At 45.8% G+C, this 53976-nt stretch carries 47 protein-coding genes, 1 pseudogene and 1 riboswitch; of the genes and pseudogenes, 36 read left to right on the top strand and 12 right to left on the bottom strand.

Annotated elements, in window-relative coordinates; genetic code table 11:
* The 5 genes and pseudogenes from HMPREF1521_RS04830 to dapF all read right to left on the bottom strand — a co-directional run.
* Nucleotides 1-1203: pseudogene (locus HMPREF1521_RS04830) on the bottom strand (ATPase); the annotation flags it as partial.
* A 356-nt stretch (nucleotides 1204-1559) separates the two neighbouring features.
* The gene (locus HMPREF1521_RS04825; protein ID WP_038116524.1) at nucleotides 1560-3521 is read right to left on the bottom strand and encodes a fructose-specific PTS transporter subunit EIIC; all 1962 of its coding nucleotides are present in this window, start codon (nucleotides 3519-3521) and stop codon (nucleotides 1560-1562) included.
* 48 nt (nucleotides 3522-3569) lie between these two features.
* Nucleotides 3570-4481: a 1-phosphofructokinase gene (gene pfkB, locus HMPREF1521_RS04820; protein WP_038116520.1), complete on the bottom strand. Its 912-nt coding sequence runs from the start codon at nucleotides 4479-4481 to the stop codon at nucleotides 3570-3572.
* Between the two features lie 162 nt (nucleotides 4482-4643).
* Nucleotides 4644-6041: a Na+/H+ antiporter NhaC family protein gene (locus HMPREF1521_RS04815; RefSeq protein WP_051435751.1), complete on the bottom strand. Its 1398-nt coding sequence runs from the start codon at nucleotides 6039-6041 to the stop codon at nucleotides 4644-4646.
* A gap of 1 nt (nucleotide 6042) precedes the next feature.
* A complete protein-coding gene (gene dapF, locus HMPREF1521_RS04810) occupies nucleotides 6043-6876 on the bottom strand; it encodes a diaminopimelate epimerase (protein ID WP_038116517.1) in 834 nt (277 codons plus the stop codon).
* Between the two features lie 165 nt (nucleotides 6877-7041).
* On the opposite strand from dapF, the gene ptsP reads away from it, so the two are divergent.
* Entirely contained in the window at nucleotides 7042-8769 is a 1728-nt protein-coding gene (ptsP, locus tag HMPREF1521_RS04805; protein ID WP_038116514.1) for a phosphoenolpyruvate--protein phosphotransferase, read from the top strand.
* 100 nt (nucleotides 8770-8869) lie between these two features.
* Nucleotides 8870-9130 (top strand): HPr family phosphocarrier protein, encoded by a 261-nt coding sequence (locus HMPREF1521_RS04800; RefSeq protein WP_038116511.1) that lies wholly within the window; start codon nucleotides 8870-8872, stop codon nucleotides 9128-9130.
* Nucleotides 9131-9437: 307 nt separating this feature from the next.
* Here HMPREF1521_RS04800 and HMPREF1521_RS04795 read toward each other — a convergent pair whose 3' ends face one another.
* Complete coding sequence (locus HMPREF1521_RS04795) at nucleotides 9438-9716, bottom strand: metal-sensing transcriptional repressor (RefSeq protein WP_038116508.1); 279 nt, start codon at nucleotides 9714-9716, stop codon at nucleotides 9438-9440.
* A 151-nt stretch (nucleotides 9717-9867) separates the two neighbouring features.
* Between HMPREF1521_RS04795 and HMPREF1521_RS04790 the strand changes: the two genes are divergently transcribed.
* From HMPREF1521_RS04790 to HMPREF1521_RS04730, 13 genes are all read left to right on the top strand, one after another.
* Nucleotides 9868-10677 (top strand): transglycosylase domain-containing protein, encoded by an 810-nt coding sequence (locus HMPREF1521_RS04790; RefSeq protein ID WP_038116505.1) that lies wholly within the window; start codon nucleotides 9868-9870, stop codon nucleotides 10675-10677.
* Between the two features lie 7 nt (nucleotides 10678-10684).
* Nucleotides 10685-16288 carry a hemagglutinin repeat-containing protein gene (locus HMPREF1521_RS04785; protein ID WP_232203188.1) on the top strand — a complete coding sequence of 1868 codons (5604 nt, stop codon included), beginning with the start codon at nucleotides 10685-10687 and terminating at the stop codon, nucleotides 16286-16288.
* A complete protein-coding gene (locus HMPREF1521_RS04780; RefSeq protein ID WP_038116503.1) occupies nucleotides 16275-16667 on the top strand; it encodes a hypothetical protein in 393 nt (130 codons plus the stop codon). Before HMPREF1521_RS04785 ends, HMPREF1521_RS04780 begins: the two co-directional genes overlap by 14 nt.
* Nucleotides 16668-16810: 143 nt before the next feature.
* The gene (locus HMPREF1521_RS04775) at nucleotides 16811-17146 is read left to right on the top strand and encodes a hypothetical protein (protein ID WP_156924912.1); all 336 of its coding nucleotides are present in this window, start codon (nucleotides 16811-16813) and stop codon (nucleotides 17144-17146) included.
* A gap of 267 nt (nucleotides 17147-17413) precedes the next feature.
* Nucleotides 17414-18625 carry an argininosuccinate synthase gene (locus HMPREF1521_RS04770; RefSeq protein ID WP_038116497.1) on the top strand — a complete coding sequence of 404 codons (1212 nt, stop codon included), beginning with the start codon at nucleotides 17414-17416 and terminating at the stop codon, nucleotides 18623-18625.
* On the top strand, nucleotides 18625-20052 hold the full coding sequence (gene argH / locus HMPREF1521_RS04765; RefSeq protein WP_038116494.1) for an argininosuccinate lyase: 1428 nt from the start codon (nucleotides 18625-18627) through the stop codon (nucleotides 20050-20052). The genes HMPREF1521_RS04770 and argH overlap by 1 nt, the downstream gene beginning before the upstream one ends.
* A gap of 540 nt (nucleotides 20053-20592) precedes the next feature.
* Entirely contained in the window at nucleotides 20593-21924 is a 1332-nt protein-coding gene (gene potE / locus HMPREF1521_RS04760; protein ID WP_038116491.1) for a putrescine-ornithine antiporter, read from the top strand.
* A 127-nt stretch (nucleotides 21925-22051) separates the two neighbouring features.
* A riboswitch (cobalamin riboswitch) is annotated at nucleotides 22052-22240 on the top strand.
* Between the two features lie 213 nt (nucleotides 22241-22453).
* Nucleotides 22454-23392: a nickel ABC transporter permease gene (gene nikB, locus HMPREF1521_RS04755; protein ID WP_038116489.1), complete on the top strand. Its 939-nt coding sequence runs from the start codon at nucleotides 22454-22456 to the stop codon at nucleotides 23390-23392.
* The gene (gene nikC / locus HMPREF1521_RS04750; RefSeq protein ID WP_038116534.1) at nucleotides 23392-24213 is read left to right on the top strand and encodes a nickel transporter permease; all 822 of its coding nucleotides are present in this window, start codon (nucleotides 23392-23394) and stop codon (nucleotides 24211-24213) included. Before nikB ends, nikC begins: the two co-directional genes overlap by 1 nt.
* A 156-nt stretch (nucleotides 24214-24369) precedes the next feature.
* Complete coding sequence (locus HMPREF1521_RS04745) at nucleotides 24370-25938, top strand: ABC transporter substrate-binding protein (protein WP_038116487.1); 1569 nt, start codon at nucleotides 24370-24372, stop codon at nucleotides 25936-25938.
* A 12-nt stretch (nucleotides 25939-25950) separates the two neighbouring features.
* Complete coding sequence (locus HMPREF1521_RS04740) at nucleotides 25951-26748, top strand: ABC transporter ATP-binding protein (RefSeq protein ID WP_038116486.1); 798 nt, start codon at nucleotides 25951-25953, stop codon at nucleotides 26746-26748.
* Complete coding sequence (locus HMPREF1521_RS04735; RefSeq protein WP_038116485.1) at nucleotides 26741-27550, top strand: ABC transporter ATP-binding protein; 810 nt, start codon at nucleotides 26741-26743, stop codon at nucleotides 27548-27550. Before HMPREF1521_RS04740 ends, HMPREF1521_RS04735 begins: the two co-directional genes overlap by 8 nt.
* 177 nt (nucleotides 27551-27727) lie before the next feature.
* The gene (locus HMPREF1521_RS04730) at nucleotides 27728-29281 is read left to right on the top strand and encodes an ABC transporter substrate-binding protein (RefSeq protein ID WP_038116482.1); all 1554 of its coding nucleotides are present in this window, start codon (nucleotides 27728-27730) and stop codon (nucleotides 29279-29281) included.
* Nucleotides 29282-29429: 148 nt separating this feature from the next.
* Here HMPREF1521_RS04730 and HMPREF1521_RS04725 read toward each other — a convergent pair whose 3' ends face one another.
* A complete protein-coding gene (locus HMPREF1521_RS04725; RefSeq protein ID WP_038116480.1) occupies nucleotides 29430-30365 on the bottom strand; it encodes a DUF3829 domain-containing protein in 936 nt (311 codons plus the stop codon).
* Between the two features lie 257 nt (nucleotides 30366-30622).
* Here HMPREF1521_RS04725 and HMPREF1521_RS04720 point away from each other — a divergent pair, with 257 nt between their 5' ends.
* The 5 genes from HMPREF1521_RS04720 (at nucleotide 30623) to HMPREF1521_RS04700 (ending at nucleotide 33870) form a co-directional block, all read left to right on the top strand.
* Nucleotides 30623-31447 carry a sulfurtransferase gene (locus HMPREF1521_RS04720; RefSeq protein WP_038116477.1) on the top strand — a complete coding sequence of 275 codons (825 nt, stop codon included), beginning with the start codon at nucleotides 30623-30625 and terminating at the stop codon, nucleotides 31445-31447.
* Nucleotides 31448-31455: 8 nt separating this feature from the next.
* Nucleotides 31456-31689, top strand: coding sequence for a hypothetical protein (locus HMPREF1521_RS04715; RefSeq protein WP_038116475.1), 234 nt, complete (start codon nucleotides 31456-31458; stop codon nucleotides 31687-31689).
* A complete protein-coding gene (locus tag HMPREF1521_RS04710; RefSeq protein WP_038116473.1) occupies nucleotides 31690-32445 on the top strand; it encodes an exodeoxyribonuclease III in 756 nt (251 codons plus the stop codon). It begins immediately after the preceding gene.
* A gap of 22 nt (nucleotides 32446-32467) precedes the next feature.
* Nucleotides 32468-33169 carry a 7-cyano-7-deazaguanine synthase QueC gene (queC, locus tag HMPREF1521_RS04705; RefSeq protein ID WP_038116470.1) on the top strand — a complete coding sequence of 234 codons (702 nt, stop codon included), beginning with the start codon at nucleotides 32468-32470 and terminating at the stop codon, nucleotides 33167-33169.
* Nucleotides 33170-33378: 209 nt separating this feature from the next.
* Nucleotides 33379-33870, top strand: coding sequence for a QueT transporter family protein (locus HMPREF1521_RS04700; protein WP_038116467.1), 492 nt, complete (start codon nucleotides 33379-33381; stop codon nucleotides 33868-33870).
* Between the two features lie 191 nt (nucleotides 33871-34061).
* On the opposite strand, the gene HMPREF1521_RS04695 is transcribed toward HMPREF1521_RS04700, so the two are convergent.
* From HMPREF1521_RS04695 to ispE, 4 genes are all read right to left on the bottom strand, one after another.
* Nucleotides 34062-35318 (bottom strand): Glu/Leu/Phe/Val dehydrogenase, encoded by a 1257-nt coding sequence (locus HMPREF1521_RS04695; RefSeq protein ID WP_038116464.1) that lies wholly within the window; start codon nucleotides 35316-35318, stop codon nucleotides 34062-34064.
* A gap of 289 nt (nucleotides 35319-35607) precedes the next feature.
* Nucleotides 35608-37071 (bottom strand): sodium:alanine symporter family protein, encoded by a 1464-nt coding sequence (locus tag HMPREF1521_RS04690; protein ID WP_038116459.1) that lies wholly within the window; start codon nucleotides 37069-37071, stop codon nucleotides 35608-35610.
* A 24-nt stretch (nucleotides 37072-37095) separates the two neighbouring features.
* Nucleotides 37096-37791: a GntR family transcriptional regulator gene (locus tag HMPREF1521_RS04685; protein WP_038116455.1), complete on the bottom strand. Its 696-nt coding sequence runs from the start codon at nucleotides 37789-37791 to the stop codon at nucleotides 37096-37098.
* A gap of 2 nt (nucleotides 37792-37793) precedes the next feature.
* Entirely contained in the window at nucleotides 37794-38684 is an 891-nt protein-coding gene (ispE, locus tag HMPREF1521_RS04680) for a 4-(cytidine 5'-diphospho)-2-C-methyl-D-erythritol kinase (RefSeq protein WP_038116453.1), read from the bottom strand.
* A gap of 286 nt (nucleotides 38685-38970) precedes the next feature.
* On the opposite strand from ispE, the gene HMPREF1521_RS04675 reads away from it, so the two are divergent.
* From HMPREF1521_RS04675 to atpC, 16 genes are all read left to right on the top strand, one after another.
* The gene (locus tag HMPREF1521_RS04675; RefSeq protein ID WP_038116449.1) at nucleotides 38971-39888 is read left to right on the top strand and encodes a YitT family protein; all 918 of its coding nucleotides are present in this window, start codon (nucleotides 38971-38973) and stop codon (nucleotides 39886-39888) included.
* Nucleotides 39889-40062: 174 nt separating this feature from the next.
* Nucleotides 40063-41700 carry a phosphoglucomutase gene (locus HMPREF1521_RS04670; protein WP_038116446.1) on the top strand — a complete coding sequence of 546 codons (1638 nt, stop codon included), beginning with the start codon at nucleotides 40063-40065 and terminating at the stop codon, nucleotides 41698-41700.
* Nucleotides 41701-41835: 135 nt separating this feature from the next.
* Nucleotides 41836-42111, top strand: coding sequence for an ACT domain-containing protein (locus HMPREF1521_RS04665; protein WP_038116444.1), 276 nt, complete (start codon nucleotides 41836-41838; stop codon nucleotides 42109-42111).
* 8 nt (nucleotides 42112-42119) lie between these two features.
* Nucleotides 42120-43478: a PFL family protein gene (locus HMPREF1521_RS04660; protein ID WP_038116443.1), complete on the top strand. Its 1359-nt coding sequence runs from the start codon at nucleotides 42120-42122 to the stop codon at nucleotides 43476-43478.
* 35 nt (nucleotides 43479-43513) lie between these two features.
* Nucleotides 43514-44665: a glycosyltransferase family 4 protein gene (locus HMPREF1521_RS04655; RefSeq protein WP_038116442.1), complete on the top strand. Its 1152-nt coding sequence runs from the start codon at nucleotides 43514-43516 to the stop codon at nucleotides 44663-44665.
* Nucleotides 44666-44721: 56 nt separating this feature from the next.
* Nucleotides 44722-45864, top strand: a complete 1143-nt coding sequence (gene wecB / locus HMPREF1521_RS04650; RefSeq protein WP_038116441.1) for a non-hydrolyzing UDP-N-acetylglucosamine 2-epimerase — start codon at nucleotides 44722-44724, stop codon at nucleotides 45862-45864.
* 1 nt (nucleotide 45865) lies between these two features.
* Entirely contained in the window at nucleotides 45866-46060 is a 195-nt protein-coding gene (locus tag HMPREF1521_RS04645; protein ID WP_038116438.1) for an AtpZ/AtpI family protein, read from the top strand.
* A 10-nt stretch (nucleotides 46061-46070) separates the two neighbouring features.
* On the top strand, nucleotides 46071-46439 hold the full coding sequence (locus HMPREF1521_RS04640; protein ID WP_038116435.1) for a hypothetical protein: 369 nt from the start codon (nucleotides 46071-46073) through the stop codon (nucleotides 46437-46439).
* Between the two features lie 173 nt (nucleotides 46440-46612).
* On the top strand, nucleotides 46613-47311 hold the full coding sequence (gene atpB, locus HMPREF1521_RS04635) for a F0F1 ATP synthase subunit A (RefSeq protein ID WP_038116531.1): 699 nt from the start codon (nucleotides 46613-46615) through the stop codon (nucleotides 47309-47311).
* Between the two features lie 23 nt (nucleotides 47312-47334).
* On the top strand, nucleotides 47335-47562 hold the full coding sequence (gene atpE / locus HMPREF1521_RS04630; RefSeq protein WP_004695064.1) for a F0F1 ATP synthase subunit C: 228 nt from the start codon (nucleotides 47335-47337) through the stop codon (nucleotides 47560-47562).
* An 18-nt stretch (nucleotides 47563-47580) separates the two neighbouring features.
* Entirely contained in the window at nucleotides 47581-48078 is a 498-nt protein-coding gene (gene atpF, locus HMPREF1521_RS04625; protein ID WP_038116433.1) for a F0F1 ATP synthase subunit B, read from the top strand.
* A gap of 4 nt (nucleotides 48079-48082) precedes the next feature.
* Nucleotides 48083-48634, top strand: coding sequence for an ATP synthase F1 subunit delta (gene atpH, locus HMPREF1521_RS04620; RefSeq protein ID WP_038116431.1), 552 nt, complete (start codon nucleotides 48083-48085; stop codon nucleotides 48632-48634).
* Nucleotides 48635-48650: 16 nt separating this feature from the next.
* The gene (gene atpA, locus HMPREF1521_RS04615; RefSeq protein ID WP_038116428.1) at nucleotides 48651-50189 is read left to right on the top strand and encodes a F0F1 ATP synthase subunit alpha; all 1539 of its coding nucleotides are present in this window, start codon (nucleotides 48651-48653) and stop codon (nucleotides 50187-50189) included.
* 3 nt (nucleotides 50190-50192) lie between these two features.
* Nucleotides 50193-51047, top strand: coding sequence for an ATP synthase F1 subunit gamma (gene atpG, locus HMPREF1521_RS04610; protein WP_038116426.1), 855 nt, complete (start codon nucleotides 50193-50195; stop codon nucleotides 51045-51047).
* 18 nt (nucleotides 51048-51065) lie between these two features.
* Nucleotides 51066-52490 (top strand): F0F1 ATP synthase subunit beta, encoded by a 1425-nt coding sequence (atpD, locus tag HMPREF1521_RS04605; protein WP_038116423.1) that lies wholly within the window; start codon nucleotides 51066-51068, stop codon nucleotides 52488-52490.
* A 3-nt stretch (nucleotides 52491-52493) separates the two neighbouring features.
* Nucleotides 52494-52901, top strand: a complete 408-nt coding sequence (atpC, locus tag HMPREF1521_RS04600) for an ATP synthase F1 subunit epsilon (RefSeq protein WP_038116421.1) — start codon at nucleotides 52494-52496, stop codon at nucleotides 52899-52901.
* Nucleotides 52902-52996: 95 nt separating this feature from the next.
* On the opposite strand, the gene HMPREF1521_RS04595 is transcribed toward atpC, so the two are convergent.
* Nucleotides 52997-53872, bottom strand: a complete 876-nt coding sequence (locus HMPREF1521_RS04595) for a hypothetical protein (protein ID WP_038116419.1) — start codon at nucleotides 53870-53872, stop codon at nucleotides 52997-52999.
* Nucleotides 53873-53976: the final 104 nt, after the last annotated feature.

Below are 53976 nucleotides of genomic sequence, written 5' to 3'. Positions count from 1 at the left end.
AGCGGCTTCGCGTTCAGCTTTAGCTTTTTCAGCTGCCGCTGCGCGTTGTTGAGCGGCTAAACGTTCTTGTTCAGCCTGTTGAGCCGCCAGCTGTTCCTGCTGAGCTTTGAGAGCGGCCTGTCGTTGAGCCTCAGCCTGTTGGGCTGCCAACTGTTCCTGTTGAGCTTTGAGAGCGGCCTGGCGTTGGGCTTCGGCTTGTTGAGCAGATATGTATTTTTGTTCCGCCATACGGCGTTGTTCTTCTTGAATACGTAGCCGTTCCTGTTCGGCGGCTATTCGTTGCTCTTCCGCAATGCGGGAGTGTTCAGCCTGTTGAGCGGCGATACGTTCCTGTTCAGCTTTAAGGGCCGCTTGTCGTTGCGCCTCGGCTTGTTGAGTCGCCAGCTGTTCCTGTTGAACTTTGAGAGCGGCCTGTCGTTGGGCTTCCGCCTGTTGGGCGGCTAACTGTTCCTGCTGAGCCTTAAGAACCTGAGCCTTAAGAGCGGCTTGTCGTTGTGCCTCAGCTACTTTTGCTGTGCGGTTTTGCTCCTCTACTTGTTGTTGCTGAGCTTCCAGCGCCGCTTGTTCCAGTGCTTCTTTTTCTAAACGCTCACGCTCTGCGCGTTGGATGTCGCGTATAGTCAGCTTTTGTTTCGCTACGACGGATTTTGTCGTTGTTGTCCTTGCAATTGGCAGAGGGGCCGTAGAGGGTTCCTGTTGAACCACAGGGGCACGTTGAATTTGAGTTTTTTGTAATTCCGGTTTTCCATCAACTTGTTTTTCCACCACCGACTGCTCCGTTTGACGTTGTACATTCATTAAGCTATGCATCGCCAATGTCGGTTCTATTACGGTGTGCGTGTTTTTGTCTACCGTATATTGCGGCTTTTGTACTGTCGCAACAGGTTGTGCTATTGCCGTAACATCAATGGTATTACGAGACGCATTTGCTTGTGATGCGGTAGGTGTGGACGATTGTCCTTGTTGCATTTCCGATTGTGCCGATGTAGCCATCGGTTGTGTGGCGGATGGCGCGGTAGTTTGTTGTGCAGCCGCAGCAGTAGAGGTAGTCGCCGCGGCAGGGGGTGTAGTCTTAGATTCAGCGGTGGACTTAGTGCCGACTAAATCGCTCATATTGAGGGACGGTGCCGCATGTGCTACACCACCTAAGGCCGTTGCCGCTAAAAGGGCGGCAGTGACCTTCTGATTCTTGGTTGACTTCATGAATTAATGCTCTCCTACTAGATATGAATTGATAGTTAAAAATTTTAAAGTTAATTTATAGTTTAGCATAAATCCGTGTAATTGTACACTTTATATACATGCGGACCGTGAATTTATCTGATTTTATGGACATGATAAATTTTAAATTAAGATTAATCAATTGAGATGTGAGGAAATGAATGTCGGATATTGGTTCTACGTATTACGTATGATGATTAGTTCCATGTATTATGATTAGCTCTACATATTATATTTAGTCATATATTATGATCTATTATGCTCGATGATTCGATATGTTTATGATGAAAGTAAAAGCCCTGTACCGCTGCGGTATAGGGCTTTCACTAAAGGATATATTATTTTTTCAAGCTCGGTTTTACCAGGCCTAAGATGATACATGCAATAACGGAGCCGATGGCGATGGACGCGAGATAAAGTAGCGGATTGCCGATGGTCGGCACCACGAAAATTCCGCCGTGAGGAGCGCGTAGGGTGCATTCAAACAACATAGATAATGCGCCTGCTGTACCGGCACCGATGATGCAGGCCGGCAACACGCGAATTGGATCGGCTGCTGCAAACGGGATGGCACCTTCGGTGATGAAGGAGAGGCCCATGATGTAGTTGGTCAAACCGGACTTGCGTTCCGCTTCGGTGAAACGGCTAGGAAAGAAGGTCGTGCAAAGGGCAATCGCCAATGGAGGCACCATGCCGCCTGCCATAACCGCCGCCATGATACCGTATTCACCGGTTGCTAAAGCGCCGGTACCGATAACGTAAGCGGCTTTGTTTACAGGGCCGCCCATATCAACAGACATCATAGCGCCGAAGATAAGACCCAACAATACACGGCTTGTGGTGCCCATGGACTGCAAGGAGTCCATCAACCAGTGGTTGAGTGCGGATACCGGTGGATTGATGATAAAGGTAATAGCAAGGCCTATGAATAATACGCCTAGTACTGGATAGAAGAGAACGGGTTTCGTGCCTTCCAATGCTTCCGGCAGGCCGGATACGAGTTTTTTAACCAACAATACTAAATAACCCGCTGCAAAGCCTGCGATTAAGGCGCCGAGGAATCCGGAGCCGCCCTGGTTTGCTAATAAACCGCCCACAAAGCCCGCTACGAGACCGGGACGGTCTGCGATACTCATGGCGATATAGCCGGCGAGAACCGGCAACATAAATCCGAAGGAGGCACCGCCGATTTGCATCAGAAATGCTGCAAGAGGCGTACCGGAACCGAAGTTTTTAGGGCTCGCGGGATCGAATGTATCAAAGAGGAATGCCAATGCGATTAAGATACCGCCTCCGATAACGAATGGCAACATATGGGATACGCCGTTCATCAGATGCTTGTAAATTTGACGACCGATGCTGTCAGAAGCATCTCCGGTCGTTTCCGAGTCCTGTTGCTCCGCTTTGGAGGCGTGGTATACAGGTGCCGTACCGGACATGGCTTCCGTTAATAATTCCTCGGCCTTGTTGATGCCGTTGGCAACCTTTGTCTGAATCATCGGCTTACCGTTGAAACGAGCCATTTCGACTTGGCGGTCCGATGCGACGATGATGCATTTTGCGTGTGCGATTTCCTCCGCTGTGAGCGGATCTTTTACGCCGGATGCACCGTTTTTTTCAACCTTTAAGGAGATGCCCATTTCCTTGGCCTTGCGGTCTAATGATTCCGCCGCCATGTAGGTGTGGGCGATGCCCGTAGGGCACCCCGTTACAGCTAATACGTCATAATACGGATTAGATTCAGAAACTGTTTCTGTTGCAGAGTTATCGGATTGTGCAGCACTTATCGTGCTTTCGGCGGTCGTAGCGGATTTGATACATCCCGCTACGGACGGATCAAACTTTCCTTGCTCCTTAGCCGTGATGAGTTCCAGGAACCGCTTTACCGTAGGGGCGGCGATGAGGGCTTCCTTGAAGTCCGGGTCGATAACCATCGTCGCGAGTTGACTCAAAACCTCTACATGCGTATCTGCAGCGCCTTCCGGAGCGGCAATCATGAAAAATAATCGGGATGGTTGACCGTCTAAGGACTCGAAATCGACGCCGTTCGGTACGACCATAGCCGCAAGGCCTGCTTCGCGAACGCCTGCGGATTTTGCGTGCGGTGTGGCGATACCGTCGCCGAGACCGGTGGAACCGGATTCTTCACGGGCGAAAACGGCCGCCAGATATTCGGCTTTGTCGATGAGATGTCCGCCTTTATCCATCAATTCCCCTAACATGTAAATGGCATCTGCCTTTGTTACCGGTTCCGCGTTTAAGAGGACGGATTCCGGTTTTAATAAATCGGTGATTTGCATATATGTACTCCTTGATGCAAATAAAATAGAAAATTATTGAAATGTGATTTAGGATCGTACCTGTGAAAGTAGTGCCTCCACCTCGTTCAATGTGGCGAGGTTTTCCGAATAGGCCGAAGCGGATCCGCTGGCGATGCCCCAGTAGAGGGCTTCTTGAAGGCTACCTGTTTTTTCGTAGCCCGTAATAAATCCGGCCACCATGGAGTCGCCGGCTCCTACGGAATTGACAAGGGTTCCCTGAGGGGCTTTGCTCGTGTAGACCGTGCCGTCTGCAGCTACTAAGATAGCGCCGTCGCCGGCCATGGAGATCAGGACGTGTTGAGCTCCTTTTGCCTGTAATTCCTTTGCGGCCGATACCAGGTCATCCTTTGAGGATAGGGTACGACCGAAGATTTCGCTCAGTTCGTGATTATTGGGCTTGATTAAGAACGGTTTATACGGTAATACACGTGTCAGAAGATCCTTTGTGGCATCGACGATGATGCGGATGTGTTTGTGCTGTAAACGCTCCATAATGCGTTCATACATATCGCTCGGCAGGCTTGAAGGAATGCTGCCCGCAAGGATCAGAATATCCTCGTCCGATAAGGCATCCAACTGTGTGTACAGTGCCTGTAATTCATCGTTGGCGATAGTCGGACCGCGACCGTTGATTTCCGTTTCCTCATCGGATGCTTTTACTTTCACATTGATGCGTGTTAAACCTTCGCGCAGACGGATGAAGTTTTCCGTTACGCCGAATTGATTCAGCTGGGTTACGATTTCCTGACCGGTGAAGCCCGCGATGAAGCCGAGAGCCGTTGTATCCATGCCGAGATTGTTGAGCACGATGGAAACATTGATACCTTTACCGCCACCGAGGATGTATTCCTGAGTAGTGCGATTGATTGTGCCCGTTTCGAGATGGTCCAGGCGTACGATATAATCGAGGGCCGGATTAAAGGTGATAGTGTAGATCATATATATTCCTCTTTGATACTACGCAAATTTTGATACTACATAAATAATTATTATATCGAACTATAATTATATTGAACGACTGTTATGCTTTATGCTGAATTATATTTTATACGGAATCCTGCCGAATTGAACAGATATTTTCGTGTCAGAACAATATTTGTATTAGAGTGATTTCGCCTCATCATGTCGGCGCAGGCGCAACCAGTAGATGAGAGGCGCCAGGTATAAAAAGAAGGCGAATGGTATATATCCGGTTGGACCGGTATTCAACATGATAACAGGTACGAGGGCGGCGATATTCCACGGCTGTAAGGCGGCGATGAGGATGCCGCTGTTTTCAAAGTCCAGCATTACGTCGTCCGCCTGGATGCTTTGTTTCGCATAGGTGGTACGCATAATGGAATGTGTCATGATGACCGCGATGGCCTGACTGCAGCCGATAGCACCCGTTAAAAAGGCGAGTCCCGCATTGGCTGCAAATAAGCTGCTGCGCGATTTAGCATGGTCTAAGAGCTGTCTCATATCATTCCAGAAACCGACGCCCTCCAGCATACCGGAAATGGCGCAGGCCATAAATATTGATAGAGACGGAATGAACATGGTTTTGAGGCCGCCGCCGTGAATGACATCTGCCAGCGGATTATAACCGGGAAGCTCGAAGCCTGCCAGGCTGAACCAGGCCAGGTCAGACAGACTTTGGCCCTGATTGGTATACGCAATAATCGCGGCTGCCAATGCGCTGAGGCCGATGGGCCACCTGATGGATACTTTCAGAGGCAATACTGCTACGACGATAATGACGGGAATCCATAACGTCCAATTGATATTAAAGATGAAAGGAATCGTATCCGACAGATAATTGTTTGTAGTATCCAACGGAAACCATTGGGATAGCAAAATGTAGAGAAGCGTTGAAATGACGAGTGCCGGTATGCTGTCCGCAAACATTTTTCGGATATTCGTCCGTACCTCGGTGTGCGTTAAGGCAGCCACGAGAGATGCACTGGATGAGAGGGGACTGTTGCGGTCGCCCACATACGCGCCGGCAATGATAGCCCCGGCTACGATGTTTTCCGGTACATTTCCGGCCCGTGCGACGGTGATGAGCACGATGCCTATGGTGCCTACCGTGCCGAGCGAGGTGCCGAGTAGCATGCTCACGACGACAGTCATGAGAAAGGCACAGGTGATAAAGATATATGGGTTAATCCAGTCGATACAGGTGGCGATGATCATCGGTATAGTTCCCGATGCCTGCCACATGGCGATGAGCCATCCGATGAGAAGAAAAATCTGTATTACGCCAATCGATGACTTCGCACCTGTCCAGGATAACTTGAGCAGTTCTTTCGGCTCATAACCTTTACGGTAGAATACGTACGCCATGATACACCATACCGCGAGCAAGGCGTAGCCGATAGCGATACCGTTAGCTACGGCGGTGATAATGACGATGATGGACAGCAATAAGCCGATGAGAGGTTCTATGTTTTGAGGCATTAATGACCGACCTTGGCGATAGTTCAGAAATGCGTTCAGTATCAGTTGTAACCATTTCATCTTATTCTATGGGAAGTTCGGTTTCGAACACTTCCTCGGCAGGCCCTGTCATGAGCACCGTGCCGTCCTCCAAGTATGAAATATGTAATATACCCAGGTATAATTCCACGTCCACTTCACGACCGGTCAGGCCCTTTTCGCAGGCCATGACGGCGGAGGCACAGGAACCGGTACCGCATGCGAGCGTAGCGCCGGCCCCGCGTTCCCAGGTGCGAACCTTGATGTGGTGGTCATTTACGACCTCCACGTAGTTTACATTTGTATTCGCCGGAAAGGCGTCATGCTTTTCAAGGATAGGGCCTTGCGTTTTAACAGGCGCCTTCGTGATGTCGTCAATGAATACCTCCGTGTGAGGCACGCCGAGCAATACGGAGCTGACCGTTACGGTTTCGCCGTTTACGTCAAGGTCGACGTCGATAACCTTGTCCATATCTACATTCATCGGAATCTCCCGGGCTTTAAAAAACGGTTTGCCCATATCGACGGTGACTTGTGTTACCACGCCGTTTTCAATCGTCAGAGATGGTTTCATTACACCCGCTAATGTTTCGATGGTGAAAGTATCCTTTGTGATTTCTTCATGCTCATAGGCGTATTTAGCGAAGCAACGGATCGCATTGCCGCACATTTCCGCTTCGCTGCCGTCCGAGTTGATGATGCGCATACGTATATCGCATGTGTCGGATGGCACGAGGATGGCAAGACCGTCAGCGCCGATGCCGGTGCGGCGATCGCAGAGGCGAATGGCTAGGTCCGTATAATCTTTTGAGGCCCCTTTTTGATCGGCAAATAGAATGAAATCGTTGCCGAGGCCGTGCATTTTCGTTAATCTCATAAGCGCTCCTATCAATAGATAAGACTTTCACCATGAAGCCCGTGAAAGTCTCTGATTTACATTATATTATTATATCACATATAAGGGGGCCGTACTTTATTGTTTACTATAGAAATGTTACAATAATATGTAATGTAGTTTATCAGTATAGAAAGAGGAATACACATGCGAATTCAAGGGATTTCTGGATCTCGTGGCGTTGCAGTAGGCAATGTATATAGATATATGCAGGAGGAAATCGTCATTCCCGATTACACCGTAGCGGACGACAAGGTGGATGAGGAAATCGGTAAATTTGCCACCGCTATGGCGGCTACCTTGAAACAACTGGATACGATTCGTCAAAAAGCGTTGGAGCACATGGGTCCCGACGAGGCGGCCATCTTTGAGGCGCATATGCAAATCGCTCAGGATCCGTCATTGTCCGACGGCATCAAGTCCCTCGTTGAATCCGGTCATGTGAATGTGGTGGCGGCTACGTCGCAGACTATCGAAACCTTTGCGAATATCTTTCTCGGTATGGATGATCCGTACATGCGCGAGCGCGGCGCCGATATCAAGGATATCGGAGACCGTTTGATGCGCAATATCTTAGGCATGAATCCGCGCGGCTTGTCCCATATTTCCGGCGAAGTCATTTTGGTGGCTCACGATTTGGCGCCATCCGATACGGCATCTCTTGATAAAAATGTGGTAAAGGGTATCGTGACGGCCGCAGGCGGACCTACATCTCATGCGGCCATCATGGCCCGCACTCTTGAAATTCCCGCTGTTATGGGGGTCGGTGATATTGACAGCTTCACTGACGGAGATAAGGCTGTCGTGCTCGGTACGGACGGCATAGTGGAAATCAATCCTTCCGATGCGGACTGGAACGAATACACAAACCAAGCCGAGGCGTTTCAGGAGGAACTCAAACGATTGCGCGAGTCCGCCAATCTTGAAGCGATGACCACAGACGGTCATCATGTGGAACTGTTCGGCAATATCGGTAAGGCGAAGGATGCAAAGCATGCCCTTACTATGGGCGCTCAGGGTATCGGCCTGTATAGAACGGAATTCCTGTACATGGAAAACGATGAATTGCCGACAGAAGACGCGCAATTTGAAGAATATAAAAAAGTAGCTCAGGATATGAAGGGGCAGCCTGTCATTATTCGCACCATGGATATTGGCGGCGACAAGGAATTGAAATGTCTGGATTTGCCGAGTGAAATGAATCCGTTCCTCGGATATCGGGCGATTCGTATCTCCTTAAACCGTCCGGATATTTTTAAAGTGCAGTTGCGGGCGTTGTTGCGTGCCAGTGCTTTCGGAGATATTCATATCATGTATCCTATGATCGCTTCCGTGGAAGAGGTTAAACAGGCGAATGCGATGCTTGCCGAATGCAAGACCGAGCTTACCGCCGAGGGTATCGATTTTAATGATGCTATCAAGGTGGGCATTATGATAGAAGTGCCGGCAGCGGCCGTTATTTCTCCGATTTTGGCAAAATACGTAGACTTCTTCAGCATCGGCACGAACGATCTTTGCCAATATACATTGGCGGTAGACCGGATGAACGAAGCCATCGGCGGTTTATATCAACCGTTGCATCCGGGCGTGTTGCGGCTCATCAAACACGTCATCGATGCAAGCCATGAACAGGGAAAATTCACGGGTATGTGCGGCGAACTTGCAGGCGATCCTGTGGCGACGATGATTCTGTTAGGCCTTGGCCTCGACGAATTCTCGATGACCGCATCCTCCATTCCGCTCATCAAAAAAATCCTGCGCTCCGTATCGAAAGAGGATTGTAAAGCTGTGGCTGACAAGGCCCTCACTATGGATACGGCGGAAGAGATTACAAACTACGCTAAAGCCGTTCTTGAAGAAAAAAGCTTGTTGTAGATAGTGCGGGTACTTGAATTCGAAATATCGAATTGATACAATAAATCTATTACAAGACGTATGAGATGGGTCAGACCTATCGAGATAGAAAGAGGTTATCATGAAAGAATTAACAGTAGAAATCACAAACGAATCCGGTTTACATGCGCGTCCTGCGACGGCTTTCACACAATTGGCGGCAAAATTCGCATCTAAAGTCACTATTGCGGCAAACGGCAAAACAGCGGATGCCAAATCTATTTTGACCGTGTTGACATTGGGCGCTACAAAGGGCACGTCCGTTACATTGACGGCTGACGGCGCCGATGAAGACGACGCACTCGCTGCATTGAGCGAATTCTTAACTACAAATCACGACTAATCTTAAAATTGGAAAAGTCCTCCGACTATGAACTGCATTCCGAAATTTGGATATAATTTCAGAAACCGCGGTTCACTACAGTCAGAGGACTTTTTTGTTGCCCGAAATTCGGCACGTAAAAGGAGATTGATTAACAGGTTGGTAATGGCCCGGTTAGAGGTATGAAAAATCGGCATTAAAAACAACACGTTCCGTTCCATAAGTTAGATTAACAGATATACAACAGATCGGTTGACGGACATGCAAAAGACCGACTATATGAAATAGCCGGTCTCTATTGTTCGTTTTTCATAGACGCCTCGTAGGATTATTTTCCCATATTCGCAAAGCGTTCTACAGCTTTTGTGAAGTCGTTGATTGTTTTCTCTACGTCCCCGTGTTCGATGCCATCACGCACGCAATGGTTGATATGGCCCTCAAGCACGACCTGACCTACCTTGTGCAGTGCGGATTTAGCTGCATTAATCTGACTCAGTACATCCTCGCAGGGAATGTCTTCTTCTATCATACGGTCGATAGCCTGTACTTGACCTAAAATTTTTCGTAATCGACGATGTAGATTATCTGAATCCATACACTGTTTCATAATACTCCTCCAATGGGCATGTTTTATCATCCTATTAATTATACTCTAAATAAACGCGTAAATACAACACAATCACATAGATGTGATACAATACAATCAATATAACTTATTTTTGTATATTTGTACATCGATATATTTGCATGAGGTTACAATGACACTATTTCGCTTTATTCGCCGTGCGCTGACGGTCGTCGTGGTCATACTATTGGCCATGTATATCTATGATGCATATCATAGCTTTCAGGGGACTAATCGTGAAAGCAAGGCACAGACCACCGTTGAGCAACGGATAGAACAAAATGAAGATACACTGAGTAGGATGGATCGCATTGTGCGGCTGTTTACGTTTAAGGATAAGGTGGAAATGGCCCTTACGCAGCGCGTGCCGCGGGAACACTGGGTGAAAGCGGATATCATTCCGGAAAATGCGAAAAATGCGCTCATCGCCATTGAGGACAAGCGCTATTATAATCACGGCGCTATCGATATCTTCGGTATCATTCGCGCGTTTTATACCAATACGGTGTCCGGTGAAACCGTCGAAGGTGGCAGCACCATTACGCAACAATTGGTAAAAAATCTGTTCCTGTCGTCAAAACGTATCGTGACGCGCAAGGTGGAGGAGGCCATCCTTGCCGGAGAAATGGAACATTATTATACAAAGGAAGAAATCCTTACCATGTATCTGAATACCGTATACTACGGGCATAATTATTATGGCATTTACGAAGCATCGCACGGCTATTTCGGAGTCAGCCCGAGTCGACTTACACTGGGACAGTGCGCCCTGCTGGCGGCGTTGCCGAATGCGCCGAACTATCTAGATCCGTACGAGAACTATGAAGGCGCTAAGGCCCGACAGAAACTCGTGCTGGAACAGATGGTCGACCAGGGCATGATTACACGTGCCGAAGCGGACTATGCCTATGAACAGGACTTGGAACTTGTTGAGGAGGAATAGTTATTTTATGAATATCTCTTGGTTAATTGCTAAATTGACTGAGAGATATTTTTTTACGAAAAGTAAAACTTTCATGAAGTTTACGGATATTTTGGCGGAAGCGGTACAGCTCAACGGCAAGGTATGGGCGAATGAAAGCCATGTGGTAACCGGTAACAATACAGTATCTGTCGATGGTAGCGGTAAGGTAACTAATGTTACTAAGACGGATCACTCAGAGAAGGTAGGTCTTGATGTATCTCGCATTGGCGGTATGTATGCGAACAGCATGTATTTAGTGGGAACCAATGATGGTTTCGGCGTGAATAATAAAGGGATTCTTTCCGCACAGAATCATATTTCTGTAGACAGTACCGGCAAGGTGCAAAATAGTGGTACTGTGGTGGCGCCGGATATGAGTATTAGCGCAAAAGGCTTTACGCAAGTCGGTCAAGCTAAATTGTATGCTGATTCGGCACGCATTTCGGCGGAGGCTTTCACACAAACCGGTAATGCTGTTACAAAAGAGGCACCGGTACTCATTGCGCGTAAGAAGTTAGCGGTGGCGACAAAGGCCATACAGAATACGAATGGTAGTGTGCTGAAGTCTGAAGGCGTGTTACAACTTGGAAAGACGATGGATTATAACGGCGCTGTAGCCGGCAAGATGGATACGCTGACTAATGTGGCGGCCACTATCGAGGCCGGTCAGCAAGGAGTGATTCTCGCCAAATCCATTGCTAATACAAATGGTGGCGTTACGTTGAAACGGGCTACCACGGGAACTACGGAGCACGTTAAAAATGAAGTGGCCCCGGAAGGCAGTATCAAACGATATCAGTTATCTGAGGAACGCATTTATGGTCATGATGATCCGATTCCGAAAGATAAGGTCGTAGTTCACTCTTCTGAAAATTTACAACTGTCTATTAATGGACAGCATCATGATCGCTGGACGAAATATGAATATGACCGTACGCGGGTAAAAGACGTGGTGGATAGCTCCAAACCGGGGCGCATCCTCTCCGGCGGTAACTTACAGATTGAAGCGGATGTTGTGCATAATGATGCCAGCCAAATCAGTGCAGCGGGCACTCTGGTCGGTAATATCGGTCACTATGAAGCCCGCAATCCGAAGGGGCATGAATATATTAGTGAAAATGGTACGGCTACAGGGTATAGTCGCCATAAACATACCGGATGGGATTCTACAAATGTTCGTGAGGCGGAGTATCATAATGATGTGGTGCAGCCGATAGATATACCGTTAACTGTCTATGGCAGTCATGTAGCTGATAGTACAACCGGGGCTACGGTGGATACGTCGGTATTGGCGATGATGAGTCAGTTATCTACCAATCCGAATACAACGTATGCGATGGAAACGGATCCGAATTTTACCAATCGAAGAACCTTCTTATCCTCTGATTATGTCATCAATCGGTTACAACTTAACCCTATGCGTACACAAAAACGATTAGGGGATGGTTACTATGAACAGCAATTGGTGATGCAGGCTATTTTACGTCAAACAGGTAAAAGTAGACTGCAGGCAGGGCTTACAGAAGAAGAGCAGTACCGTAAATTAATGGATGCAGGCCTTACCGTGATGAAGTCTAAATCGATGATGCTCGGACAAGGATTAACTGAGGCGGAGCAACAGCAATTGACGGAAGATGTGGTAATGCTTGTCAGTCAACCGGTAGTATTGCCGAACGGTAAGACGGAAACTTTACTCGTACCGACGTTATATTTGGCGCCGACCACACAACGTGTCGAGGGGGCCGCGAATATGCAGGCTCAATCAATTAATTTGCAAGTGGGCACGATGCATAACGGCGGCAGTATAGTGGCGGATGATGCGATAACTGTACATGGTAATACGATTCATAATGATAATGGACTGATTAAAGGTCGTACAACGACAGTGGTGGCGGATACCGATGTTCGTAATACACAAGGCACGATAGAAGGCCGTGACCGTACAACTGTGTATGCTAAGCATGATGTGATAAATGAGGGCGGTACGATTAAGCAAACCGATGAAACAGGAAAACTTGTCGTAGCAGCAGATCGTGATGTTATCAATAACGGCGTTAAGTACGAAGCCGGCAATAGTAAAGTTGTATGGAACAGTGCCAATAGCCGCCGTGAAACGGTAACCGCTGTAGATCAAGGTCAAATTGCGGCGAAAGGCGATGCTGTGGTAACGGTCGGTCGTGATGTCGCTATGCAGGCCGGTACGGTGACGTCGGGTAAGGATGCTACTGTGGCAGCGGGACGCCAGGTCACGATGAAAGCTATGACAGAGAATCATGAATTAGAGGAACATCGCTATGACAAAGGTAAATCCGGTGGCGGTCATTCTCAGACTACAGAAACACATGATGTAGTGACTGAAGCAACCTCTGTAGGCAGTAGTGTGGAAGGTAACAATGTGACTGTGGCCGCTAAAGCTGATGTAGCACTTAGTGGTAGTGAAATTTTGGCCGCTGATAAGGCACAGGTGGAAGGTCAGAATGTAAAACTGGATACCGCATCGGCCACAAGCACTGCCAATCATGTGTATAAGGACAAGAAGAAAAGTCTAGTTAAACGGGAACGTACGGATGCAACCGGGGTGACGCAAGTGACTGCCGTAACGGGGGCTGTTGTGAGCGGTAAAGATGTTGATATAAAAGCTAATAAAGCATTGACAGGTAAATCAGTTACTGTTATCGGCAAGAACAGCGTATCATTACAGGCTAATGATAGCGTAGCATTAGGAGTAGATAAGCATGTTATAGAGTCTACCAGCAGCTACCATCATAAGAAATCAGGTTTATTAGGAGGGGCTGGTATCGGGTTCTCTATCGGTACAGAAAAATTAAATACAGATGATTCAAACCGTGAGGAAGTGACGGCTTATAATACTATTGCTAGCCCTGAAGGAACAGTTGATGTACAGTCAAACCGTCAATTACATATTACGAGTGGTAATATACTTAGCAAAGATGGTACACAATTGACCGGTGATGAAGTTATTCTTGATGGGAATCATGATGCGAGTCATATGAGTCATAATGAAAGTTATAAAAAGTCCGGTCTCACCGTATCTCTCGGCGGTGCCGCTATTGATGCAGTAACAACTGCGACTCGAACGATTAAACGAGCGGGTTCTCGTGATGATAAACGATTGGCTGCATTAGAATTAAATGAGGCTCGTAAGCAGTTACAAGATGGTTATTATGCCGTTGATGAGGCTGTTAAAGGAGCTAAATTGCGAAATGATGAAGGGGCGGTATTAAAGGATACTAAAGGCCATTCTTTACGAGATCAAAAGAATATTGATAATGCGGTGAATTTATCTGTATCACTTGGTAGTACTTCACGTCATCAAAATCAGTCTGTTGATACATCTGAATATAAAGGTGGCACAATTATCAGTAATTCTGATGTGAAAGTTAGGGCTACTGATGCATCCAAATCAGGGGTAAACTTAACTGGACAAGATGTACTAGCCAAGAAGATTGTAATTGATTCTGCGAGCGATGTAAATTTGACTGCCGGACAAGATGCATTACATGCTCATGATGACTATAAACAAAGCGGCTGGAGTGTAGGTGCTAATTTCAGTTTAACTTCCGGCAGTTTGCTTGGATTTGAAGCAAGTGGTAATTTAGCGAAACAAAATGGTGTAACAGAACAGATTTCGTATAAACCGACATCAATTCGTGCTACTGAGTTAGCTCAATTAAAGGCAAAACGAGATACAAATATTATCGGTTCTACAGTAAGTGGTAAAGGTGTTACTGTAGACACGGGGAATAATCTTCAAATTGAAAGTTTGCAAGCTGTTGATAACTTTAAGGAACATAGTAAATCCGGCGGATTCTCGGTATCCAGTTCGCCTAAGTTTAAAGATACATCAGGTAGTATTGGTGCCAGTGTAGGTCGAATGGACAGTAAATGGCGTAGTGTAACAGAACAAGCAGGTATATATGCCGGTGCGGATGGTTATACTGTTAAGGACGGAAATGAGACAAAACTTAAAGGTGCGGTTGTTTCTAGTAAAGCACCGAAAAATCAGAATACTTTAGCTACCAGACGTCTTACCATGGAAGACCTTCAAAATGAGGCTGAATATACTGTTCGAGAAAATGGTGTACAATATAACAATTTTGGAAATATTAAATCCAAAAGTAAAAAAGAGTTAGATAAAATCTATAAACATCTTGGTACAACACCAACTGGTGGTATTGGTGCACATGATAAGGCTACATCTACTACCAAAAGTGCTATCAGTGAAGGTATAATTAAAGAGAACGGACGTATTATCGATGTAAAAACAGTAAATACGGATATTGAACATTCACTTAATACATTAGAAGCAATTTTTGATCGTAAATCTATTGAAGAAAAACAAGAATTGGCGAATTTATTTAGTATAAATGCTAATGAAGCTATTCATCAAATTGCAAAACATGAGGGGTGGAAAGAGGGGGACCCTCGTAAGGTAGCATTACATGCATTTTTTGCCGGTACAGCTGCTAAATTAGGCGGAAATAAATTTTCTGATGGAGCTTATGCAGGCGGTTTAACAGAAGCTATGATGCCTCAATTTGAAAAATGGGCGGGCACAATAACTGGACCTGACGGTAAGAAGTATGTAAATTCGGAGCGTTTACAACAAATAGCAGGTGTATTTGGTTATGTTGTTAATAAGAGTTTTGGAAAAAACGGGCAGTCGGGTGCTTATGTGGCTCGAATGGGGGCAAAATATAATGAAGGCTTTGAACTTCCTGAGTCAATAGATAATACATTGCAGGTATTTAAGCGTAGATTATTTGAACCTAAAGGAGATGGGCCAAGTTATCAGTTCCCTGATAAACCGGATGAAGAGCCATTGACACTCCAAGATCGCGCCAATATCCTAGGTGGTATTGGTGGATATAGTCAAGAGCAAGTTGATGAGGCATATGCTCAACAAGAGGCATATTCTAATGAAATTGCTGAAACTGTGCAGACCGCTATGGCAAATTCTGAACCTGGAAATGAGGAAAATTATGCTACCCCTTATACTCCGTCTGTTGCAGAACAAGTTCCTGGAGGAGAAACTGAAGCGACACAAGTGTATAATGTTGCTATGAATGAAATTAATAATCCTACGGATGTTTCAACTGAGTCTATTAACAGAGGTATTGCTGTAGGTGGAGGGGTGGCAAGCAGTCTTTTTATTGGCAGGGTCTTGCATCATGAAGGAATGGAGATGGTTGATAAAGTTGTTTCAAAAGAACGGGTCAAAAGCTTAGTAAAACCGCTGGCGAAAAGTGCGACTAAAGCTGTAGCTATGGAGGTTGGAGGGCTTGCTGGTGATGCTGCATTTACAGGTATTAATATGAATCAAAATAGAATCGATTTTGAAGGTCGACCTGATCTTATTGAAGAAGCAGATAGTTTAGATGAGAGCGGACTGGCTTTATCAGCAGCTGGAACAGGGGCTACTATTGGCGGTTCTGCTGTTGGAGGGGTTCCAGGGGTTGTTATAGGGGCAATTTCATTATTTGCCAATGTAGGTTATTCTTTTTATGTAGAAAATGAAAAGGTTAAAATGAAAGAAGAATATAAACGGTGGAAGAATGTACAAGATTGATATTTTAAGAATAATTTTCCTGATTACTATTGCATGGGCAGGGAGTATTATTTATAGAATTGAGATAGCCCAAACTTTAACAGATGAAAAATGGGAAACGATTAAGAAGTTTAGACGGTTTCCAAAGTTAGTTAAAGTTTTAAATCAGCTAGCATTACTTGCTTTATTACCGATAGTAGCTTCTTATGTAATATTTAATAATGATGTTCAGTTTATTCGTACTACTATATTATGGGGCGGAGTATATACACTGATTTTAGTAATAGGTTTATATCAAGAAAAATCGAGTCCTAAATATAAGTTGATGAATATGCTGATTATTATGCTTTTAATATATCTAATACTCATGGGATATATTTTAAAAATAATGTTTAAGTAAATTTGATATTAAATTTGCAGGACGATTTCTTGACTATGATGGTAGTCACTTTACAGTGATTCTGATGTATATACTATTAGCGAGATGAGTAGGAATGAAGTAGACGTTGATTTTAGTGAATCAGAAGGATTAACGTATTGTGTGTGTTATATAAAGTTGATAACCAGCTGAAAACTCAATACTCTGCTTCGCAAGAAATATTTTGGGCTGAATTAAGAACTCTTACGAATGAAGTTGATCTTAAAGTTGATTCAATTACACCTTTTATTTTTGATATAAGTACGCTTTCTCCACATTTTGTAGTTAAGTTTATGGATGTAGACGATTCTAATGATATTAAAAAATTTATATCTAAGAATGGATGGGAGTTGTCGGGGAATTATTATCAAAAGGAGATTGATGGACAGTTATATTATTTATCTATTAAAGAAGATACTCCTGATGAAGTAGTATTAGAGTTTTCTGACAAGGGCTTTTGAAATAAATTTACGATTAGTCGCTAATCTATAGGTATGTGATAAGTATTCATATTCTTGAAGCTTGATTTGGGAAATGCATACAAACCGAATTATATTACATAATTGCATAAAAATAATACTTGCATTTATAAATATACGAGTGTATACTATGTTTTGTCAGATTGGTGAAATGCTTTCAACGGCTGTAAAGCCACGGGGCTTTCACAGTTGTCTGATAGTGTATCACGTATATTATAGAAATATATAATGGGTTTATGAGGTGTTATCATGGGCAAAGCAAACAAAGTAGTACTCGCGTATTCTGGTGGGTTGGACACATCTGTTATCATTCCTTGGCTCAAGGAAAATTACGGTTGCGAGGTCATCGCCGTGTGCGTTGATTTGGGGCAGCCTGAGGATTTCGATGCTGTTGAGAAAAAGGCTATCGCGTCCGGCGCGTCCAAGGCGTATATCGTCGATGCGAAGGAGGAATTCGTTAAAGAATATGTATGGCCTACTGTGAAAGCCGGTGCCGTGTACGAAGGTAAATATTTGCTCGGAACATCCTTTGCGAGACCTTTGATCGGTAAAATTCTGGTTAATATCGCCACTAAAGAAGGTGCCGATGCGGTTGCTCACGGTGCGACCGGTAAAGGTAACGATCAGGTGCGGTTTGAATTGGCTATCAAAGCCCTTGCACCGAACTTAAAAATTATCGCGCCATGGCGGGAATGGGATTTGAAATCCCGTACGGACTGCATGGAATATGCGGCGAAGCATAACATTCCTGTAGTGGCCACTAAAACGCATCCGTATTCGATGGACCAAAACGTATGGCATTTATCTCATGAAGGCGGCGATCTTGAAAATCCCGCAAATGCTCCTAAAGATGATGTGTATTTGGTGACACATACTCCGGAACAGGCCCCTGATGAAGCCGATTTTGTGACGGTTACTTTCAAAGAAGGCGTACCGGTAGCCGTAGACGGTGAAAAAGGCACCCCGTTGCAATTGTTGGAAAAACTCAATGAAATCGGCGCTCATTATGGCGTCGGCGTCGTAGATATCGTGGAAAACCGATTGGTAGGCATGAAATCCCGTGGCGTTTATGAAAATCCGGGCGGATCTATCATCATGTATGCGCACAGAGAATTGGAATACCTTTGCCTCGACAGAGCGACGTATCACTATAAAGAACTCATTGCGAACAAGTATGCGGAACTCGTGTACGACGGCATGTGGTTTGCGCCGTTGATGAACGCGTTGCAGGCATTTGTGGACGAAACGCAGAAGACGGTAACGGGCGATGTGAAACTCAAATTGTACAAAGGCAATATCATTTCTGCAGGCAGCACCTCTCCATATTCCTTGTACAGCGAAGATTTCGTAACATTCGAAGAGGATGATGTATACGATCAGGCTGATGCGGCCGGATTCATCAACTTGTTCGGTTTACCTCTTAAAATTAATGCGTTGATGAAAGAAAAGGCAGGTTTATAATGGCTAAATTGTGGGGCGGGCGTTTCACAAAGGGCACGGATAAAGCGGTAGAGGATTTTACATCCTCTATCGCTTTTGACGCTCGAATGTACGCCGAAGATATTGCCGGCAGTAAGGCACATGCGAAAATGCTGGCTAAACAACATATTATCTCCGACGCGGATCGGGATGCAATTGTGGCGGGCTTAACGAAGATAAAGGGGCAAATCGACACGGGTGAGTTTCCGTTTTCCGTCGCCCTTGAAGATATTCATATGAATATTGAAAAGCGCCTCACCGACGATATCGGTGAAGCGGGCGGTCGTTTGCATACGGGGCGTAGTCGTAATGATCAATGTGCGGTGGATTTGCATATGTACGTGCGCAAGGCCGTTGTGGAAATGGGCGAACTCATCGTGGATATGCAAAAGGCGCTCATCGAAACGGCGGAGAAATACAGAGACGTAATCATGCCGGGGTATACTCATTTGCAACGGGCGCAACCGGTGTTGTTCGGACATCACATGATGGCGTATTTTTCCATGTTGGAACGCGATTTTGACCGTTTGCTGACGGTCTTTAAGCATGCCGACATCATGCCTCTCGGGGCGGGTGCATTAGCGGGCAGCACATACGGCATTGATCAGACGTATACACAGGAGCTGTTAGGATTCTCTCGTATTTATGAGAACAGTATGGATGCCGTATCCGACCGTGATTACGTAGTCGAATTCCTTGCCTTTGCGTCTCTTGTGATGATGCACTTGAGCCGTCTCAGCGAGGAACTGATTTTGTGGTCCACCAATGAGTTTAATTTTATTGAACTGGACGATGCGCACTGCACGGGCTCCAGTATCATGCCGCAAAAGAAAAATCCCGACGTATGTGAACTGGTGCGCGGCAAAACAGGTCGTACCTATGGACATCTGTTGGGGCTGCTAACGACACTCAAAGGTTTGCCCTTGACGTATAACAAGGATATGCAGGAGGATAAAGAGGGGATTTTTGATGCCATTGATACGGTTCACTTTGCATTATCCATCAATGCGGCTATGATTCGGGGTATGAAGGTAAACGGTGCTCATATGAAAGCCGTCCTGGATGACGATTTTTCGAATGCGACGGATATGGCGGATTATCTTGCGAAAAAAGGGGTTCCGTTCCGTGAAGCTCACGAAATCGTGGGCAATGCCGTACATCATTGCATCGAAAAAGGCTGTGTACTCCTCGATTTATCCGTAGAGGATTTCAAAGCCATCTCTCATCACTTTGATGCGGATATTCTTGATGCCATCTCCATTGAAGCCTGTGTAGAGGGACGTAACAACTACTCCGGAACCGCACCGGAATGCGTGGAACGACAACGGAATAACGGTAAAGCCGTTATCGCGGCAGAAGAAAAACAAATAGCCGACTGGAAGGCCATTGTTGAATCCGTACAGGAATAAAATAATTCATCAGTATAGCTGAAAAATTTATAAAGCCGATATATACATAACCGTTGATTTGCCGTTAAGGGAATCGATATAGACTTATGTTTATATCGGCTTTTTGTTTGCTGAAACTGTTATGTATTGTAAGTGAGAATGTACTATAAAAATGGTGTGATTTTGTGTTCGCATACAGTGGACGGTAGAAAATAATAGTCTTGTACCACGATACTATAACCGTCATAGATAGGAAAAATCACATATAGACACAGGATAAAATAGGGTAAAAATATATATTGTCATCGTTAAAATAAATTCAGTTCGTTTTATATGTTAAATTATATATGATTTATTCAATTCGTGTAATATGACATGTCCGTCAATAAAGTACTTTCATTTTGAACTCATAGGTGATATTATTGGAGTCGTATTAAGAATAAAAACGGTAAATCCACATTCAAGCCCATCACAGCACGAACTGGATTTACTTAGCGGTATATATAGTACAAGTGAATTATGGACGAGAAAAAATTCACCTTAATGAAAGGGGATTGATACATGAAAACCACCGCTAAAAAAATGTCTGTATTCCAGCTAACCACAATGGTAGCAGCCAATATGCTAGGAGCTGGGATCATTATGTTACCGACTAATTTGGCTCAAGTTGGTACTATTTCAGTTTTATCTTGGCTCGTGACAGCTGTGGGTGCGCTGGTACTGGCGTATATTTTTGCTCAAGCGGGTATGTTCTCCACAAAACGTGGCGGCGTGGGCGGTTATGCAGAATACCGCTTCGGTAAAACTGGACATTTTATGGCGAATTATGCTTACAGCATATCGCTTATCATTGCTAATATAGCCATTGCAGTATCTGCAGTCGGTTATGGCGCAGTTTTCTTTGGGGTTGATCTTAATGCCATTCAGATGAGTGAGGCGGCAATCGTATTGCTCTGGTTCGCGGCGATTTTGAATTTCCGCGGCAATCGCTTCACAGGTCAATTAAGCAACCTTACTATTTGGGGCGCTATCGTCCCGGTCCTTGTAATCGGAACCCTCGGTTGGTTCTGGTTCAACCCTGACACGTACATGGCGGCATGGAATCCAAACGACTTGCCGTTCTTTGATGCAATCAAACAATCCATTGCATTAACATTGTGGGGCTTCCTAGGATTTGAATCTGCTGCAGCGAATGCTGATGCTGTAGAGAATCCAAAGAAAAACGTGCCTATTGCGACTGTAGCGGGCACATTAGCAGTGGCGGTGATTTACATCTTGTCCACTAACGTGATGGCCGGTATCGTGCCTAACGTTGATCTCTTAAATTCGAATGCACCATTCGGGTTGACCTTCGTATACATGTTCAATGATACGGTGGCTGACATCGTAATGGCGGCTATGGTGATTTCCTGCTTCGGTGCATTATTGTGCTGGCAGTTCACCTTGTCTCGTGTTTTTAAAAGCTGCGCAGAGCACGGCTATTTCCCTAAGGTGTTCGCTCGCGTGAACAGCAAGGATGCTCCTGTGCGTGGCGTCTTTATCTTGTTGGCTATTGAAACGGCGATTACATTATTTACGGCAGATGACTCTCTTCGTCAGCAATTTGAAAATCTTGTAAACTTGGCCGTTGTAACTAATGTGTTCCCTTATGTATTGTGTATCTTAGCCGTAACGACTATGATGCGACAGGAGGGTGCTGCAGAGGTGAAAGTTAAAAGATTCGCACCGGTTGCGATGTTTGGCGTAGCATACTGCTTGTATGCGATCTACGCATGTGGCGTGGATGCGATGATGGGCAGCGCTATTGCTATCGGCATCGGCTTTGTAACGTATATGGTTCGTAAAGCATGGCTACATCGCCGCCAGGTCGGTTTACAACAAAGTATCGATTAAACTCTCGTCTTTTAGCGGCTGTTACTACTGTAACGGCCTCTTTTTTGTGTCTTGATGTGTGCTTTGTACCCATAGGGGGTATGTGTATTGTAAACTAAGTATAAATATAGTATATTTATAATCGATAAAAATGAATAAACTAATGAGTGTCGGTGTATACCGAGCGTAAAAGAGGAAAATGGGTGTGAATCCCATACTATGCAAATAGCTGTAATGAGGAGCAAGGTTTCATTATAGGGTCACTGGGGAACTGGGAAGGCCGAGATGTTGCGATGAATCATAAGTCAGAAAGCCTGCTCTAAAGGAACGGTATATTGTATATGGTATTTCCTGTTTAGGTTAGTCAGGCTGGCTAGCCTTTTTTTGTGCATATTTCCGGGTATAGCTCAACTGTGTAGAGGCCTCCATATTGCAAAGCAATAAAATTATGGAGATAGGAGATATTGGAATGCAGCAGCTTGGAGTGTCACTTATAGGGTTATTCATGTATCTCTGGTATTTAGGGTTTTAGAGAGTTTAGGAGGTGCCTATGGGCAAACGCATTGCCAAGCAGATCGGTCAGTTTATTGTGACCCTGTTTGGCATTACATTTTTGACATTTTGTCTAACCTATTTAGCCCCCGGTGATCCGGTAACGATGTTATTGGAAACGGCGGATACGATTGTATCTCAGGAAACGATTGATGAAACGCGAGCACAGTTGGGGCTCGATAAGCCGTTTCTGGTGCAGTATGCGAACTGGGTTGTCAATGCGGCGCACGGCGATTTGGGGATGAGTTATTCCTCGAAAAAACCGGTGGTGGACCGTATGCTTGAGGCTTTGCCGGGAACGGTAGCCCTCGCGGGAACAGCCTTAGTATTTACATTGCTGTATGCATTGCCGGCAGGAATTGTGAGCGCTCTTAATCGGAATAAATGGATAGACTATCTGCTCAGATTTGCTTCCTTTGTAGGTATCTCTATGCCGACATTCTGGTTGGGATTAGTGTTAATCTACATTTTCGGTCTTAAGTTAGGTCTGGTTCCGATCGCATCATCCCGTGTAACGGCAACGGGGGTCATTCTCCCGGCGATTACATTGGCCGTGGTGGTAGGTTCCAAGTACATGAGGCAAGTACGTCTTGTCATCCTGGAGGAAATGCAGAAGGATTACGTCATCGGTGCTCGCGCTCGTGGTGTCAGCGAAGTGAAAATCTTATTCGGCCATATTTTGCCGAATGCATTACTTCCATTGATTACTATCTTGGGCGTACTTATCGGATGGCTTTTAGGCGGTGTAGCCGTAGTGGAAATGGTATTCTCCTGGCCTGGCCTCGGGAATATGGCGATTTATGCCATCACCATGCGTGATTATCCGCTGATTGAAGGCTTTGTGTTGTGGGTTGCATTAGCGTATATGTGCATTAACGCTTTAGTAGATGCATCGTATATCCTGTTGGACCCTAGATTAAAACGGGAGAGAACATGATGGCAGAATTTATTCAAAAACATAAATTGTTCTCTTTCTACAGTATGTTGATGCTCATCGTCGTGTTCATCGCTATCTTTGCACCATGGCTTGCACCGGGCGATGCTTTCACATCGAATATGAGTCAGGCTCTGCAGGCGCCGAGCGCACAGCACTGGTTCGGCACGGATAAGCTGGGCCGCGACGTATTATCCCGTATCATTTACGGTACGCAGTTGTCCCTCTTCATGGGCGTGTCTATCGTCGTTATCATGGTGACAATCGGTACCGTTATCGGTGCGGTGGCAGGTTATTTCGGCGGGAAAATTGAAATCGTCCTCATGCGTATGGCGGATATTATGTTATCCTTCCCGGGCGTTGTATTGGCGATTGCTATCGCCGGTATTTTGGGCGGTAGTATTGTAAACACCATTCTCGCTTTGTCTGTCGTAGGCTGGGCGAAATATGCGCGTATCGTGCGTTCCCTTACGCTGAAAGTACGCGGCGAGGAATATGTAACGGCGGCGGTTATGATGGGGGCTTCTACGGGAACCATTCTCAGACGTCATATTATTCCGAACATTTTACCTCTCGTCGTAACGACCGGTGCTCTCGACATCGGGGCTATCATGATTGAGGTTGCGGGCTTATCTTTCCTCGGTTTCGGTGCGCAGCCGCCGACTCCGGAATGGGGCCTTATGCTCAATGAAGGGCGTCAATATTTACAGACGAGCCCATGGCTTATGGCATTTCCGGGGATGTCCATTTTGCTCGTCGTAGCTATTTTCAATCTCTGGTCCGACTCGCTGCGTGATGTAGTGGATCCTAAGAATCAGGGATAAAATTTAGCTCAAGGTATATTCAGGAAAAAATTCGAAATATATTCTGTGAAAGAACCGTCCTGTGGCGGACGGACTGTAATGTGGTTTTACCATTAATGCCACCCATAGCGTGGCATGGTGATATTATATATGTTGTAATTGTACAAGGAGATTTACATGAAAAAATCTTGGAAAAAGGCCCTCATAGCAGGTCTTAGCATTGTGATGATGGGTTCCTTCATTGCCGGTTGCGGTGCTGATAACAAAGGTGCCGAGAATAAGGATACGTTGAAAGTAGCCGTAACAAATTTTGCATCTACATTGGAACCGACTGAAAACTTCTTCGCATGGGTTGTTATGCGTTACGGTGTGGGCGAAACGTTGACGAAATTTGACGAACAAATGAAGCCGCAGCCATGGATCGCCTCTAAATGGGAAGTATCTGATGATAAGAAAACCTGGACTTTCACAATCAATGACAAGGTAAAATTCTCTAACGGCAAAAAGGTTGATGCGGCCGCTGTAAAAGCATCCATTGAACGCGCTTTTGAAAAATCCAATCGCGCCAAAACGTTCTTCAAATATGATTCCATCGAAGCGAACGGTCAACAATTGATCATCAAGACGGATAAGGAATACCCTAACATGCCTGGTCTTTTAGCGGATCCGTTGTTCCTAATCGTCGATGTGCAGTCTGAAAAAGACGGCCGTAACTTTGCTAAAGAAGGACCGATCGGTACAGGTCCATACGTAGTGAAATCTTTCACGAAGGAACGCGCTGAAATGGTGGCAAACGAAAATTACTGGGATGGTGAAGTACCGTTCAAGACTGTAGAAATCCCTTCCATCGATGATCCGAATACGCGCGCTATGAGTTTGCAGTCCGGTGATGTGGACATGGCTGTTAACATCGGACCTGGCGAAATCGGTTTGTTCCAAGGCAACGACAAGTTTAAGGTGGATGAAATCGCATCTCTTCGCGTAGTATTGGCGCGTATCAATCAACGTGGCATCCTTGGCGATGACAAGGTTCGTGCTGCGGTTATTTCCGCAACGGACCGCAAAAACTATGCGGATGTATTGTTAAAAGGTACATTCATTCCCGGTTCCGCTCCAATTCCACCATCCATGGATTATGGCTTCAATGACTTGAAAGACCCTAATGCGTATAATGTGGAACGGGCAAAACAATTATTATCGGAAGACGGCTGGAAAGATACTGACGGTGACGGTGTTCTTGACAAAGACGGTAAACCGTTGACATTCAACTTCGTTGTATATAACTCTCGTGCTGAGTTGCCACTTTATGCGGAAGCTGTACAAGCGGACCTCAAAAAAGTGGGTATCGATATGAAAATCAAGACTGTTGACTATAACTTGATCGATAAAATGGGTCAGGATGGCGACTATGATATGCTTATTTCCAATATCGTAACGGCGAATACGGGCGACCCGATCTGGTTCTTGGCGAATTACTGGCACTCCAATATCAATGGTTCCAACCCTCAAAATGGGTCCGGTTATTCCAATCCAGAGGTTGACCAATTGTTAGATGCGGCAGAAACCGAATTTGATCCTGCTAAACGTCGTGATTATGCTATTAAAATCCAACAATTGTTGATGAATGACGGCGCAGCATTGTTCTTGGGTTATCCTAAAACTAATATCGTAACCGGTTCTTACTTGAAAGGTGCTGTTATGTACCCAAGTGATTACTACTGGATTACAAATAAAATTACGAAATAATGAGGAGCTGTAATGGCGGAAAACGTACTTACTGTAAAAAACCTTAGCATCGCGTATCAAGGTGTGCCTGCTGTTATGGATGTAAACTTTACCTTGGAACGCGGCAAGGTATTAACCATCGTAGGGGAATCCGGATCCGGTAAGACTACCGTAATCCGGGCCCTAATGGGATTGTTGCCGGTAGGCGGAGAAGTGACGGACGGAACCATGGTGTTTAACGGTCATGATCTTCGCACACTATCCAAATCAGAATGGCGGTCTATACGCGGTAAAGATATGGCCATGATATTTCAGGACAGCGGTAGTGCATTGGACCCTATCGTGCGTATTGGAAAGCAGTTTTGTGAACTGTTTAAAGCGCATATAGACATTACTGATGATGAATGCGACCGACGTGCTATTGAGTTGTTAGCGTCCGTATCCCTGCCTGACGGGGCGGATATGTTGAAACGATACCCTCATGAATTATCCGGCGGTCAACGTCAACGCGTGGGAATCGCTATGGCGCTTGCGTTAGACCCGGCACTTCTCATCGGCGATGAACCTACATCGGCGCTTGATGTGACAACGCAATCTCAGGTGGTAATGCAAATGCTCGAGCTTTCAAAGGAACATAATTCGGCAATCGTCATGGTAACGCATAACCTCGGTGTGGCCGCGTATATGTCTGATTATATCCTCGTTATGAAAAAAGGCCGTGTCGTCGATGCGGGAACGCCACAGGATATCTTGGAAAACCCATCCAATGCATACACGAAACAGTTGAAGGATGCGGTACCGACATTGGGAGGAGGCCGTTACATTGACTGATTACGCAATAGAACTAAAACATGTATGCAAGCGCTTCCCTTTGCCGACCGGCGGTGAACTCGAGGCGTGTAAAGATATCAATATCACGCTTGAGAAAGGCCGGTCCCTGGGCATTGTAGGGGAATCCGGTTCCGGTAAAACTACGCTGGTGCGCATGATTATGAAGATGCTTCCTATTACGGAAGGCGAAATTTATGTGGACGGTGTTGAAATCCAGCATATGAATCGGGAACAGACGAAACAATATCGTCAAAAGATTCAAATGGTGTTTCAGGATCCGTCAGCAGCGTTTAATCCGCGCATGAAAGTAAAGGACATCATACTGGAGCCTCTATATAATTTCGGCTTGCTCGAAAAGGGTCAAGAGGAACGAATTGCCGGTGATTACCTGGAAATGGTAGATTTACCGCGTGAGTTTATGCATCGCTATCCTCATGAAATGTCCGGCGGTCAGCGCCAACGCGTAGCGATTGCTCGCGCTATCGTATTGGAGCCGGAAATTCTCGTTCTCGATGAAGCGACAAGCGCTCTTGACGTATCCGTACAGGATTCCATCGCATATCTGTTAGCGAGATTGCAGAAAAAGAAAAATCTGACATATCTATTTATCGCCCATGATATTGCATTCATCCGTACTATGTGCCACAAGGTCGTAGTCATGTATAAAGGTGCTATCGTGGAGGAACTGGATGCGTTCCATCTGGCTGATGCAAAACATCCATATACAAAGGTGTTATTGAGTTCTATTTTTGAAATCGGACAGGACCATAAACCGTTGACGATGGATAGCGTAGCAGAATAAGAATATGGTGAAAGCCCCCTTTCAGGGGGCTTTTTTGTACAAATATTCATAAATTTACATTGTGTAAATACTCGGAATATAGTATATTTAAATAGATTTAATATACCCGTATGGGTATATAGATGTATGTTCATATGAAATTATATACATAGATTTGTGTGAAAGGAAGGTGTGTAGATGAAAGGATTTAGCAAGGCTTTATTAATAGGTGCCGCATTGGGTATCATGGTGTTTGGTATCACGGGCTGTATGAATCAGTCGGAATCGGGTTCCGATGATGTCCTTAAGGTGGGCACTATCGGTTTTGCCAGCACATTAGAGCCGACGGCGGATTATTTCAGCTGGGTGGTGGTGCGTTACGGTATCGGTGAAACACTCGTTAAGTTTGATGACTCCATGCAGGTGAAACCGTGGCTTGCAACATCCTGGAAACAGGGGGATGATAAACTGACCTGGACTTTCACCATCAATGACAAGGTGAAATTCTCAAACGGCAATCGCTTGACGGCTGAGGCGGTGAAAGCATCGCTGGAGCGAACTTTCAAAAAGAGTAATCGCGCTAAAACGTTCTTCAATTACACGGAGATAACTGCAAAAGGTCAGGAGCTCACGATTAAGACGGACAAGCCGTATTATAATTTGCCGAATTTGTTAGGTGATCCTCTATTTCTCATTATCGACGTGACCGCAGAGGAACAGGGGCGTGATATCAGCAAGGACGGTCCTATAGCGACAGGTCCGTATGAAGTGGAATCGTTTACGAAGGAACGGGCTGTGCTTAAACGCAATGAAAATTACTGGGACGGCAAAGCCGGATTCAGCAAGGTAGAGGTCCCTGCCATCAACGATGCGAACACGCGCGCGATGGCGTTACAGTCCGGTGATGTGGACATGGCCGTCAATATCGGTCCCGGCGAATACGAAACCTTTAAGAATGACAAGAATTTTACGGTCTATGAAACCGCATCATTGCGAGATCTGATGGTGCGTATGAGCCAAAAAGGGCCGTTGAAGAGTGCCGATTTTCGTAGCGCTCTTATCAGCGCGGCCCCTCGTGAGGAATATGCGAAAACCCTTATGAAGGGGACTTTCACACCGGGTAAAGCACCGTTGCCGCCATCGGTGGATTATGGATTTAATCAGTTGCGCGATCCGAATGCATATAATGTGGAACGTGCGAAGGAATTACTGGCTCGCGACGGGTACCGCGATACGAATGGGGACGGCATCGTCGATAAAGATGGGGAGAACCTCGTATTGACGCTTTATACCTATGCATCCCGTCCTGAATTGCCGCTATATGCGGAGGCGTTGCAGGCGGATTACAAGAAAATAGGTATTGATGTGCAAATCAAAATCATGGATTATACCGTGGTGGATTCGATTGCGCAGTCCGGCGATTATGACATGATTTTATCCAGCATAGTCACATCTAATACGGGGCAGCCCGTATGGTTCCTGAAACAATATTGGGGGACCGGTAGTGAAAATAACGGTACGGAATTTTCCAATGCACGATTTGATGAACTCTTAGCACTTGCTGAAAGCTCCGATGATCAGACGGTACGCCGTAATGCCGTTATTAATGCACAACAATTGATGCTCGACAATAGCGTAGCCCTTTTCTTGGCTTATCCGAATATCAATGTGGTAGGGAATAGTAAGATTGACGGCATCGCTATTTCTCCTGCGGAATATTATATTATTACGAAGGATTTGAAGCGGAAATAAGCTGAAAACAGTTGTCCTATAATCCCTTTTTGAATAGGTTGGAATATAAAATAAACCTCCTGAGGCTTACCTTAGGAGGTTTATTTTCCTGTTTTAGCATTTAAATTAATAATGCCGACTCCGACAGTAATCGGACTCGGCTTATTCTTCATTTCTTGTTTTTTTCGGTTATATCAAGATCATTCATATTAACGGAGTTGGCTTTGCTCACCATCTTGTTATATTTTATAAACAACTGGGTATATGCTTCGCCGTAAGATGAATTGATAATGATGTAGTTCCGCGCCTCTGCAACGAATTCCTTTGTGGAATCCTGATATGCTTTTACAGCGGCCTGTGTGCTTGGCGTGGAGCCTGGTTGTAATTTATTGATGCGTTGTGTAATCTGTTGTAAGTTGGATTCGACCTTTTGCGTGTCGGTGTTGCCGTCCGGGTCGATAAGGTTAATTGTCTGTGCTGTGATAAGGTTGAGTTCGATAAAGTTTACCGCATTTTCCCGTTTTTCCTCTTGGAACTCACCCATGCGTTCCTTGTAGAGTTGATTGTTACGATTATCTAGAGCGAGATCCAATGCATTGTAAGCGGCATTGAACTGTTCCGCCAACGGGACGTATTGAGCGGCTAAATCATCGCTGCCCTTGTAATTATCTTTTTCATAGGTTCTTGCTACGTAATAGGCTTGTAGTTGATCCGCAATCGGAATGATTTGATCTAAAAGGGCAAGCACGTCATTTGTTGCCTGATTTACATCCTCATAGGCGGTAGGACTTTCCTGCTTTGCTTCCTCTAAAGCTTGTTTTAAGTCCTTATATTTCGGTAAGGTAATCGTTGTGTTGTGTGTACCGTTACGAAGTTCTTCAAGGGTTGGTTGTAATTGGCTCTCGTAGGCCACGCTGTAAGAATTATACGCATCCAATGCATTGATATAAGGTCGAAGCGCGTTGATTTTGTCCTCTACGGTAGAGCGATATAAAATTGTCGCTGTATTGGATGATAAGAGGGTATATACCCCGTAGATTCCGCCACCAATAATAGCAATGCCGAGTACAACGGCTGCAATTAGTTTGATGTAACCTTTTTTCAACTGTGTACGCTCCTTACAACTACACAAACCCTTCTAGATACCTAGTCTAATTACACACACAAGAGTAATTAGTTACATTATATCATATGTTAAGGGGGTAAAAAAGACGTATAGGGCACAGAATTATAAGAGATTCATGAAATTTATTAATATTACTTCTTATGAAAGCTGATATTCATTGTCTACAACCTTTCTTCGTTATATAATAAACTATATCGCATCTGACATTTTCGATATGTTTATAGAAAGGAGTACATATGTCTAATTTTATCACTCCTAAAGAATTGTTAAGTTGTCTAGATGAAGTCATTATTCTCGATGCTCGCGGGTATCAAAATTATAAGCAGGGGCACATCAAGGGTGCTTATGCTGTCGATTTGGACAAGGATTTGACAGGGCCGCTCGGCGAGCACGGCGGTCGTCATCCGTTGCCCGATATGGATCAGTTGGCGCATACTCTTGAATCATACGGGATAACACGCGAATCGAAGGTTGTTATTTATGATTCCTGGTTGTTTCTGGCCGGTCGTTTGTGGTGGACGTTGCGGTACATGGGGCTCAAGGATGTGCGCGTCTTATCAGGTGGCGTTGAACGCTGGATTAAGGAAGGTCATACTTTAACGAAGGAACCGACACCGTTGCCGGATAAACCGTCAGTATTCAACTATGAATTGCAGACTCACATGGTGATGAGTCGCGATGAGGTCCTCAAGGCCAGTGAAAGCGGTGATCATGTCATCATCGATGCCCGTGCGCCGTACCGGTATGACGGCTCTGAAATAGACACCATGGACGGTATGACCGGGCACATTCCGGGTGCCGTGAATCATTTTTATGAAAGCGGCTATACAGCGGACGGTCCTAAATCTGTAAAAGATTTGGAGGCCGAGTTTTATAACGAGTTATACCAAAGTCGGCCGCTTGTGACGTATTGCGGGTCCGGTGTTACCGCGTGTAATGCCTTGATGGCGATGAGTGAAATCGGGCTCGAATCCGCTTTATACGTAGGCAGCTCCAGCGACTGGGTGACCTATGACGGATTTCCGCTCAATACCGGCGTCGAAACCTTGCAACAGTCCTAGGAGGTATGATGGAAAGTTTAAAACACATATTGTCGATTATCGCATTTGGTTATTTATGCTATCATATCTATACGTTCGGGCCCGGTGCATTTAATGTAACGGTCATGATTATTTTTCTTCTATCCGTGCTGGCTAATTATTATCGGAGAAAAAAGGAAAATGCCATGCGTGCCAATGAAGAGTCCCGAAAAGCCCGTGCTGAAGCACGTCATGGGAAGAAGCATAAAAATAAAGGAGTTTAAATGAAGTTAATTTCTTGGAATGTAAACGGCCTGCGTGCCGCTGTAACAAAGGGGTTTATGGAATCCTTTAACGCATTGGATGCGGATATTTTTTGCCTGCAGGAAACGAAGTTGCAACCGGATCAGATTCAACTGGAATTGCCCGGCTATGAACAGTTTTGGAACAGTGCGGTGAAGAAGGGATATAGCGGTACCGCCGTATTTACGCGTATCAAGCCGCTTTCCGTGACAAACGGTATCGGTATTGAAGAACATGACCAGGAGGGTCGTGTTATTACCGCGGAATATGATAATTTTTATCTCGTGTGTTGCTACACGCCGAACAGTCAGCGTGAGTTGGCGCGTCTCGATTACCGCATGACCTGGGAAGATGCGTTCCGCAATTACTTGCTTGAACTGGATAAGAAGAAACCGGTTATTCTCTGCGGCGATTTAAATGTGGCGCATCAGGAAATCGACCTTAAAAATCCGAAGACAAATCGCAAAAATGCGGGCTTTTCCGATGAAGAACGGGCAAAGATGACGGAATTACTGGAGGCCGGCTTTACGGACACATTCCGCCACCTCTATCCGGATGCGATTGAGGAATATAGCTGGTGGTCATACATGGGCAAGGCGCGTGAACGGAATACGGGATGGAGAATCGATTACTTCATTACATCCAAGCGCCTTGATGACAAGATTAAAGAGGCGAAGATTCATCAACAGATTTTCGGCTCCGACCACTGTCCTGTAGAACTCGATATCGACTTATAATCGTGTTCTGAAAGGAGAATTTATGGCTCAGAAACAACGTGCCGTTGTTTTGTTCAGCGGCGGCGTGGATAGTACAACATGTCTGGCGCTTGCCATTGAGCGGTTCGGTAAGGATAATGTGGTGCCGTTGTCAATCCGATACGGTCAGAAGCACGGTAAGGAATTAGAGGCGGCAGCCGCCGTTTTGGCGCATTACGGTATCGAAGGAAAGACGATGGACGTGACGAAGCTGTTTGCTTTCAGCAATTCGTCCCTTTTGATGCAATCCGATGAAGCCGTGCCTCAAGGTTCCTATAAAGAGCAGCAGGACCGGGAAGGGGACGGCCCGGTGAGTACCTATGTGCCCTTTAGAAACGGATTGTTCCTGTCGGCGGCGGCGTCCCTGGCCCTATCACTCGACTGCGGTTATATTTACTACGGCGCGCATAGCGATGATGCGGCAGGAAATGCCTATCCGGACTGTACGGAACAGTTTTATAAGTCCATGGGCGATGCTATCTTTGAAGGCTCAGGTCAGGCTTGTTCATTGGAGGCGCCTTTCATCAATGTCAACAAGGCGGATGTGGTGAAAGAAGGATTGCGCCTTCATGTGCCTTATGAATTGACGTGGTCCTGCTATGAAGGCGGAGCGGTGCCGTGTGGACATTGCGGTACCTGTATTGACAGGGCCGAAGCGTTTCGTGCCAACGGCGTTGAGGACCCGGCGATTCATTTCGGAAAATAATCCGGTTCGTCTGACGTTGCGGATTAGGTGTTGAACTTTCACTAATTGCGAAACGAAGGGATGTATGCTAAGATGTGTATATGCCGAAAGGCGACAATTGAATAAGACAGTTTGAAACCATCCTGTCTCTAAACAAAACTACGGAAAATCATAAGCATTCGAGCATGGTAGTTTTGCCATGCTCTTTTTTATTTGAGGAGGTGAGTGTTATGAGTTCTACCCGAAAAATGACAATTTCCGCTATGGTTATAGCGCTTTATATCGTCTTATTGTATGTGACCCAAAGTATTTCTTTTGGAGCTTATCAAATTCGTATAGCAACATCATTGTATGCACTTGCTTATGCCTTTCCGTTTTTGGTGATTCCCATGGGGATTGGCAACCTCATTTCCAATTTTTTATTTGGCGGCCTCGGCATTCTCGATATGCTGGGCGGTTTCGGTGTCGGCATATTGACGACGGGTATCATCGTAGGCATGCGCCGCATGGGGCTCAGTTCGTGGTGGGTTATCTTGCCGATTATCCTGGTGCCCGCGCTCTGTGTGCCGTTGTGGCTCAGCCAGTTGCTCAATATTCCCTATTGGCCGTTGGTATTGAATCTTTTAGTGGGACAGACTGTGCCGGCTGTGGTCGGATCTGTTCTGGTGAGATCCTTAATGGAGAACCCGCGTATGATTGCATTGATGGGGACTTTTAAATAAAAGCGTCGGAAACCTTCGCATGAAATAGCAATCCTTCGTATGATAATATTGATGAGGCTTTCAAATAAAAGAGCGTAAACTCTGTATATGTAGAGTTTACGCTCTTTTTATGCTTATAGCATAGGAGGATGGATTAGAAATTGCGGAATTATTTAATTGGTTGATTATAAATCTAATTTTTCATTGAAAGCTTAGCAGTTGTAGCCCCGCAATGTGGTTTCTATTACGAGGCGTTCGAGAGCAACCATGTATGCCGCTTGGCGAGGCGGTACATTATATTTCTGCTGCATGTTCCAAACCGCTTCGAAGCTGTTTTGCATATTTTTAGTCAACCGTTCGTTGACCTCTTCTTCGGTCCAGTAGTAGCTCGCCTTGTTTTGAACCCATTCGTAGTACGATACGACTACGCCGCCACCGTTAGCGAGAACGTCAGGAATGATGTCGATGCCTTTTTCGTAGAAGTACTTATCCGCATCATTTGTAGTAGGACCGTTCGCACCTTCCAGGATGATTTTGGCCTGGATATTTTCCATGTTATCTTTGTTTAACTGGTTTTCAAGGGCTGCCATGTACAGAACATCAACAGGTTGAGCCAATAGTTCCTGCCCGCCGATGAGGGTCATACCCGGTTCGGAGTAACCTTTCAAGGATCGACCGTGTGAATTTGCATATTCGTATGCTTTTTCAACGTCGATGCCGTTCGGATTGTAGATGTTGACGCTCACATCGCCGATGGCAACGACTTTAGCCCCTGCCTGTGCGATGAGGCGTGTCCCGACGGATCCTACGTTACCGAAGCCCTGTACGGCTACTGTGAGATTTTTGATATCCAGATTCTTTTTCGCAAGATAGCTTTGCAATGCGATGAGACAGCCGCGACCGGTCGCTTCGTTACGACCCAGAGAGCCGCCGACCTCAATCGGTTTGCCCGTAACGATACCCGGGCTCCATTCGCCTTTTAATGTGCTGTACTCGTCGGCAATCCAGCTCATAATCTGAGCGTTTGTGTTTACGTCCGGTGCAGGTACGTCCGTATTTACGCCGATAATAGGGGCAATGCGACGAACAAAATTACGGGTTAAGCGTTCCAGTTCGCGTTGGCTCAACGTTTTTGGATCGACCTTGATACCGCCCTTACCGCCGCCGTACGGAAGATTGGCGATCGCATTTTTTATGGTCATCCATGCGGCCAAGGCACGCACTTCGTTTTCATCGGAATCAGGGTGGAAACGGAGTCCGCCTTTAGCGCTGCCGCGCAATGTGGAGTGCTGACAACGATAGCCCTCGTATACGCGTACTTCGCCGTTGTCGAGCTGTAATGGAACGGAGACCTTGAGTTCCCGTTCCGGATGGCGCAGTACTTCGTAATCACTGCGGGAATAGCCGAGTTTTTCCGCAGCCACATCCAGGGTATTTAACATGTTTTCATAAGGGTTATATGCTTTCATACATACCTCCTGTATATAGAATATGTTATGAGAATACGAAAAGAATTCCATATTAATAGTATTCGACATGTTTTATAAAATAACCTGCATAAAGGATAACTATATTCTATAGTTTGTGAAAGTTTACGGACGATAAGGAGGGAAAAGGATTGAGAAGGTCTTGATAAGAGATAATAGAGCATATTTTAGAAAATATAGTAAAAATATAGGACCCCCTCGGTGTCGATAATTGCACCAAGGGGGCCTATATTTTGGTTAGGAAATTATATGTTATTAGAAAATTTAAGCACTATCTGTTTTCTACCGTATTTTCAATCGGTGTAGGCGGTACGGAGGAATCCGTCGTCTGACCGTCACCCCACCATACAACGCCGTACGGATGATTCAATACGGAGCGGTGGAATACGGGTGATTCGACGCCGGCCTTGCGTTGTTTGATGTAATCGTCGAGGGCGAGACCTGCAGTTCGGCCCATGCGCACGATGGAGCTCACATTTGTCAGCACCAGAAATGCCATGAACAAGTCGGCCAGATTCCATACCAGATCGAGCGATGCGATGGAGCCGAGGAATGTCATGATGATAACGCCGATACGGAACGCATAGAGATAGCCTTTTTTATCCGTCAAATGGCTGATGTTGATTTCACCGTAATAATAGTTGCCTACGAGGGAACTGAACGAGAACATCACGATAAACACGGCTACGGCCAATGGGGCCCAGGAACCGAGTTGTTGTGCCAGGTTATGTTGCACAAGTGCGATGCCGGTAAGACCTGTCGTGCTGTAGTCTCCTACGACGAGGACGATGAAAGCGGATGCGGTACAGATGATGAATGTGTCGAGGAAAACTCCGAAGGCTTGTACGAGGCCCTGTTCTACCGGATGATTAACGGCTGCTGTAGCTGCCGCATTCGGTACGGAACCTTCGCCGGCTTCGTTTGAGAAGAGACCGCGTTTGATACCGTTCATCATGGTAGCGCCCATGAAGCCGCCACCTGCCGCATAAGGGTCAAAGGCGGATGTAACGATGGTGTAAATCACATGAGGAAAATGCTCGATATTCATGATGACAACGAAGAGGGCTGTCAAGATATAGAGAACGGCCATGATCGGTACCAATACTTCCGATACCTTGGCTACACGGCTGATACCACCGAAGATGACGAGACCTACGAGTACAGCTACGACAGCACCCGTGTATGTTACATCAAAGTCGAAGGTAACAAGGGAGGCCGCTAATGTATTGGCCTGTACGGAATTGTAAATCCATCCGAAGGTAACACTGATCAGGATGGCGAAAAGAACGGATAAGAACTTATTGTTGAGACCGTAGCGGATGTAGTAGGCCGGACCGCCGTAAAATCCGCCTTTTGCAAGGGGTTCTTTATAGATCTGAGCTAATGTACTTTCAATAAAACCGGTTGCAGAACCGATGAGAGCGATAATCCACATCCAGAAGATGGCACCGGGACCGCCTAATACAACGGCGATGGCAATGCCTGCGATGTTGCCGACACCTACGCGGGAGGCGGTGCTGACACAAAAGGCCTGGAATGAGGATACGTGATTTTTTTCGGTCGAGTTGCCTGCACCAGTCGCTACTAGGCGAAGCATTTCTTTGAACATGCGAATCTGTACGAAGTTCGTCGTCATTGTAAAGAAGAGGCCTGCGCCGATGAGAATGAAGATGATGAGGTAGTTCCACAAATAACCGTTTATGGTGGACACTAGGTCATTTAAATATGCTTCCATAAAAAATCCCTTTCTTGTTAAAACTTATTTGGACATATCGAATTCGGTGGATTCCTCCATCCCTTTTAAAAGGGTCTGTTCGGAATGTTCCATGTGAATTCGCGCTAGCTTGCGTGCTTGCGTCTCGTTATGGGAGGCGATGGCCTCTACGAGCTGGCGATGTTCCTCCCATGTTTTGCGCAACCGGCCCGGCTGATTCATGGAGAAGCTGCGGAAACGGTAGGTCTGCTCCCGCAGATTGTGAACAATATCCGCCAGCCGTTGATTACGGGACGCCTTGTATAATACTTCGTGAAATTCCACGTCAGCGGTGATAACGGATTCCATATCCTTGTTTTCCATGTGGTCCCCGATTTCAACGAGCATGCGCTCCAAGGTTTCGATTTCTTCCGCCGTGATGCGCTCCGCCGCAAGACCTGCCGCGAGTTCTTCCAGGGCGGATCGAATTTCAAAAACCTGCGTAATATCCTTCAAGGAAATGTTCGCCACATAGGTGCCTCGGCGCGGTATCATAACGACGAAGCCCTCCAGTTCGAGCTTGCGGATGGCTTCGCGAATCGGTGTACGGCTGACGCCCAGTTCCTCTGCCAGAGGAATTTCCATGAGTCGCTCGCCGGGCTTTAAAATGCCTTCCTGTATGGCTTGCCGCAATGTTTCACTTACAACTTCCCGTAGCGGTTTGTACGCGTCGAGGCGTATGGGTTGCAGCCGTTTTGTCATTGTTAATCCTCCTCCGTGCATGTTTTTGTAATGAGTGATAGCCAGTCGTGGCCCGCTTTGGAGATTTCCTCCTGCAGACGTAATGCGTCCGCCGCTTTATCGAGCAGTACCACCATCGTCGGGCCGCTGCCGGTCATGATGGTCGGATATCCGCGGGATGTAAAGAACTCCTTGCATTGCGCCAATTCCTCGTGTTCGGGGAACAGCAGTTCTTCAAAGGTGTTGATGCTGCTTGTGAAAGCAGCATACATATCGTTGTTTTCGATGTGTTTCTGCACCGTATCGATCGTTTCGGACGTGGCCTTTGACTTACCTTTGAATTGATTATATGCGGATGCCGTTGAAACGGATGTCGTCGGTTTAACCAATAGGAGCCAATGCGGTTGTGGAGACATACCGTAGGTCAGGACTTCTCCGCGACCCGTGCCGCGTGCCGTACCGCCGTGTAATAGAAAGGGAATGTCGGAACCTAATTGAGAGCCTAATGTCAATAATTCATCTTGCGTCAGACGAAGGTCCCAAAATTTGTTTAATCCTTTTAACATCGCCGCCGCATCGGCACTGCCGCCGCCGAGACCGGCCTGAACGGGCACGCGCTTTAACAGGTGAATGGCGGCACCCGCTTTACACCCCGTATAGGTTTGAATGGCGCGTAACGCCTTAAGAGCGAGGTTGCTTTCACCATATGTGACGAGGTTCTGCATATAGTCGGGCAGCTCCGGAGCACCTCCGGAAAATACGACGGAATGGTGTTTGGCAAAGTAGATGGAATCACTGAGCCGGATGGATTGAAAGATGGAATCGATATCGTGATAACCGTCATCGCGTTTGCCCGTGATGGCGAGCCCTATATTAATTTTACTGCAACCGAGTTGCTCGAAACTTTTACTCATAAAATCCTCGTTATTATATGTATATAGTTAAATTCTGAAATATGCGTCGAAGAATATGTGTCGAAGCCGGATTGTAAACCTTATCGTTAAAGCTTCGAATGGATATGTGATATATACATTTCATATGTTTATTCTATACTGTTATAAAGTGATTGAAAATAACCATTAAGTGGTTTATGATGAATCTGTATACGCTGTTGTATTATTCTTAAAGGTATTGTAAATGCGTATGTTTTAGTTAATCCATTATAGAATATTTATAGGGAAATGGCAATTTGGAGGGGTTATGTTAACCAAGTATAAAGCCGATATATACCAGGTTGTGATGGTTGCCGTCGGGTGTGCTGTTTTCGGCGCCGGGCTTGATGCATTCGTTCTGCCGCATAAGCTGGTAAGCACCGGTCTCAGCGGTTTAGGGCTTATATTATATTATCTTACGGGACTATCCATCGGGACATGGAATATTATTTTGAATATACCTATATGTTGGGCCGCCTGGCACTGGTTGGGAAAACGCGTCGTAATCAATACGATATACGGTACGTTGATGTTATCCTGGATGATTGATCAGTTTGATTTTCTGCAATACAACATGATTATTCAGGATCCTCTGTTGAGTTCCATGATGGCCGGTGTCACGACCGGTGTGGGACTCGGTATCGTATACCGGGTCGGCGGAAATACGGGCGGTCTTGACCCGATTGCCCTCATCGTGCGGAAATATTACGGATTGCAGATGGGGTCCATTAACAGCATCATTAACTGCGTTATCCTTGCGGTGGCTGTCGCCGTTGTAGGCCTTGAGGCGGTGGCGGTGACACTTGTCAGCGTTTATGTATATACGATCATTACGAATAAAGTAGTCATCGGGTTTAATCAGAGAAAGGTGGCTTTCATCATCACCTATCGGACCGATGAAGTTTGTGAATGCATCATCAATAAGGTCGGTCGCGGTGCGACCATTATCAACGGTATCGGTGCCTATACGCGGACCCCGCGACAAATCGTCATGGTGGCGGTAAATCTGTTGCAGGTGAATAAACTGAAAGAAGTCATTCAAGAGGCGGACGAGCATGCGTTTATCCTCATTACCGATGCGCAGGAGGTTATCGGAGAAGGTTTTACACGACCTACGATACCGGCTTCGGTGGAAATGCTGGCAAAAGAATGTCAGGAAAATGCACATTATGTGACAAATAAGTAAGTGCATGGTCATGTTACGCTAATTAATAGATTATATTATTATTTCACAGAGTATGATTTTATGGACTGTGTAGACATCTATCGTTATGTAAACTGAGCAGATGTTCATTATTATTCAGATATGTACATGTACGGTTTTATGTATGTTCGCCGCACATGTGATTGGGAGGTTCCTATGGCTCATGAGTTAGCAGGCAAGCCTGTACAAGAACAAGATATTATTGATTTAGAGGCCTTGATAGAGGCGTATTCTGATAATACGCCGGACATGAATGATCCGACACAACTGGTGTCTTTCGGCACGTCAGGGCACCGCGGAACGTCGCTTAACGGGACCTTTACGGACCTTCATGTGGCGGCTATTACACAGGCTATCTGCGATGGACGGGGACAGTTCGGCGCTACCGGCCCTATATTCGTGGGTCAGGATACACATGCTTTATCACAACCGGCATTGGTGACGGTTCTTGAGGTGTTGGCCGGCAACGGTATCGTTGCAATGGTTGACAGCGATATGGACTTTGTACCGACGCCGTCTATTTCCCGTGCTATTATTCGTTATAATGAAAGCCATGATGATAAGGCTGACGGAATTGTCATCACGCCGTCTCATAATCCTCCGGATAACGGCGGTATTAAATATAATACCGTTAACGGCGGGCCGGCGGATACATTGGTGACAAAGTGGATTGAAACCAGAGCGAATGAATATTTGCGCGCTTATTGCGAGATGGATGGATTTAAACGCATCAGTTTGGACAATATAGAGCCGTCGCAACAGGAACCGTATGATTACAAAGGACTTTATGTGGAAGAATTATCCTCCATTATCAACATGGAGGCCATTCAAAGTGCGAAACTGAAGGTTCTCGTCAACGCTCTTGGTGGTAGCGGCAGCAGTTACTGGAGGGCTATTAACGAGCGTTACCATTTGAATATGGACATCATCAATGATGATTACGACCCTACGTTCAGCTTTATGACCTATGACCATGACGGCAAGGTTCGCATGGACTGCTCGTCCGAATATGCCATGGCGGATGTCATCAGGCAAATCGGCAATTACGATTTGGCTGTCGGTAATGATCCTGATTATGACCGTTACGGTGTGGTAAGTCCGGAAGGGCTGGCATCACCGAATGCCTTTCTGGCGACTGCGGCGGATTATCTCTTTACGACGCGCGGATGGAAGGATAAAGGCGTCGGAAAGACCGTCGTATGTACTACGATGATCGATAAATGGGCTGCGAAGAAGGGCATCGAGGTCTATGAAGTACCGGTGGGCTTTAAATATTTCAGTCCTCTTTTATTCGACGGAACTATCGGTATCGGCGGTGAAGAATCTGCCGGAGCATCGTTTCTCAAAAAGGATGGCACCGTTTGGACCACCGATAAGGACGGCATAATCATGGCCTTGTTGTCCATTGAAATGCTGGCTGTTATGGGCGCCACCGTTGAAAAATTGTATAAGGGTATCATTGAAGATTGCGGAGAACCTCGATTCGGTCGCATCGACGCACCTTGCTCCAAGGCGGCAAAGGTAAAATTGAAAGCCCTTGATGCGGGTGCGATTACGGCTGTTGAGGTAGATGGTGATCCGATTACTGCGATTCGCACTACATCACTTTATAAAGATATGCCCATTGACGGGGTTCGTGTAGAAACTGAGACAGGCTGGTTTGTAGCGCGTCCGTCAGGCACGGAGGACCTGTATAAAATTTATGGTGAAAGCTATAAAGGTGACCGCGGTCTCGTGGCATTGTTGACGGCCGGTGAAGAAATTGTAACCGCCGCACTTTCAGAAGATGCATAACTATTTATAGTTTTGTGTAATCTCATGAAGAATTCACCGAAAAAAAGCGATAAATTATGATATAATATATTAATATAGTTTATCGAATGACCGTATACGGTTAGATGGTTTGTAGTCCATAGAAAAGGTGATATTATGAAATTAGTTGTTACCGTTGTCGGCGTCGACCGCGTTGGTATCATTGCGGGGGTCAGTACAGTTTTGGCTGATCATGGAGTCAATATTCTGTCAATTAATCAGACTATTTTGGATGGTCTGTTCAATATGATTATGATGTGCGAGACTGAATCCGAAGACGTAAAGGATTTGACGTCTATTCAGGATGCATTGACAGCATTAGGAACGAAACTCGGCGTGGAAATTCGCGCTCAACATGCGGATATTTTCTTGAGCATGCACCGCGTAGGATAGGGGGCACCATGTTATCTATCGATAATATTCTAGAAACGAATCAGATGATTCACGATAATAAGCTTGATGTGCGTACGATTACGATGGGTATCAGTTTGTTAGAATGTGCTTCCGGTTCCGGTAAAGAGTTATGCGACCGCATTTATGATCGCATTACAAAGGAAGCGGAACATTTGGTATCTACCGGTGAAGATATCGAGCGAGAGTTCGGTATCCCTATCATCAATAAACGTGTTTCCGTGACACCTATCTCCCTCGTGGCGGGCGGTACCGATTTAACGTCTTATGTACCTGTCGCGGAGGCCATGGATAGAGCGGCAAAGACCGTAGGTGTTAATTTTATCGGCGGTTTCTCAGCTCTCGTTACGAAGGGGGCGACACGTGCGGATCGTATCCTGATTGAATCGATTCCGGAAGCATTGGCGATGACGGATATCGTGTGCAGCTCCGTAGGTGTAGGTTCTACTAAGACCGGTATCAATATGGATGCGGTGCGGGAAATGGGCCTCATCGTAAAGAGAACGGCGGAACTCACCAAGGATAATGATGCTCTTGGCTGTGCAAAGCTCGTTATATTCTGTAATCCTGTTGAGGATAATCCGTTTATGGCGGGGGCCTTCTTCGGCGTTACGGAACGGGATAGTGCTATTTCCGTTGGGGTATCCGGTCCTGGCGTTGTGAAACATGCATTGGAGTCCGTTCGCGGTGAGCCCTTTGATGTAGTGGCTGAAACGATTAAACGGACGGCTTTCAAAATCACTCGCGTCGGCCAGCTGGTGGCACAAGAGGCGTCCCGTCGTCTCGGTAAACCGTTCGGCATCATCGATTTATCGTTGGCTCCGACACCGGCCGTAGGCGACTCTGTGGCACATGTATTGGAGGAAATGGGTTTATCTTCCTGCGGATGTCATGGTACGACGGCTGCGTTGGCACTGCTCAATGATGCGGTGAAAAAAGGCGGCCTTATGGCCTCTTCGCATGTAGGCGGCCTCAGCGGCGCATTTATCCCTGTATCGGAAGATGCGGGCATGATCGATGCCGTGGCTTGCGGCAGTCTTTCCCTAGATAAGTTGGAAGCCATGACTTGTGTGTGCTCCGTAGGGCTTGATATGATCGCTATCCCGGGGGACACGACGGCAGATACGATTTCCGCTATCATCGCTGATGAAGCGGCGATTGGCATGATTAATAATAAGACGACAGCGGTTCGCGTCATTCCTGTACCGGGTAAAACGGTCGGTGAAGTCGTTAAGTTTGGTGGACTGTTAGGCTATGCCCCTATTATTGAGGTGAGTCCTTATAGTGCGGCAGAGTTTATTGCGCGTGGCGGTCGTATTCCGGCACCTATCCGCAGTTTGACGAACTAATTCAGTGAATGTGACCCGGTTGTTGGAGGTGTCTTATGAGAGAGTTCATGCCTGATTATGTGTGGGCCTTTGTGTTGGCGCTCATCATAACATATGCATTGACGCCCCTGGTGAAACGCTTTGCGGTCGCCGTCGGGGCAATAGATAAGCCGGATGCTCGTAAGGTGCATCACGGTGCGATTCCACGACTCGGTGGATTGGCGATTTTTCTCGGTTATATGGGATCTGTTCTGCTTAACGGTTCAATCCCTCATGACCATAAATTATTCGGTTTTGTGCTCGGTACGGTCATTCTCGTTATCGTCGGTATTTGGGATGATATCAAGCAGATTGAACCTAAGACAAAGCTGATGGGGCAGATTATTGCGGCGGCTATTCTCGTGGCCTATGATATTCGAGTGGACTTTATCAACCTTCCTTGGGGCGGTGTAATCTACCTCAAATATTGGGCGATTCCGTTGACTATATTTTGGATTGTAGGCTTTACGAATATCGTAAACCTCATCGACGGTCTTGACGGGTTAGCTGCGGGTATATCCTTTATCGCCTGTATCGCCGTGTGTGCGATGACCTTACAGCTCGGTCAAATCGATCTGGCTTGTATTGCGCTTGCTTTGGCGGGTGCTACGGTAGGCTTTTTGCGATATAACTTTAATCCGGCTAAAATATTCATGGGTGATACGGGTTCTATGTTGTTAGGCTACACGTTGGCGGCTATTTCCGTTATGGGTGCCGTCAAGACGGCGGCCATGATCGCTTTAGTAGTGCCGGCTATCGTGTTAGGATTGCCGATTTTGGATACCTTATTCGCCATTGTGCGCCGCAAAATCAGCGGACGTCCGATTTTTAAACCCGATAAAGGTCATGTGCATCATCGTTTATTAGCTCAGGGCCTGTCTCAAAAGCAGGCGGTCCTCATGATGTATGCCGTAACAGCTCTTTTCGGTGGCGTATCCGTTATCGTTGCGGAGGTTAACGCCTGGGTCGGAGCGACCTTGGTCTTAGTGATTTTCTTGTGCAGTATTTATATTGCCCGCCGTCTTGGTGTTATCATGCATAGCGATGCGGCAGGGCATCCGTTACCACGTCCTACAATTGAACGCAGCGATTCGGATGATACCATATCCTTCGATCGTGATGAATTGGCCAAAGCTTTGGAGAATCCGGATGATTCTCATAAGGAATAACCATATGTGGGGCGCTTGCGCCCCTTTTTTTCTACCTTATTATATTGGAGGCAACTATGTTAAAAGTTATGACAATCTTCGGTACAAGACCTGAGGCGATTAAGATGGCCCCTCTTGTGAAAGCATTGCAGGCGGCTCCGGATATGGAGCCCATTGTAACGGTAACGGCTCAGCATAGAGATATGCTCGATCAAGTACTGCACCTGTTTAACATTACGCCGGATTATGATTTAAATATTATGAGTCAGGGGCAAACGCTGTATGACGTAACAAATCGTGCGTTGTTGGGTCTCAAGGATGTGTTGGAAAAAGCGAAACCTGATGTCGTTCTCGTTCACGGCGATACGACGACAACCTTTGCGGGGGCTTTGGCGTCCTTTTATCAGGAAATTCCCGTGGGACATGTGGAGGCGGGACTTCGGACGGGAGATATCTACTCGCCGTTTCCTGAGGAGATGAACCGTAAACTCACAGGCTCTATTGCAACCTATCATTTTGCGCCTACGTCCAGCTCTGAAAGCAATCTGAAAAAGGAAAATATCAATGATGCTCATCTATATGTAACGGGCAATACAGTTATCGATGCTCTCGATACGACGGTACAGAATAATTATATCTTTGAGGACGAAGCGATTAATGCACTGGATCCCGCTAAAAGAACAATCCTCGTAACGACTCATCGCAGAGAGAATTTGGGCGAGCCTATGCGCCATGTGTATCAGGCTATCCGCGATTTGATTGCTGAGTTTGACGATATTCAAGTGGTATTTCCTGTTCATAAGAATCCGAAGGTGCGTCAAGTGGTGCAGGAGGAACTGGGCTCCGTTGAGCGCGTGACCCTTATCGATCCTCTCGATTATGAACCGTTTGCAAATTTGATGGCTAAATCCTATCTGATTCTCACAGATTCCGGCGGTATTCAGGAGGAGGCTCCTGCGCTTGGAAAGCCGGTTCTCGTATTGCGTGATACGACGGAACGCCCCGAAGCCGTTGAAGCGGGTACGGTACGTCTCGTAGGCACGGATAAGGATGCTGTACATGGTGCGGCCTATGAATTATTAAGTAACGAAAAAGCCTATAAATTGATGTCGAACTCCGTGAACCCTTACGGTGACGGCAAAGCATCGGAACGTATCATTCAGGCGCTTCGTCATGAATTCTTGGGCGATGCGAAACGTCCGGAACGGTTCGGTAAATAAGATGGATAAGGATACTGTGAAAGCCATGGCTATGGCCACATCCGCAGGGATGACACTAGCTGCCTGTATCGGCGGCTTTGTTTGGATCGGATATAAATTGGACGGTTGGTTAGAAACCAGTCCGCTATGCATGATAATATTGGGTCTGATCGGAGCCGTCACAGGATTCTATATGTTGTACAAACAGGTTATGTAGTGAGGTGTATATGAATCAATATGTAAAATTCATAGTGCGCGTGCTACTGACTTGTTTTTTTATTGCCTTTTTAGGTGTAATAATACAGGTTGCATGCGGATTACAACACTATGTATGGGGCTGGTTGTGGGGCGTTTTCATAATGGTACTCTACTTGCTTAGCCTTGCATTACATGGTCAAGCAATTATATTAGATGATCCTTATAAGGCTGTTCGTAAGGCGCGCAGACAGATGATATGGCGTCTCTTATTAGTAGGCTCTTTAGTGGTCTTAGGATTGAAAATCCAAGGAATAGAGGCTATTAGTATGTTTATTGGTATTGCACTGATACAACCTGTATTATATGTAGTGTACTGGTTGCTTAGTCGACATTTCTAATCTCATGATTATATGTATTAAATGATATGTGTATTCCAATAATGCATTATGCACAAAATATTTATGAGTAATTGGAATTGTTTACCCCTCAAGTGTTGATTATATATCTATAACGATGTATGATGATACATATATATTATATTTATATTAATGTAAATATATTAGGTTTTATTATGTTTATGGAAGGGGTTGAGAACGTGGAATTACATGCGGGACACCATGAGGTCGTGCAGTGGTTGGGGTTGACATTTAATATGGATACTTTAATTGCTACATGGGTTACTATGGCTATCGTAATACTGATAACAGTATTAGCCACCCGGGGACGTAAATTGGTGCCTGTAGGCTTGCAGAATATAGTGGAATCTATATTAGAAGGCTTAGAGGGGCAATTAGCTCCGAATTTGGGTCGCCATTGGCCGATGGTGAGTTCCTTGTTATTTACGTTTTTCTTATTTATTTTTGTAGGAAATGAGTTAGGATTAATGCCAACATTCAAGGCTTTAACATCACCAACATCCGATATTAACACTACAATTGCTTTAGCTTTATGTAGTACATTAGTGGTATGGGTTATGGGGGTTAAAGTTAAAGGCTTATCTTATTTTAAGCATTTTGTACGACCTTATAAGGCTTTGTTAATACTCAATATTTTTGAAGAAATTGCTAGACCTGTTACACTTGCTTTCCGTCTATTCGGTAATATCGTAGCTGGTGAAATTTTGTTAGAAGTATTATATAACTTGCCTTGGTTTGTGCCGGTACCATGGGTTTGGATTGCTTTTAGCTTATTTATTGGTATTATTCAAGCCTTTATTTTTACTGTTCTTACTGCATCCTATTTGGGGATGGGGCTTAGTGAGGAACATTAATTAATTTATATGGAGGATATATTATGGAAGCTCAAGGTTTATTCGCGTTAGCAGCGGCAATCGCAGTAGGTTGTGGTGCCATTGGTGCAGGTATCGGTGATGGTCTTGTATCTAGCAAAGTTATTGAAGGTATTACACGCCAACCTGAACTGCGCGGTCAATTGATGTCTACTATGTTCGTAGCGATTGGCTTGATCGAAGCGATGCCTATTATCGGTGTAGTAGTAGCATTTATTTTGTTATTCAGATAATAACGAGGAGGAATAACCTTGGTTGACTTAAGCCTTGGAACGATTCTTGCTCAAATGTTGAACTTTTTTATATTAGTTTGGCTATTGGCTCGTTTTGCATATAAACCATTATTGGCTATAATGACAGAACGTAAAGAACGAATTGCTAAAGACTTAGAAGATGCAGAACAAGCTCGCGCAGAAGCAGAAGGGTTTAAAGCTGATTATGCAGCTCAAATTGCTAATGCTCGTGTAGAGGCACAACAAATTGTGGAAAAAGCAGTTCAAGAAGCAGAAAATACAACACGTGAACAATTGTCAAGAGCACGCGAGCAAATTGAACAAGAAAAAAATCGTGCTCGCCAAGATATTGCTATTGAACGCGATCGTGCTATGAATAGCTTGCGTAACGAAGTGGTATCTTTATCTGTAGCTATGGCTGGGAAAGTTGTTGCTAAAGATATGAACAGCGAAACTAATACAAAATTGATCGAAGACGCTATTCGTCAACTTGATAGTAAAACGATAGGGTTGTGATACGATGAGCACAGAAATTGTAGCAGATAAATACAGTTCGGCTATGTTTGAATTAGCGCAAGAACAAAATAGTTTAGCCCTCATGGAGGAACAATTGGGTTATGTAGCCTCTGTTATGGCGGAACAGTCTGAGTTGCGGGCGTTTTTAGAAAATCCGCTGGTTACGACAGATGTGAAAATCAAGTTGATGGGCAAGATTTTTGAGTCCGCTATCGATAAAACGGCTCTACACTTCCTGTATGTTATGATAAAACGCGGTCGTTATCGCTATATTGAAACGGCTATAAAAGGGTTTATCAAAAAGTCTCGGGAAGCGAGAGGTATATTGGAGGCTACTGTCATTGTAGCGGAACCGATTACCGCGGCGGTAGAACAATCCGTACAGGCTAAACTGCAAGATGTAACGGGGAAAGAGGTCATCCTGACGGTGCGCCAGGACCCATCCATTATGGGCGGTATCGTTATCCAATTAGGGGATAAGCGCATAGACGGATCCGTATCTCGCCGGTTACAGGAATTAGAAAAATCTTTATTGCGAACGAACTCTATTAGATAGGGGTGAATGGGTATATATGAAAATGAAGCCTGAAGAAATCACTGCTATAATCAAACAGCAGATTCAGGACTATGATGTTGATCTCAATGTCGATGACGTGGGTACAGTTCTCGACGTAGGGGACGGCATCGCCCATATTTATGGTCTTGAAAGAGCCATGGCCGGTGAGTTGTTGGAATTACCTCACGGTGTTTATGGCTTGGTTTTGAACTTGGAATTGGATAATGTCGGTGCCGTACTTTTAGGTGATGACTTCCTGATTAAAGAAGGCGATGAAGTGCGTCGTACTGGTAAAATTATGGATGTTCCGGCAGGGGATGCCTTGATTGGTCGCGTTGTGAATCCATTGGGACAACCGCTTGACGGCAAGGGCACCATCCATGCTACGGAACGTCGTCCTATCGAGCATCCTGCACCGGGTATTGCGGATCGTCAGTCCGTAAATGAACCGTTGCAAACGGGGCTTAAAGCCATTGACTCGATGGTACCGATCGGCCGTGGACAACGTGAACTTATCATCGGTGACCGCGGTACCGGTAAAACGGCAATCGCCTTGGATACAATCTTGAACCAAAAGGGCAAGGACGTTATCTGTATTTATGTAGCCATCGGGCAAAAGGAATCCACCGTTGCGCGCGTGGTTCAGAAATTAGAAGAAGCCGGTGCGATGGATTACACTATCGTAGTATCCGCAAGTGCATCCACAGGTGCGCCGCTTCAATATATCGCACCATATGCGGGTGTTGCCATGGGTGAATACTTCATGTATCAAGGCAAACACGTATTGTGCGTATATGATGACTTAACAAAACAGGCGGCTGCATATCGTGCTATGTCGCTATTATTGCGCCGTCCACCGGGGCGTGAGGCATATCCGGGTGACGTATTCTACTTACATAGCCGTCTGTTGGAACGTGCGGCGAAGCTTTCACCAGAACTCGGCGGCGGTTCCATTACGGCATTGCCGATTATTGAAACGCAGGCCGGCGACGTATCCGCGTATATTCCGACAAACGTAATTTCCATTACGGACGGTCAGATATTCTTGGGAACCGATATGTTCTACTCAGGTGTTCGTCCTGCCGTTGACGTAGGTTTGTCCGTATCCCGTGTAGGCGGCAGTGCACAGACTAAAGCGATGAAACAGGTAGCGGGTCAATTGCGTTTGGACCTTGCTCAATATCGTGAACTTGCGGCATTTGCCCAGTTCGGTTCCGATCTTGATGCGGCGACTCGTGCTCAGCTCGATCGCGGCGAACGGTTGACGGAGATGTTGAAACAGGGTCAATACGAACCGATGAGCGTTGCTGAAGTGGTTATCTGTTTATATGCAGGTACAAAGGGATATTTATCATCTATTCAGGTTGATGATGTATTGGCGTTCGAGGCGGAATTATTGCGCTATGTGAAAGCTAATTATCCTGAAATTATCAGCAATATCGATACGTCTAAGAAATTAGAGGAAGAAACAGAAAACCTATTGAAGCAAGCAATTCCGGAATGTGTGGAAGCATTTGGCTCTACTCATACGTTAGTGTCTCATAAGGAGGCGTAATGTATGGCTAGTGCACAAGATTTGCGAAAGCGCATAAAAAGTGTTACCAGTACGCAACAAATTACAAAAGCGATGAAGATGGTAGCGTCAGCTCGACTCCGTAAGGCTCAGACAAAGGCGGAAGCAACCCGTCCCTATGCGGAGAAGGTTGGGCAAATCTTGCGTCATATGTCGAATAGTGACTTGGAAGGTTTTGAAAGCCCTCTCTTGGAGGTACGCCCCGTAGAGAGAACCTGTTATATTGTAGTGGGCGCCGATAAAGGCCTTGCCGGAGCGTTCTCGTCGAATGTGTTGAAGTTTGCTATGGAGCAGCTTCACGGTAAAAGCCCGGAAGCGTACCGTGTCATCACGGTGGGGCGAAAACCTCGGGACAGCATGAAATCCAGAAGTATCCATATCGATAAATCCTTTAGCGGATTTTCCGACAAGCCATCCTATGAACATGCGCGCGCTATTATGAATGAGGCGCTTTCACTATACGAACGTCATGAAGTAGACGAAGTTATCATGATTTATACACGGTTTGTAAATTCTATGACGCAAATTGCACAGGCTGAACGTTTGTTGCCGATTGAGCAGCCGCAAGACGAGGTACAGGGTGAGGAATATGATTTTATGCCATCCGCCGTATCCGTTTTGGAAGCGCTATTGCCGAAGTATTTAGAAATTACCGTATATAATGGATTGTTGCAATCCGCTGCCAGTGAACTGGGCGCTCGTATGACGGCCATGACATCCGCAACGGATAATGCGGGGGAACTCATTGATTCCCTAGGGCTTGAATATAATAAGTTACGTCAATCCAGTATTACAAATGAAATTTCTGAAATCGTTGGTGGCGCTAATGCCTTGCAATAGATAAGGAGACATCTGTCGATGAGTAATAATATTGGTAAAGTTGTGCAGGTCATCGGACCGGTTGTAGACGTGCGTTTTGAAGCGGGTCATTTACCAGCCATTTATAACGCTATTTACATCTACCATGATCATAAAGCACACGATAGACAAAAAATTGTAGTAGAGGTTATGCAGCATTTGGGGGACGATACCGTTCGCTGTGTTGCCATGAGTTCTACTGACGGTATGACCCGTAATATGGAGGCTGAGGATACTGGTGCACCTATTTCCGTTCCTGTAGGGGATGGCGTATTAGGTCGTATCTTTAACGTCCTCGGTGAAACGGTGGACCATGATCCGGCGCCTGTGGTAGCTGATGCAAAATGGCCGATTCACCGTCCGGCACCTAAATTTGATGACCTTTCTCCGGACACACAAATTCTGGAAACCGGTATCAAGGTCGTTGATCTCATCGCCCCATATGTAAAAGGCGGTAAAATCGGTCTTTTCGGTGGTGCCGGTGTAGGTAAAACCGTATTGATTATGGAACTGATCCACAACGTTGCGACTGAGCACGGCGGCTATTCCGTATTCTCCGGCGTAGGGGAACGTACCCGTGAAGGTAATGACTTGTGGAATGAAATGAAAGAGTCCGGCGTTATCAATAAAACGGCCCTCGTATACGGCCAGATGAATGAACCGCCAGGGGCTCGTATGCGTGTAGGTCTTACAGGGCTTACAATGGCTGAATACTTCCGTGATGTGAAGAAACAGGACGTGCTCTTGTTCATCGATAACATCTTCCGCTTTATCCAGGCGGGTTCCGAAGTATCCGCCCTCTTAGGCCGTATGCCGTCTGCCGTAGGTTATCAACCTACATTGGCTAATGACGTAGGGGCGTTACAGGAACGTATTACATCTACAAAAGAAGGTTCCATTACCTCCGTACAAGCTGTATACGTACCTGCCGATGACTTGACTGACCCGGCACCGGCTGCAACATTCGCTCACTTGGACGCGACAACTGTATTGTCCCGTTCCATTGCGGAATTAGGCATTTATCCGGCGGTGGATCCGTTGGATTCTACAAGCCGTATTTTGGACCCACATGTACTTGGTGAAGAACATTATGCGGTAGCTCGCGGCGTACAGGAAGTATTGCAAAAATATCGGGATCTTCAAGATATCATCGCAATCCTCGGTATGGAAGAATTATCTGACGAAGATAAGCTCACCGTATCCCGCGCACGTAAGATTCAACGTTTCTTGAGTCAACCGTTCTTCGTAGCCGAAGTATTTACCGGTTCTCCCGGCAAATACGTACCATTGTCCGAAACATTGAGAGGCTTCAGAGAAATCCTGGACGGTAAGCATGATGATTTGCCGGAAGGCGCTTTCTATATGGTCGGTACCATTGATGAAGCCGTTCAAAAAGCAAAGGAAATGCAAGAGAAGGGGGAATAATCCATGGCGGAACCTATGACCCTACAGATTATTACGCCTGATTCGGTTGTATATGATGGACAGTCTACATTCTTTGTGGGCCGTGCTATCGACGGAAGCTTCGGGATATTACCCAATCATGCACCCATGATTATCGCTTTAGATGTGGCCCCGTTACGCATTGATGAGCCCGGTGGTACATCAAAGGAATATGCTGTATTCGGCGGTTTCTGTGAAATCGAACATAACAAGGTGAATATCGTAACGCCTGATTGTCAAGATCCGGACGTGATTGATATTGAACGTGCTCGGCGTGCGAAAGAGCGTGCCGAAAGTCGGCTGTCCCATCCGACACCGGATATTGATGTGGAACGGGCGCAAGCTGCTCTGAAACGGGCGCTGTTGCGACTACATGTAACAAAACAAATATAATAAAAGAGGGCTTATAGGACAGAACGTGTTGTTTTGTCCTATAACCCTAAAAGGGCTAACCGATCGGTTAGCCCTTTGTTATGTATTATGCGATTTTATAATACGCTGACCCCTTTGAGGGAATATGCCGTGTTTTTAGGTTGTTCAACTTGAAAGTCCAGCACTACCGGTGATTCCGCATTGACGCCGGGAGCCTGATAGCGGTCTTGGTCCGTCGGGATTCGCTTGTATGGTAATTGATCGAGCAACATGGATACAACCTTGTTCCAAATCATTTTATGCGTTGGCATAGTCAATGTGTCGTCCGTTTGATTGAAGCCGCTACGTACCGTATGAACTATTTTGTCATTTGTATCATAGTAGTATAAAAGCCCGCTTACCTTTGCAGTGATGTAGATTTCATCATTATCGGCTGGGGGAATTTTATTGATGGAGTTTAACTGGACATATGTATCCTGAATCGGAACCGGCATGATTACGATATCGGAATTTTGCGCCGCCGCAATTTGAGTTAAATCGGTAGCCGAAATATTTGCAGTCGGCGTATTTGTGCTGACGATGGTCGTATCATAATATGGATATTTTAATAGGCTTGATACGCGTTCCGTCATATATTGACCGAATTGAGCGGTTTTTTCATTTTTCAATGTGGCGGGAACAACGATGGTCACCTTTCGGCTCGGGAAATTTTTTAGGTGACCGTCATAATTTGCTGTGGAATCGTTGATAGTCGCTTTGTCCTGTGCACCGGCATTACCGGCAGCAGTTGGTATCTGGTTTATTACATTCGCATCATACGGTGCTATAGAAGCTTTTTGAGTTGAAGCGGACAGTATAGGGTGTTGTTCCCTTGTTTGAACTGATGTTTCAGATTGGATTGTTGCCGCCTGGGCAATGCTCGCAGCTGAAATAACCGCCACAGCGCCTAGGGTGAGTAATGGACGAATAAAGCCTTTAAATCTATGTGTCATGATTCCTCCACGAATTTAAATAACAATATGAAAGGTTGATATTAATAACTATTATATCATAGTGTAATAAAAAAGAAGCAAGCTTTGAGCTTGCTTCTTTAGCT

The organism is Veillonella sp. AS16, assembly GCF_000517785.1.
Taxonomy (GTDB): domain Bacteria; phylum Bacillota; class Negativicutes; order Veillonellales; family Veillonellaceae; genus Veillonella; species Veillonella denticariosi.
The sequence above is the reverse complement of the archived record's forward strand: the minus strand, read 5'-3'. Positions and strand labels throughout refer to the sequence as shown.

Coding starts and splice junctions, on each gene's coding strand:
- HMPREF1521_RS04825 (WP_038116524.1), bottom strand. CDS start 3,521: ATGCAAATCACCGATTTATTAAAACCGGAATCCGTCCTCTTAAACGCG.
- pfkB (WP_038116520.1), bottom strand. CDS start 4,481: ATGATCTACACTATCACCTTTAATCCGGCCCTCGATTATATCGTACGC.
- HMPREF1521_RS04815 (WP_051435751.1), bottom strand. CDS start 6,041: ATGAAATGGTTACAACTGATACTGAACGCATTTCTGAACTATCGCCAA.
- dapF (WP_038116517.1), bottom strand. CDS start 6,876: ATGAGATTAACGAAAATGCACGGCCTCGGCAACGATTTCATTCTATTT.
- ptsP (WP_038116514.1), top strand. CDS start 7,042: ATGCGAATTCAAGGGATTTCTGGATCTCGTGGCGTTGCAGTAGGCAAT.
- HMPREF1521_RS04800 (WP_038116511.1), top strand. CDS start 8,870: ATGAAAGAATTAACAGTAGAAATCACAAACGAATCCGGTTTACATGCG.
- HMPREF1521_RS04795 (WP_038116508.1), bottom strand. CDS start 9,716: ATGAAACAGTGTATGGATTCAGATAATCTACATCGTCGATTACGAAAA.
- HMPREF1521_RS04790 (WP_038116505.1), top strand. CDS start 9,868: ATGACACTATTTCGCTTTATTCGCCGTGCGCTGACGGTCGTCGTGGTC.
- HMPREF1521_RS04785 (WP_232203188.1), top strand. CDS start 10,685: ATGAATATCTCTTGGTTAATTGCTAAATTGACTGAGAGATATTTTTTT.
- HMPREF1521_RS04780 (WP_038116503.1), top strand. CDS start 16,275: ATGTACAAGATTGATATTTTAAGAATAATTTTCCTGATTACTATTGCA.
- HMPREF1521_RS04770 (WP_038116497.1), top strand. CDS start 17,414: ATGGGCAAAGCAAACAAAGTAGTACTCGCGTATTCTGGTGGGTTGGAC.
- argH (WP_038116494.1), top strand. CDS start 18,625: ATGGCTAAATTGTGGGGCGGGCGTTTCACAAAGGGCACGGATAAAGCG.
- potE (WP_038116491.1), top strand. CDS start 20,593: ATGAAAACCACCGCTAAAAAAATGTCTGTATTCCAGCTAACCACAATG.
- nikB (WP_038116489.1), top strand. CDS start 22,454: ATGGGCAAACGCATTGCCAAGCAGATCGGTCAGTTTATTGTGACCCTG.
- nikC (WP_038116534.1), top strand. CDS start 23,392: ATGGCAGAATTTATTCAAAAACATAAATTGTTCTCTTTCTACAGTATG.
- HMPREF1521_RS04745 (WP_038116487.1), top strand. CDS start 24,370: ATGAAAAAATCTTGGAAAAAGGCCCTCATAGCAGGTCTTAGCATTGTG.
- HMPREF1521_RS04740 (WP_038116486.1), top strand. CDS start 25,951: ATGGCGGAAAACGTACTTACTGTAAAAAACCTTAGCATCGCGTATCAA.
- HMPREF1521_RS04730 (WP_038116482.1), top strand. CDS start 27,728: ATGAAAGGATTTAGCAAGGCTTTATTAATAGGTGCCGCATTGGGTATC.
- HMPREF1521_RS04720 (WP_038116477.1), top strand. CDS start 30,623: ATGTCTAATTTTATCACTCCTAAAGAATTGTTAAGTTGTCTAGATGAA.
- HMPREF1521_RS04715 (WP_038116475.1), top strand. CDS start 31,456: ATGGAAAGTTTAAAACACATATTGTCGATTATCGCATTTGGTTATTTA.
- HMPREF1521_RS04710 (WP_038116473.1), top strand. CDS start 31,690: ATGAAGTTAATTTCTTGGAATGTAAACGGCCTGCGTGCCGCTGTAACA.
- queC (WP_038116470.1), top strand. CDS start 32,468: ATGGCTCAGAAACAACGTGCCGTTGTTTTGTTCAGCGGCGGCGTGGAT.
- HMPREF1521_RS04700 (WP_038116467.1), top strand. CDS start 33,379: ATGAGTTCTACCCGAAAAATGACAATTTCCGCTATGGTTATAGCGCTT.
- HMPREF1521_RS04695 (WP_038116464.1), bottom strand. CDS start 35,318: ATGAAAGCATATAACCCTTATGAAAACATGTTAAATACCCTGGATGTG.
- HMPREF1521_RS04690 (WP_038116459.1), bottom strand. CDS start 37,071: ATGGAAGCATATTTAAATGACCTAGTGTCCACCATAAACGGTTATTTG.
- HMPREF1521_RS04685 (WP_038116455.1), bottom strand. CDS start 37,791: ATGACAAAACGGCTGCAACCCATACGCCTCGACGCGTACAAACCGCTA.
- ispE (WP_038116453.1), bottom strand. CDS start 38,684: ATGAGTAAAAGTTTCGAGCAACTCGGTTGCAGTAAAATTAATATAGGG.
- HMPREF1521_RS04675 (WP_038116449.1), top strand. CDS start 38,971: ATGTTAACCAAGTATAAAGCCGATATATACCAGGTTGTGATGGTTGCC.
- HMPREF1521_RS04670 (WP_038116446.1), top strand. CDS start 40,063: ATGGCTCATGAGTTAGCAGGCAAGCCTGTACAAGAACAAGATATTATT.
- HMPREF1521_RS04665 (WP_038116444.1), top strand. CDS start 41,836: ATGAAATTAGTTGTTACCGTTGTCGGCGTCGACCGCGTTGGTATCATT.
- HMPREF1521_RS04660 (WP_038116443.1), top strand. CDS start 42,120: ATGTTATCTATCGATAATATTCTAGAAACGAATCAGATGATTCACGAT.
- HMPREF1521_RS04655 (WP_038116442.1), top strand. CDS start 43,514: ATGAGAGAGTTCATGCCTGATTATGTGTGGGCCTTTGTGTTGGCGCTC.
- wecB (WP_038116441.1), top strand. CDS start 44,722: ATGTTAAAAGTTATGACAATCTTCGGTACAAGACCTGAGGCGATTAAG.
- HMPREF1521_RS04645 (WP_038116438.1), top strand. CDS start 45,866: ATGGATAAGGATACTGTGAAAGCCATGGCTATGGCCACATCCGCAGGG.
- HMPREF1521_RS04640 (WP_038116435.1), top strand. CDS start 46,071: ATGAATCAATATGTAAAATTCATAGTGCGCGTGCTACTGACTTGTTTT.
- atpB (WP_038116531.1), top strand. CDS start 46,613: ATGTTTATGGAAGGGGTTGAGAACGTGGAATTACATGCGGGACACCAT.
- atpE (WP_004695064.1), top strand. CDS start 47,335: ATGGAAGCTCAAGGTTTATTCGCGTTAGCAGCGGCAATCGCAGTAGGT.
- atpH (WP_038116431.1), top strand. CDS start 48,083: ATGAGCACAGAAATTGTAGCAGATAAATACAGTTCGGCTATGTTTGAA.
- atpA (WP_038116428.1), top strand. CDS start 48,651: ATGAAAATGAAGCCTGAAGAAATCACTGCTATAATCAAACAGCAGATT.
- atpG (WP_038116426.1), top strand. CDS start 50,193: ATGGCTAGTGCACAAGATTTGCGAAAGCGCATAAAAAGTGTTACCAGT.
- atpD (WP_038116423.1), top strand. CDS start 51,066: ATGAGTAATAATATTGGTAAAGTTGTGCAGGTCATCGGACCGGTTGTA.
- atpC (WP_038116421.1), top strand. CDS start 52,494: ATGGCGGAACCTATGACCCTACAGATTATTACGCCTGATTCGGTTGTA.
- HMPREF1521_RS04595 (WP_038116419.1), bottom strand. CDS start 53,872: ATGACACATAGATTTAAAGGCTTTATTCGTCCATTACTCACCCTAGGC.